Annotated in this window: 43 protein-coding genes and 1 pseudogene; 23 read left to right on the top strand and 21 right to left on the bottom strand. The window is 65.5% G+C overall.

What is annotated here, in order from left to right:
- A pseudogene (locus tag ACNSN7_RS13690) lies at window positions 1-97 on the top strand (IS5/IS1182 family transposase); the annotation flags it as partial.
- Between the two features lie 30 nt (window positions 98-127).
- Here ACNSN7_RS13690 and ACNSN7_RS13695 read toward each other — a convergent pair.
- The gene (locus tag ACNSN7_RS13695) at window positions 128-2,371 is read right to left on the bottom strand and encodes a PAS domain S-box protein (RefSeq protein ID WP_418282858.1); all 2,244 of its coding nucleotides are present in this window, start codon (window positions 2,369-2,371) and stop codon (window positions 128-130) included.
- Between the two features lie 587 nt (window positions 2,372-2,958).
- On the opposite strand from ACNSN7_RS13695, the gene ACNSN7_RS13700 reads away from it, so the two are divergent.
- The 3 genes from ACNSN7_RS13700 (at window position 2,959) to ACNSN7_RS13710 (ending at window position 5,749) form a co-directional block, all read left to right on the top strand.
- Window positions 2,959-3,972 (top strand): ABC transporter substrate-binding protein, encoded by a 1,014-nt coding sequence (locus ACNSN7_RS13700; protein WP_418282859.1) that lies wholly within the window; start codon window positions 2,959-2,961, stop codon window positions 3,970-3,972.
- Window positions 3,973-4,046: 74 nt separating this feature from the next.
- The gene (locus tag ACNSN7_RS13705; protein WP_418282860.1) at window positions 4,047-4,997 is read left to right on the top strand and encodes an ABC transporter ATP-binding protein; all 951 of its coding nucleotides are present in this window, start codon (window positions 4,047-4,049) and stop codon (window positions 4,995-4,997) included.
- Complete coding sequence (locus tag ACNSN7_RS13710; protein ID WP_418282861.1) at window positions 4,994-5,749, top strand: ABC transporter permease; 756 nt, start codon at window positions 4,994-4,996, stop codon at window positions 5,747-5,749. Before ACNSN7_RS13705 ends, ACNSN7_RS13710 begins: the two co-directional genes overlap by 4 nt.
- 15 nt (window positions 5,750-5,764) lie before the next feature.
- Here the strand turns inward: ACNSN7_RS13710 and ACNSN7_RS13715 are convergent, their stop codons facing one another.
- The 6 genes from ACNSN7_RS13715 to ACNSN7_RS13740 form a co-directional block, all read right to left on the bottom strand.
- Window positions 5,765-6,193 (bottom strand): RidA family protein, encoded by a 429-nt coding sequence (locus tag ACNSN7_RS13715; protein WP_418282862.1) that lies wholly within the window; start codon window positions 6,191-6,193, stop codon window positions 5,765-5,767.
- Window positions 6,190-7,710, bottom strand: a complete 1,521-nt coding sequence (locus ACNSN7_RS13720; RefSeq protein WP_418282863.1) for an amidase — start codon at window positions 7,708-7,710, stop codon at window positions 6,190-6,192. Before ACNSN7_RS13720 ends, ACNSN7_RS13715 begins: the two co-directional genes overlap by 4 nt.
- 169 nt (window positions 7,711-7,879) lie before the next feature.
- Complete coding sequence (locus ACNSN7_RS13725) at window positions 7,880-8,287, bottom strand: DUF5790 family protein (RefSeq protein WP_418282864.1); 408 nt, start codon at window positions 8,285-8,287, stop codon at window positions 7,880-7,882.
- Between the two features lie 213 nt (window positions 8,288-8,500).
- Window positions 8,501-8,857, bottom strand: a complete 357-nt coding sequence (locus tag ACNSN7_RS13730; RefSeq protein WP_418282865.1) for a dihydroneopterin aldolase family protein — start codon at window positions 8,855-8,857, stop codon at window positions 8,501-8,503.
- A gap of 60 nt (window positions 8,858-8,917) precedes the next feature.
- A complete protein-coding gene (locus ACNSN7_RS13735) occupies window positions 8,918-10,609 on the bottom strand; it encodes a hydantoinase B/oxoprolinase family protein (protein ID WP_418282866.1) in 1,692 nt (563 codons plus the stop codon).
- Window positions 10,606-12,771: a hydantoinase/oxoprolinase family protein gene (locus ACNSN7_RS13740; RefSeq protein WP_418282867.1), complete on the bottom strand. Its 2,166-nt coding sequence runs from the start codon at window positions 12,769-12,771 to the stop codon at window positions 10,606-10,608. The genes ACNSN7_RS13735 and ACNSN7_RS13740 overlap by 4 nt, the downstream gene beginning before the upstream one ends.
- A 126-nt stretch (window positions 12,772-12,897) precedes the next feature.
- On the opposite strand from ACNSN7_RS13740, the gene ACNSN7_RS13745 reads away from it, so the two are divergent.
- The 7 genes from ACNSN7_RS13745 to ACNSN7_RS13775 all read left to right on the top strand — a co-directional run bounded on the left by ACNSN7_RS13745 (window position 12,898) and on the right by ACNSN7_RS13775 (window position 19,893).
- Window positions 12,898-13,776, top strand: a complete 879-nt coding sequence (locus tag ACNSN7_RS13745; protein ID WP_418282868.1) for a pantoate kinase — start codon at window positions 12,898-12,900, stop codon at window positions 13,774-13,776.
- 269 nt (window positions 13,777-14,045) lie between these two features.
- Window positions 14,046-15,242 (top strand): Cdc6/Cdc18 family protein, encoded by a 1,197-nt coding sequence (locus ACNSN7_RS13750; protein WP_418282869.1) that lies wholly within the window; start codon window positions 14,046-14,048, stop codon window positions 15,240-15,242.
- Window positions 15,243-15,498: 256 nt separating this feature from the next.
- Window positions 15,499-16,893, top strand: a complete 1,395-nt coding sequence (locus ACNSN7_RS13755) for a signal recognition particle protein Srp54 (protein ID WP_418282870.1) — start codon at window positions 15,499-15,501, stop codon at window positions 16,891-16,893.
- Window positions 16,894-16,992: 99 nt separating this feature from the next.
- The gene (locus tag ACNSN7_RS13760) at window positions 16,993-18,237 is read left to right on the top strand and encodes an MFS transporter (RefSeq protein ID WP_418282871.1); all 1,245 of its coding nucleotides are present in this window, start codon (window positions 16,993-16,995) and stop codon (window positions 18,235-18,237) included.
- Between the two features lie 99 nt (window positions 18,238-18,336).
- Window positions 18,337-18,918 (top strand): 2Fe-2S iron-sulfur cluster-binding protein, encoded by a 582-nt coding sequence (locus ACNSN7_RS13765; protein WP_418282872.1) that lies wholly within the window; start codon window positions 18,337-18,339, stop codon window positions 18,916-18,918.
- A gap of 130 nt (window positions 18,919-19,048) precedes the next feature.
- A complete protein-coding gene (locus ACNSN7_RS13770; RefSeq protein WP_418282873.1) occupies window positions 19,049-19,453 on the top strand; it encodes a hypothetical protein in 405 nt (134 codons plus the stop codon).
- 113 nt (window positions 19,454-19,566) lie between these two features.
- Window positions 19,567-19,893, top strand: a complete 327-nt coding sequence (locus tag ACNSN7_RS13775; protein ID WP_418282874.1) for a NifU family protein — start codon at window positions 19,567-19,569, stop codon at window positions 19,891-19,893.
- A 22-nt stretch (window positions 19,894-19,915) separates the two neighbouring features.
- On the opposite strand, the gene ACNSN7_RS13780 is transcribed toward ACNSN7_RS13775, so the two are convergent.
- Window positions 19,916-21,373 (bottom strand): ribonuclease FAU-1 family protein, encoded by a 1,458-nt coding sequence (locus ACNSN7_RS13780; protein WP_418282875.1) that lies wholly within the window; start codon window positions 21,371-21,373, stop codon window positions 19,916-19,918.
- The gene (locus ACNSN7_RS13785) at window positions 21,370-21,762 is read right to left on the bottom strand and encodes a DUF7532 family protein (RefSeq protein WP_418282876.1); all 393 of its coding nucleotides are present in this window, start codon (window positions 21,760-21,762) and stop codon (window positions 21,370-21,372) included. Before ACNSN7_RS13785 ends, ACNSN7_RS13780 begins: the two co-directional genes overlap by 4 nt.
- Before the next feature lie 115 nt (window positions 21,763-21,877).
- Here ACNSN7_RS13785 and ACNSN7_RS13790 point away from each other — a divergent pair, with 115 nt between their 5' ends.
- Window positions 21,878-22,879, top strand: a complete 1,002-nt coding sequence (locus ACNSN7_RS13790; RefSeq protein ID WP_418282877.1) for a PrsW family intramembrane metalloprotease — start codon at window positions 21,878-21,880, stop codon at window positions 22,877-22,879.
- Between the two features lie 6 nt (window positions 22,880-22,885).
- Here ACNSN7_RS13790 and ACNSN7_RS13795 read toward each other — a convergent pair whose 3' ends face one another.
- Window positions 22,886-23,866, bottom strand: a complete 981-nt coding sequence (locus ACNSN7_RS13795) for an ROK family protein (protein ID WP_418282878.1) — start codon at window positions 23,864-23,866, stop codon at window positions 22,886-22,888.
- A 69-nt stretch (window positions 23,867-23,935) separates the two neighbouring features.
- The gene (locus ACNSN7_RS13800) at window positions 23,936-24,394 is read right to left on the bottom strand and encodes a universal stress protein (protein ID WP_418282879.1); all 459 of its coding nucleotides are present in this window, start codon (window positions 24,392-24,394) and stop codon (window positions 23,936-23,938) included.
- A gap of 123 nt (window positions 24,395-24,517) precedes the next feature.
- On the opposite strand from ACNSN7_RS13800, the gene ACNSN7_RS13805 reads away from it, so the two are divergent.
- On the top strand, window positions 24,518-25,795 hold the full coding sequence (locus tag ACNSN7_RS13805) for an AGE family epimerase/isomerase (RefSeq protein WP_418282880.1): 1,278 nt from the start codon (window positions 24,518-24,520) through the stop codon (window positions 25,793-25,795).
- Window positions 25,796-25,802: 7 nt separating this feature from the next.
- Complete coding sequence (locus ACNSN7_RS13810; RefSeq protein ID WP_418282881.1) at window positions 25,803-26,045, top strand: hypothetical protein; 243 nt, start codon at window positions 25,803-25,805, stop codon at window positions 26,043-26,045.
- 103 nt (window positions 26,046-26,148) lie between these two features.
- Here the strand turns inward: ACNSN7_RS13810 and ACNSN7_RS13815 are convergent, their stop codons facing one another.
- Complete coding sequence (locus ACNSN7_RS13815; protein WP_418282882.1) at window positions 26,149-26,844, bottom strand: hypothetical protein; 696 nt, start codon at window positions 26,842-26,844, stop codon at window positions 26,149-26,151.
- A gap of 183 nt (window positions 26,845-27,027) precedes the next feature.
- Here ACNSN7_RS13815 and ACNSN7_RS13820 point away from each other — a divergent pair, with 183 nt between their 5' ends.
- Entirely contained in the window at window positions 27,028-27,627 is a 600-nt protein-coding gene (locus ACNSN7_RS13820; protein WP_418282883.1) for a histidine phosphatase family protein, read from the top strand.
- Between the two features lie 23 nt (window positions 27,628-27,650).
- Here the strand turns inward: ACNSN7_RS13820 and uvrA are convergent, their stop codons facing one another.
- Window positions 27,651-30,605, bottom strand: coding sequence for an excinuclease ABC subunit UvrA (gene uvrA, locus ACNSN7_RS13825; RefSeq protein ID WP_418282884.1), 2,955 nt, complete (start codon window positions 30,603-30,605; stop codon window positions 27,651-27,653).
- A 317-nt stretch (window positions 30,606-30,922) separates the two neighbouring features.
- Between uvrA and ACNSN7_RS13830 the strand changes: the two genes are divergently transcribed.
- Entirely contained in the window at window positions 30,923-31,465 is a 543-nt protein-coding gene (locus tag ACNSN7_RS13830) for a KH domain-containing protein (RefSeq protein WP_418282885.1), read from the top strand.
- Window positions 31,466-31,477: 12 nt separating this feature from the next.
- On the opposite strand, the gene ACNSN7_RS13835 is transcribed toward ACNSN7_RS13830, so the two are convergent.
- The 4 genes from ACNSN7_RS13835 to ACNSN7_RS13850 form a co-directional block, all read right to left on the bottom strand.
- Complete coding sequence (locus tag ACNSN7_RS13835) at window positions 31,478-32,563, bottom strand: hypothetical protein (protein ID WP_418282886.1); 1,086 nt, start codon at window positions 32,561-32,563, stop codon at window positions 31,478-31,480.
- A gap of 72 nt (window positions 32,564-32,635) precedes the next feature.
- Entirely contained in the window at window positions 32,636-34,552 is a 1,917-nt protein-coding gene (locus tag ACNSN7_RS13840; protein WP_418282887.1) for an MSCRAMM family protein, read from the bottom strand.
- A 6-nt stretch (window positions 34,553-34,558) separates the two neighbouring features.
- Entirely contained in the window at window positions 34,559-36,001 is a 1,443-nt protein-coding gene (locus ACNSN7_RS13845) for a hypothetical protein (RefSeq protein WP_418282888.1), read from the bottom strand.
- Window positions 36,002-36,008: 7 nt separating this feature from the next.
- Window positions 36,009-39,170: a tubulin-like doman-containing protein gene (locus ACNSN7_RS13850; protein WP_418282889.1), complete on the bottom strand. Its 3,162-nt coding sequence runs from the start codon at window positions 39,168-39,170 to the stop codon at window positions 36,009-36,011.
- Window positions 39,171-39,445: 275 nt separating this feature from the next.
- Between ACNSN7_RS13850 and thsA the strand changes: the two genes are divergently transcribed.
- Entirely contained in the window at window positions 39,446-41,092 is a 1,647-nt protein-coding gene (gene thsA, locus ACNSN7_RS13855) for a thermosome subunit alpha (RefSeq protein ID WP_418282900.1), read from the top strand.
- Window positions 41,093-41,318: 226 nt separating this feature from the next.
- The gene (locus ACNSN7_RS13860; RefSeq protein ID WP_418282890.1) at window positions 41,319-41,969 is read left to right on the top strand and encodes a M48 family metalloprotease; all 651 of its coding nucleotides are present in this window, start codon (window positions 41,319-41,321) and stop codon (window positions 41,967-41,969) included.
- Between the two features lie 765 nt (window positions 41,970-42,734).
- Here the strand turns inward: ACNSN7_RS13860 and ACNSN7_RS13865 are convergent.
- The 3 genes from ACNSN7_RS13865 to ACNSN7_RS13875 all read right to left on the bottom strand — a co-directional run bounded on the left by ACNSN7_RS13865 (window position 42,735) and on the right by ACNSN7_RS13875 (window position 46,503).
- The gene (locus ACNSN7_RS13865) at window positions 42,735-43,499 is read right to left on the bottom strand and encodes an IclR family transcriptional regulator (RefSeq protein WP_418282891.1); all 765 of its coding nucleotides are present in this window, start codon (window positions 43,497-43,499) and stop codon (window positions 42,735-42,737) included.
- A gap of 147 nt (window positions 43,500-43,646) precedes the next feature.
- The gene (locus ACNSN7_RS13870; protein WP_418282892.1) at window positions 43,647-44,792 is read right to left on the bottom strand and encodes a 2-methylaconitate cis-trans isomerase PrpF family protein; all 1,146 of its coding nucleotides are present in this window, start codon (window positions 44,790-44,792) and stop codon (window positions 43,647-43,649) included.
- A 322-nt stretch (window positions 44,793-45,114) separates the two neighbouring features.
- The gene (locus ACNSN7_RS13875; RefSeq protein ID WP_418282893.1) at window positions 45,115-46,503 is read right to left on the bottom strand and encodes a CapA family protein; all 1,389 of its coding nucleotides are present in this window, start codon (window positions 46,501-46,503) and stop codon (window positions 45,115-45,117) included.
- Window positions 46,504-46,595: 92 nt separating this feature from the next.
- Between ACNSN7_RS13875 and ACNSN7_RS13880 the strand changes: the two genes are divergently transcribed.
- On the top strand, window positions 46,596-47,774 hold the full coding sequence (locus tag ACNSN7_RS13880; RefSeq protein WP_418282894.1) for a PrpF domain-containing protein: 1,179 nt from the start codon (window positions 46,596-46,598) through the stop codon (window positions 47,772-47,774).
- 79 nt (window positions 47,775-47,853) lie between these two features.
- Here the strand turns inward: ACNSN7_RS13880 and ACNSN7_RS13885 are convergent, their stop codons facing one another.
- Window positions 47,854-48,828, bottom strand: coding sequence for an aminopeptidase (locus tag ACNSN7_RS13885; protein ID WP_418282895.1), 975 nt, complete (start codon window positions 48,826-48,828; stop codon window positions 47,854-47,856).
- A gap of 286 nt (window positions 48,829-49,114) precedes the next feature.
- On the opposite strand from ACNSN7_RS13885, the gene ACNSN7_RS13890 reads away from it, so the two are divergent.
- From ACNSN7_RS13890 to ACNSN7_RS13905, 4 genes are all read left to right on the top strand, one after another.
- Window positions 49,115-50,092 carry an aminopeptidase gene (locus tag ACNSN7_RS13890; RefSeq protein WP_418282896.1) on the top strand — a complete coding sequence of 326 codons (978 nt, stop codon included), beginning with the start codon at window positions 49,115-49,117 and terminating at the stop codon, window positions 50,090-50,092.
- Window positions 50,093-50,262: 170 nt separating this feature from the next.
- The gene (locus ACNSN7_RS13895; protein ID WP_418282897.1) at window positions 50,263-51,294 is read left to right on the top strand and encodes a Bug family tripartite tricarboxylate transporter substrate binding protein; all 1,032 of its coding nucleotides are present in this window, start codon (window positions 50,263-50,265) and stop codon (window positions 51,292-51,294) included.
- 106 nt (window positions 51,295-51,400) lie between these two features.
- On the top strand, window positions 51,401-51,997 hold the full coding sequence (locus ACNSN7_RS13900) for a tripartite tricarboxylate transporter TctB family protein (protein WP_418282898.1): 597 nt from the start codon (window positions 51,401-51,403) through the stop codon (window positions 51,995-51,997).
- On the top strand, window positions 51,998-53,488 hold the full coding sequence (locus ACNSN7_RS13905) for a tripartite tricarboxylate transporter permease (RefSeq protein ID WP_418282899.1): 1,491 nt from the start codon (window positions 51,998-52,000) through the stop codon (window positions 53,486-53,488).
- Window positions 53,489-53,809 lie beyond the last annotated feature (321 nt).

Here is a 53,809-nt window from a genome sequence, read left to right on the forward strand (position 1 = left end):
GCTGTGGGCCAGAACGTGGTTCGGTCAATTCCGCGAACTTGTCATGAAATCAGCGGTGCGAAACATCGAACGCGCAATCGAGGTGGCAGATCGCTGAACGCTGGCGTCTAAACAAGGCCTAGAGGTTCTATTCAGCAGTGAATTCAACGTCAGTGATCTCGAACCGTGCGCCACCACTGGTACCTGCAGTGACATGAATTTCCCATCCATGAGCTTCGACAATCTCCTTTACAATCGCAAGACCGAATCCTGTTCCGCCTTCTAACGTGGTAAATCCTCCCTCGAACACCTGCTCTCGGTTATCCTTGGGAATCCCTGGCCCATCATCCGCAACGTAGAACCCATCGGCAAACGAACCAACGGTCACCGTCGTCTCGTCGGTTCCGTGGTCGAACGCATTCCGAATGAGGTTCTCAAAAAGCTGTTTGAGCCGACTTTTATCGGCTTCGATGACGGTCGCTGTATCGAGTTCAAGCTCAAGCCTCCCCGTCGCCACTTCGACCGTCTGCCAACACTCTTCTATCACCGAACCGATCGACACTGATTCTGTCTCATCAATGATCGCTCCGGCATGAGCCAACGATAATAAGTCATCGATGAGTGCGTCCATACGGTTAACCGCCTTGTAGCATCGCTGGAAATGCTCTCCCTCACCGGCCTCTTCTGCGAACTGAAGTGACCCCAGAAGGACATTCAATGGGTTTCGAAGATCATGTGCGACGAGCAATGCAAACTGGTCGAGTTTTTCATTCTGTTGTTGGAGACGCGTATTGGCTTGCTGACGCTGGAGTTCGTAGCCAACCCACCGACTCATGAGATCGACAAGTGTCACCTCCCACTCCGAGAACTGCCCCCCGCGTGACTCTGTATCATAAAAGCAAAACGTTCCGTACACCTCGTTGTCAACAAAGACGGGAGCACCAAGATAGCAAGAGATCCCCCACTCGGCGTACCCCGCTCGATGCGTTTCCTCAGGTGCGTCCCGTTCGATGTCTCCGAGAACAAGTGTTTGTTCCGTGTTCGCGGCAATCTCACAGTTCGTCGCAGTCACCGGCACAACATCTCCTGCTTGAATACTATCGTCGTCAGCCTCGACAATTTCGAACATGTAGTCCTCGCCCTGGATCTGAGAGAGTGTCCCGTAGGCAACATCGAGTTCCTGTCGTCCCAATTCGAGCATTGCTGCGACTTGTCCCTCGAACGACTGGTCCCGGGTCGAGATGATATTATACATCTCTCTGAGTACCCACTCCCGTTTGGCCTGATCTGTCACATCACGAAGAACCGAAAGATGTTCCCCCGAAACAATATTCGCTGTCGCCGCGTACTCGACAACTCGCTTTTCACCATCATCACAGACAATCTCAAACGTCCCCCTATCAGTGAAGTTCTCCTCTAACTGTCGCCAAACCGCCTCAAAATCATACCCCTCTGGCGTGAACTCTTCTATTGACCGACCCAGGAGTTCCTCTTTTTCCAGTCCGAATAGCTCACAGGCACTCTGATTTGCTTCAATATACCGACCCTCGTCGTCTGCAACGACCATCGCGTCGAATGCTTGCTGGAACGACGCTTCGTATCGTTCTTGTTTACGTATCTGCGCCTCTTTTAGCGAGAGGTCGCGGACGATTGCCACAACGCCCGGGTTACCGTCCCATACAATATGCCTGGCAGTGACTTCAACGGGGATCTCCTTACCCTCAAGTGTTAATAGCGTTCTTGGAATGTGGTCAGCAGGTTTTTCGCCAGTTTCGACCTGTCGTAATTGTTTGTCGACATCGTCGCGGTAATCTGGATGAATAAACTCACCGACCTGTCGACCAAGAAGCGCAGACTTCTCGGATACCTCATAGAGGTCACAGGCGGCATGATTGGTATAGACGAACTCACTCTCGACACTAACGAGGATGGCGTCGGGCGAGGCTTCGAGTATGGTCTCTGCTCTGGTTTCGGCTTCTCGCTTTTCACTGTGTGAGCGGTATCTGTTCACGACGTTCCGTATCCGCTGACCAAGCATGGCGTACTGCTCATTGCCGGATTCTTTCTGCATATAATCGCTAACACCCGCTGAAATCGCGTCACTGGCAATTTCTTCTGAGCCACGGCCAGTGAACAAAATAAAAGGAAGCTCGGGACTCGTTGCCCGGATAGCTTGAAGAAATGCAAGCCCATCCATCCCCGGCATATCGTAGTCACTTACAATGCAATCCACGGGATTTTCATCCAGATAGTTCAGCCCCTCTTGTGCGGTTTCGGCGGTACTCGTGTCGAACTGCTCGGCGAAGCGCTCCAGAAACGTGGCTGTCAGATCTGCGAGACCGGGTTCATCATCAACACATAACACAGAGATTGACTCATCACGATTCACCATAATAATCAAAACAAATATGCTCTGGATAAGCCTTGCTCTTTGGAAAGGAAGACAGTCTGTGCCAGTAACTTTTGTATTCCACACGCGAATCCTTACAAAAACTGAGGAGAATTCGATAGTCACAGTATTGTTTTCCGCTGTTTGTATCGGATCAGCCGATGTTTTCTGAGCCAATTCTGATGACTGTTGCGCGCCCTGTATTCAGCACGCAGTTCGTATCAGTTGTGAAGGATCTCAACAGAGCCAAAGCACTCTTCACCGACCGGCTTTTTCAGGCGAAACCGTGTCTACCGAATAGGATTTCAACGGATCCACTCCGTCAGCTCCGACCCTTCCTCTCGACGCATCCCACCGCTTGGTCCGGGTTCGGTCGTCCCCCGGTCCGACGGATCGTGCGTTATACGGACGAAAGCTGATCGAATACGAATATTAGGACGTACCCTCTTCCCCCAACCAAGTGTATACTTAATTGTTCTTTAACACTACAAAAACATTAAAACAAACTGCGACAGACAACGATTGTAATGCAGAAACCCGATATAAGTCGAAGATCGATGCTCAAAACGTCCGGGACTTCCGCACTCATGATGGCGGCGGGAGTCGCGGGGTGTCTCGGTGATGACGGCGATGCGGAGTCCGACATCGGAGATGGCGCTGACGCGGACGGTCCGATCGGATCCGTCGATCTGTTGACGCCGGAGGGGAACCTCAACATCATCCACTTCCTCTCGGGCACCGACGAGGGGCTCTGGAACGACGAGGGCGTCGATTTCAACCCGGAGGTCGCGGCGTACGGCCGGTTCGTCAACGCCCTTCCGACGGGTGCAAACGAGGTCGGACTGCTCGAGTACAACAACCTCTCACAGTACGTCTCGGCGGGTGAGGATCTCGTCCAGTTCGGCCCCTGTCTCACGCAGATCAACTCCATTTTCGTCCCGACTGACTCCGACATCGAGACCGTCGAGGACTTACAGGGCGTCAGGTTCGGGCATCCGGGCTGGGCGACGGGTACCGGCACGTACACGCAGGCGATCATCGCCGAGCAGTACGGGTTCGACATTCGCGAGGCGAACGAGGACGTCGACTCCGACCCAGCCACCCTGTGGGACCTGATGGTCGAACAGGACGAGGTCGACGCGATGCTACAGTTCACCGGGCAGACGGTTCGCGGCTTGGCGAACCCCGACGAGGTCCGTCCAGTGTTCAACGCGTGGGAAGCGTGGGAGGAACAGACCGGCTACCCGCCGCTCATCACCCCGTGGTGCGCCACTCGGAGCTGGCTCGAGAACAACTACGACGTCGCACTGGCGCTCGTCGAGGGCTGGGCCGCCGCACAGTCGCACGTCGAGTCGAACGCGGAGAGCGTCGTCGAGCAGTACGGGCAGCTCGCGGGCGTCGCCTTCGAGGACCGGGAGGCAGTCGTCGATCTCGCGGCATCGGGCGATCTACACCTCCCGGTCGACGAGTACGACGACGAACTCATCGACTCCCAGTGGCAGCTGATCGAGGCGATGGAGGAGCTGGGATCGGTCGAGGCCGTCCCGCCACGCGAGGACCACGTCATCTCGATCGACGCGCTCCGCGAGGAGGCGGAGTCGTGAATGTCGGTGCCACGCTCCGTGTCTGACACGATCGCGCGAGACCGACGGTCCGGTCGCTTGACGACTGGGGTCCGATGAGCTCCGACGACGCCTCCCGTCGCTCCCCGGCCGAGGGGTCAACGGCGGCGGAACGCTCGGAGTCGTCGGAGCCCGCCGGACGGTCGCCGCCGCCACAGCGTGCCGACGATGTCGCTGATGCCAGCGATGCCGACGGTGCCGTCGATGCCAGCGATGCCGCCGACGTCGACGCCGAGGGAACCATCCGGTTCTCGAACCTCCGGAAATCGTTCGCGGACGGCGACGGCACGTTCACGGTCTTCGAGGATCTCTCCTTCGAGCTCGCCGAGGGCGCGTTCACGTCGATCATGGGTCCGTCGGGCTGTGGCAAGTCGACGCTGCTCAACGTCATCTCCGGGCTGATCGTGCCCGACGAGGGGACGATCACCCGAAACGGCGAGGTGGTCGAGCCGGGCGAGTTCTTCTACAGCTACGTGTTCCAAGAGCCCCGGTTGCTCGACTGGATCACGATCGGCGAGAACGTTCGGTTCGCACTCCGGGCCCAGGGCGTCCCGCCGGAGGACCACGCCGGTCGGATCTACCGGTACCTCGAACTCGTCGGGCTCGAAACGGAGATCGACAGCTATCCCCAGCAGCTCTCCGGGGGGATGCGCCAGCGGGTCGGGATCGCTCGCGCACTGGCAGTCGACCCCGAGATCCTGCTCATGGACGAGCCGTTCAGCAGCCTCGACGAGTTCACGGCGAAAGAGCTCAGACAGGATCTCCTCGAGATCTGGAAGGAGACGGGTAAGACGATCGTCTTCGTGACGCACAACAGTAGTGAGGCGGTGTTCCTCTCCGACGAGATCCTGGTCCTCGACGGGGACGGTCGGCTCTTCGATCAGGTCAGCGTCGACGTGCCGCGCCCGAGAGCGATCGGCGACGAGGAACTGATCGAACACGAATCACGGATGATGGACCGGTTCTTCGTCCATCTGGAAGCCGACGCTGGTCCCGACGACGAATGAACCGAACGAGCCGGATCGCCGTCTCGATCGCGGGGGTACTCGTTGCATGGACGCTGCTGTCGCTGTACGACGCGCGCATGTTCCCGCCGCCGCTCACCGTCGCCGAGCTGATAGTCGAGTTCACGGTCGACGGGGACATCGACGGCAACTCCGCACTGTATCACCTGTGGGTGACGTTCGGCCGCGTCCTGTTGGCGACGGCGCTGGCGTTGACGCTCGCCGTCGCGATTGGGATCGCGATGAAGGCGAACGACCGGGTCGCTCGCGTCTTCGAGGCGTGGCTTCCCGTGTGGATGACCCCACCGGACGTGGTCGTCATCCTCATCGTGATGGTTATCGTCGGGTTCAACTCGCAGGCGGTCGTCCTCTCGGTCGCGTTCGTTTACACTCCGTTCGCACTCGTGACGATCTGGCAGGGCATCCAGGACCTCGATCCGAACCTCGTCGAGATGGGCCGAGCGTTCGAGGCCGACCGGTCGTTGATCTGGCGGTACGTGTATGTCCCACACCTGCTGTCGTACGTGTTCGCTTCGCTTCGATACCTCTTCGGGATGACCTGGAAGGTCGCGGTTATCGCGGAGGTGTTCGGGATAAGCAACGGCGTCGGCGCACGGGTCAGGTTCTGGTTCCTGCAGGGGAACATCGCGGAAGTGCTCGCGTACGCGGTGCTGTTCATCGGCGTCGTGTTGGTTATCGAGTACCTCGTGTTGAGCCCGATCCAGCAACGGGCGTTCTCCTGGCGGACGGCCTGACGCCGCCCCGCCGTTTCAGTCGGACGAGCCGTCGAGCGCCGACGGGGCTGATCCCGGCGACTCTCCAGCGGGTCGGACTGCGGTGGCTTGGATCTCGACCAGCGCGTCGACCACGAGGTCCTCGACGATCACCGTCGCGCGCGCCGGCCTCGGCTCAGGGAACGCCGCCGCGTACGTCGCGTTGAACCCGTCGACGTCGCCCCGATCGACGAGGTACGCCGTGACGGAGACGACGTCACGAAGCGTGGCGTCGGCGACCGCGAGCAGCGCCTCCACGTTCGCGACCGCCTGTCGCGTCTGGCTCTCGATGCCCGTCCCCACGATCCGTCCGTCCCGGTCGTCGGGCACCTGTCCGGCGAGACGGATCGTCCGCCCGGTCATTATTCCCTGCGAGTACGGTGCGGGATCGTCGTGGACGTCGTCCGTCGACAGCGGCTCGCTCACGGACGCTCCCCGTCGATCGTATCGGTCGCGTCGAGCACGGGCGGGACACGCGGCTCCGCGATCGACTCGTACGCCGCCGCAAGCGCGACGAGGCGACGATCGGACAGCGGCGCGCCGAGCAGTTCGATGCCGACGGGAAGCCCGTCGTCGGTGAACCCCGCTGGCATGGAGATCGCCGGACAGCCGGACTGGGAGGCGATGAACGTGTTCGTCGGGACGTCAGCCCGCGTCGTCTCGCCGGTGTGATACCCCTCGGCGATCGGCGGGACGACCTGCACGTCCGGAAAGGCGATCGCGTCCAGCTCCGTCGTCGCGAGTGTGTACTCGATCGCTCGACGGAACGCCGTCTGGCGTGCGAGCCGCCACCAGTACTCTCGATCGCCGGTCGGGTCCGTGGGACCGCCCGCGATCGTTTCGATCAGCTCCAGTCGATCGTGGTACGCGCCGGAGTCGTACAGTTCGTCGAGCGAGTCGACCGGGGAATCGGTGAGTTCGGCGAAGAACGCGTTCAGATTCCGCTTGGCGACGAGCTCGTACAGCGCCGTGTCGTCGACGAACGACGCCAGATCGGGGATCGATACGGGGTCGACGACCGTCGCGCCGGCCTCGGTCATCGTTTCGAGCGCCGCGTCGACCACCTCGGTGACGGGCATCGCACGCGAGTCGTCGCCGAACGCGTCACGGAGGACGCCGATCCGCGTCGACGCGAGCGTCGACCGATCGGCGGCGTCGGCCGCCGCACGGAACCCTCGAGCGCCGTCCCATGCCGCGTGGATCGCGGTCGCCTCGTCGTCGGGGTCGAACCCGACGATCGCATCGAGCGTCCGAGCGAGGTCCTCGACGGTGCGACACATCGGGCCGGCGGTGTCCTGTTCGGTGACCAACGGCGAGAGTCCCGCGCGACTTATCAGGCCGGTCGTGACGCGCAGGCCGAACAGGTTACAGAACGATGCGGGCACGCGGATCGATCCCCCGGTGTCCTCGCCGATCCCCACGAGTCCGAGATTCGCCGCGATCCCCGAGCCGGTGCCCGCGCTCGATCCGCCCGCATCTCGTTCGAGATCGTACGGGTTCCGGGTCTGTCCGCCCGCCGAGGAGTAGCCGACGAATCCGGCGGCGAAGTCCGGGAGGTTCGTCTTCGCGAGCACGACGGCTCCCGCGTCCTCGAGGCGGTCGACCACCGTCGCGTTCCGGTCCGGGACGTACTCCGCGAACGCCTCGGAACCGAACGTCGTCGTCACGCCCTCGGTCATCGCCTGGTCTTTTATCAGGACCGGCACGCCGTACAGCGACCCGCCGACCTCCACCGCTTCGAGTCGGTCGTCGAGCGCCCGTGCTCTGTCGAGCGCCTCGGGGTTGACCGTGAGTATCGCGTTGAGCTCCGGTCCGGACCGGTCGTACCGCTCGATCCGGTCGAGGTACTGTTCGACGACGGACTCGACGGTGAGCCGACCGTCTCGAAGGCGATCGTGATACGCTGCAACGGTGAGATCGGATAGTTCAGAATCGTCTACCATTATGCGGTCTTCCGGATCATCCATCCAGCTACTGTGTTATAAGGACTTCATATATATGATAATAGGGCATAATCCCAATCGCATCCCATCTGATGGGTTCAGTCAGCTCTTGGCCCGCGACCAGCGGGGCCGTCCAGAGCCGACCGTTGACCGCTCGATGCGCCCGCGGCTACTCGTCGTCCGCGTCGTCCGCGGCGTCCTGTAACGCGCCGCGGATGGCGGGGACCGTTCCGGTGAGCGAGGCGACTTCCTCGGCGGCCGCCTCGATGTCGGCGACGAGCGACTCCAGCTCCTCGACCTCCGCTTTCAGGTCGTCGGCGTCCTCGAACGCGTCGGCGCGCTCGCCGAGGACGTACGCCTTCTTCGCCGACCGGACGTGGTCGACGGCGTCGCCGACGTCGAGCGCGGATTTGAGCCCGTTGAGCGCGCCGAGCACGTTGTCCGCGTCGGTCAGCCACACGTCGTCGGGATCGGGGAGCTCCTCGCGGGCGGCCGCGAGGTGGTCCGCGACTTCGGCGCGGGTTTCCTCGGCGGCCTCGCCGAACAGGTCGTCGTCGTCGAACGTGGACTGGGGCATACTCCGGATGTCGGTCCCGTCCCTTTTAAAATCGCGCCCGAAAGCGGAAGTGGAACGCGGCTCGCCGCGGCGTCTCACGCCGATTCGGACCGCTATCGCCGTTCAGTTCCGCCTCGGCATCGTCGACCGCTCGGCGGATCCTTCGGTCACCCTCGCGACTCGCGCGCCGGCGTTGGACGAGTCGTCCGACGATCGATTCACGTGCCGTGTCGTTCACGCCGCATCCGTCGACTCCTCGACGTCGACGAGTTCCATCAGTGGATAGCCGTCCCGCATCGCCATTCTGGTCCGGATGCTGACGTCCTCGTAGTCGATCCGCATCTCGACGTCCATCAGCGACCCGGTCAGCTCCGTGTAGCCGTTCTCGTGGTCGATCGCCGCCGCGACGCGCTCGTCGTCGATGGAGACGGAGACGGACTCGCAGTACGGCTGGTTCCCGATCGCCTCCGCCATCGCGGTCTCCAGGCTCCGGGCGCTCCGCGGGCTCACGGGCGTCCCCGCGAACTGGTGATACAGCGATCCGAACTTGATCCCCGCCTCGAAACACGCCTGCTGGGCGTCGGTTGGCATACTCGATATGGACCGACGGGACGCAAGAAGCTTCGGAGCCGCCCGTTCGCGGCCGGCCGTTCACTCGTCGCCGGTCACCTTCCCGTCGGCGCGGTCGGCGTCGATGGCGTCCGGATCCCGTTCCCCGGGGTCGCCGTGGCCGCCGCCGCCGGGCGTTCGGACGGTCACCGTCGTGCCGGCGGGCACGTCGACCGTCGTCTTCGCGCCGACGGGCTCGCCGTCGATCAGGTTCTCGCCGAGCGCACCGGACTCGCCGCCGTCGACGCCCGCGGGGGGATGACGGCGGCGCTCGGTGAGCAGCGAGACGGTCGCGTCCGCCGCCAGCCGGACGGATCGCTCGATCCCGAGCCCGCCGCGATGCCGCCCGTCGCCCCCGCTGTCCGGGCGGAGCGCGTAGCGTTCGACGCGGAGCGGGTACTCGGTCTCCAGCGCCTCGACGGGGGTGTTGAGCGTGTTCGTCATGCCGACCTGCACGCCGTCCATCCCGTCCTTCTCCGAGCGTCCACCGAAGCCGCCGCCGATCGTCTCGTAGTAGGTGAACGTGCCGTCGGTCGGACTGTCACCCTCCCCGGACCGTCCTCGACCGCCGATCGTGAGGTTGTTCATCGTTCCCTGGCTTGCCGCGGGAACCCGGTCCGGCGCGGCGTTCGCGAAGGCGGCGAGGACGACGTCGGTGACGCGCTGGCTCGTCTCCACGTTGCCGCCGACGACCGCGGCCGGCGGTGCGGGGTTCAAAAGCGATCCCTCGGGCGCATCGATGCGGATCGGCTCGTAACAGCCGTGGTTCGGCGGGATCTCGGGGTCGGTTACGCAGCGTACGACGAAGTAGACGGCGCTTTTCGCCACCGCCAGCGGCGCGTTGAGGTTGCCCGCGACCTGGTCGGCGGTGCCCGCGAAATCGACGTCGATCGCCTCGCCGTCGACCGTCACCGCGACGCGGATCGGGACGTCCTCGTCGGTCACGCCGTCCCCCTCCAGCACGTCGGCCGCCTCGTAGGTCCCGTCCGGAAGCGCCCGGACCTCGTCGACGATCCGGTCGTACGAGTAACCGATCACGGCGTCGAACGCCGCCTCGATCCGCCCGCGGCCGTGGTCGGAGACGAGTTCGCGGAGCCGACTCTCGGCCCGCTCGTTCGCCGCGATCTGTGCCCTGAGGTCCGCGCGGCGCTCGTCCGGGCTCCGGACGTTCGCGAGCAGCAGTTCGAACAGCGCCTCGTCGCGATCGCCCGCCTTCACGAGCCGGATCGGCGGGAGCCTGAGCCCCTCCTGGTGAATCTCGCGGGCTCCCGCAGGCATGCTGCCGGGCGTCATCCCGCCGACGTCGGCGTGGTGTGCGCGGGAGACGGCGTAGCCGACGATCTCGCGGTCGTCGCTCGCGAGGCCGATCGTGCCGGACTCACTGTCCTCGTCTCCGCCGCTACCGTCGAGCGCGATCGGCGAGACGAGCGTGACGTCGGGCAGGTGCGTCCCGCCGGTGAACGGGTCGTTGAGCACGAACACGTCTCCCGGCACCGGGTCGCGCTCGCGGACGGCCGCCACGGCTTCCGGCATCGCGCCGAGGTGGACGGGGATGTGTTCCGCCTGCGCGACCATGCGTCCGTCGGCGTCGAACAGCGCGGTCGAGCAGTCCTGCCGCTCCTTGATGTTCGGCGAGTATGCGCCACGGATGAGTACTTGGCCCATCTCCTCCGCGACCCCCTCGAGCTGGTTCCGGAGCACTTCGAGGGTGACGGGATCGATCTCGTCGCTCATTGGTCACCTCCGGAGTCGGCTGCTTCCCTGTCGCCCTCGATCTTCCCTCCCGCTTCCACGACCCTATCCAGGACCAGCGTTCCGTTCTGTCGGATCTCTCCGGCCCAGCCGGGCGGGACGACGGTCGTGCTCTCGGCCTGTTCGAGCACAGCCGGCCCCCGCACGCGCTCGCCGACCGACAGAGCGCTCCGGTCGTACACGGTCGCATCGACGGGTCCCGTCTCCGGAAACGTCGCCGCCCGCGAGCCGATCTCGGCATCGCCCCCGCCCGCGTAACGTACGCCGGGTGGATCGGTGTCGACGGTCGCGGTGACCCGGAGGTTCACCGCCTCGACGGCCTCGTCAAGCCGGTACCCGTACGCGCGCTCGTGGGCGTCGTGGAACCGCTCTGCGACGACTGCGGGGTCGAACTCACCGGAACCGCTCTCGACCGGAACGGTCAGCTCGAAACTCTGCCCGACGTACCGACAGTCGGCCCCTCGTTCGATCCGTGCCGTGTCCGGGTCTGAGACGTCCGCGAGCACCCGATCTGTCACCGCGTCGTAGGTCGATTCGGCCTCTTCGACCGCGGACTCCGCGTGGTCGGTTCCGGTCGCATCGGTTCCGGTCGCATCCGCTCCGGTCGCGTCGGCTCCGAGCGCGTCCCCGCCCGACAGCGGGATCCGAACGGTTCGGACCGCGTCGTGGCTCTCGTCGGCCGCGAGCAGGCCGTACGCCGACAACACCCCGGCCGGTCCGGGAACGATCACGCGGGAGACGTCGAGTCCCTCGGCGAGCGCGGCGGCGTGCATCGGCCCCGCGCCGCCGAACGCGACGAGTCCGAACCGGCGCGGATCGTGGCCCCGTTCGACGGTCACCGACCGGATCGCGCGGGTCATCGTCGCGTTCGCGACGCGGTGGACCCCGAGGGCGGCCTCGGTCGCGTCCGCCAGCCCGGCCTCGTCGGCCAGCCGGTCGAGCGCGTCGTCGGCGGCGTCAACGTCGATCGAGAGCTCGCCGCCGAGCGCCGCGTCCGGGCCGATGTAGCCGAGAACGACGTTCGCGTCCGTCACCGTCGCCCGGGTTCCGCCCTTACCGTAGCAGGCCGGGCCCGGCTCCGCGCCGGCCGACTCGGGACCGACGCGTAACGCGCCGCCCGCGTCGGTCCACGCGATCGAGCCGCCGCCCGCCCCGACCGTCTCGACGTCGACCATCGGCGTCCGGATCGGGATGCCGTCGATCTCCGTGTCGGACGTGCGCTCGGCGCTCCCGTCGCGCACGAGGCTCACGTCGCTCGAGGTCCCGCCCATGTCGAAGGTGACGACGCCCTCGCGGTCTCGGTCACCCGTCGCCGCATCGCCCGCGTCCTCGCCGACCGCCGCCGCCGCGCCGACGACGCCCGCGGCCGGGCCGGACAGCACCGTCCGAATCGCGTTCGACCGGGCCGTCTCGACGTCGGCGACGCCGCCGTTCGAGCCCATGATCCGCGGGTCCGGGAGCCCTTCCTCGCGTGCGCCGTCGAGCAGTCGGCCCAGGTAGCCGTCGATCCCGGGGGTCACGTACGCCTCGGCGGCGGTCGTCGCCGTGCGCTCGAACTCGCGGAACTCCGGGAGCACCTCGTGGGAGGCGGACACCGGAACCGAGAGCTCCTCGCGCAGCAGCTCGGCGACCCGGCGCTCGTTGCTTGGCTGCGCGTACGCGTGGAGGAGACAGACGGCGGCGCTCTCGGCGTCCGACGCCCGGATCTCGTCGGCGATCGCCCGGACCGCCTCGGCGTCGACCGTCTCCTCGATCGCCTCCGGGATCGCTCGCTCGTCGACCTCGAAGCGTCGACGGCGCGGCACCAGCGGGTCCGGCTTCTCGGCGTCGAGATCGTACAGGTCGGGGCGCGTCTGGCGGCCGATCTCGAGGACGTCCCGGAACCCCTCGGTCGTGACGAGCGCCGTCCGCGCGCCGTCGCGTTCGAGCAGGGCGTTCACGGAGACGGTCATCGCGTGGGCGAACGCGTCGATCTCGGTCGGCTCGATCCCGGCCGTCTCGCAGGCCTTCCGGACCCCGTCGATGACGCCGACGCTCTGGTCGGTCGTGGTCGGTACCTTCGCGGTGGTGAGGTCGTCGTCGACGAGCAGCGTCACGTCCGTGAACGTGCCGCCGACGTCGACGCCGATCCGTGTGTCGGTCATGGAGCGGTCGTTGTCCGTCCCATGTGTCTACCCCGACTAAACGGTTCGTAGCTCCGATCGGTTACCGTCACTTCTCGTCACCGCCGGATGATAACCGTTAATCACCCGCTCCGTCTCGGACGGGATATGACCACGGAGCGGGCGACGGCGTTCGTCCCCGGCCACGTCACGGCCTTCTTCAGTGCACACCCGGCCGACGATCCGGCGGCTGCCGGTTCGCGCGGTGCCGGGATCACGCTGACCGACGGCGTGGAGACGACCGTTGCTCCGTCTCCGTCCGTCACGAGCGAGACGGTCGCGGCCGACACGGTGACGCTGGACGGCGATCCGGCGACGATCGGCGTCGTCGACGACGTGCTCGCGGCGCTCGGCGTCGCCGACGCGACGGCACGGGTCGCGATCGAGAGCGACCTCCCTGTCGGCGCGGGGTTCGGCGTCTCCGGCGCGGCAGCGCTCGGGACCGCGCTCGCCGCGAACGACGCGTTCGATCTGGGACGCTCCGAGAACGAACTCGTCCGGACCGCTCACGTCGCGGAGGTCGAGCGCGGAACCGGCCTCGGCGACGTCGTCGCGCAGGCGCGAGGCGGAGTCCCGATCCGCGTTCAGCCGGGTGCGCCCGGACACGGCGAGCTCGACGGGATCCCCGCGAGCGAGCGCGTCGAGTACGTGACGTTCGGCGAGCTCTCGACGGAGGCGGTGCTCGCGGGTGACACCTCCGGCCTCTCCGCCGCCGGCGAGCGTGCGCTGACCACGCTCCGCCGGGACCCCCGGCTGTCGACGCTCATGACCGCCTCTCGGGAGTTCGCGGCGGGGGCCGATCTGCTCGTTCCGGCGGTCGCCGAGGCGCTCGACGCGGTCGAGGCGGCCGGCGGGTCGGCGTCGATGGCGATGCTCGGGCGGACGGCGTTCGCGCTCGGCACCGGCCTCTCCGACGCCGGCTACGACCCGGCGGTCTGTCACACGCACGCGGCCGGCGCGCGGCTCGTCGAGCGAGATGATGCGTGAGTCGTCGAGCGAGCAGTCGGTGATGTCGCTCCGTGGGATCCGTCGGGGTGGATAGACACACCTCGCACCGAGTGTAGTTTTGGAACGCTTGGAGGCGGTGGATCGTTACCCTACTCAGTAACTCACTCGTCATGGAGTGTGTACTTTGGTCTGATATACTATTTAATATTCTAATGTACTGTCCGCTCAATGGGTATGTCGGATTATTATATAATCTCACTCGGTTCGAGGTCGGTGCATTTTTGTGATAAGAACGCGGGTTCGTTGGTATGGCGAATCGTGGTGACATCTTCGAGACGGGCGAGATCTTCAGAGATCGGCAACTCGTTCGTGTCGGCCACGTCCCGGACCTTGACCGGGTCGTCGGTCGCGACGACGAGATCGACGCTATCGGTAGTGCCCTTGCTCCTGCTGTCCGGGGTGGTCCACCGGAAACGACTATTATCTACGGAAAAACGGGAACCGGAAAGTCACTCGTTGCGAGGTGTGTCACTCGAGAGGCAAAGCATCGTTCCGCGGAGAACGGACATATCTTCGCGTACGCGTACGTCGACTGTTCCGACTACGGAACGGAGACGCAAGCGAGCAGACAGATGGCTCGAGAGCTTCAGACCGGTCTCGATGGCACGGTTGAGGAGCGATCGATCCCGAGAAAAGGGATCAGTGCTGCGGACTACCGCGATATAACGTGGGAGCTGCTTGCCGAAGGTGACGTCCAGTCGTTCGTCGTTGTTCTCGACGAGGTTGATAAGCTCGATGGAGACGACCTGCTACGGAGTTTGTCCCGTGCCCGAGAGAGCGGAAAAGTAGAGGCACTCATCGGTGCGATCTGTATCAGTAATAAGATCGAGTACAGAGATCGACTTAGTGAGCGGGTCGACTCGTCCTTGCAGGACAACGAACTCGTGTTTGATCCGTACGACGCGACACAGTTGGAGGCGATCCTGTCACGACGTCGGGACGCGTTCGTAGACGATGTGCTCGATGACGGTGTCATCCCGAAGACTGCGGCGCTTGCTGCACGTGAGCACGGTGATGCACGCAAAGCCATCGATATGCTGTACGAAGCGGGCCGATTAGCCGAAAAAGAGCGTGCGAATCGGGTCACCGAAACGCACGTGGATGCGGCGGTAGAACGAGCCGAGATCAACCGGTTCCAGAAGCTGATCAGTGGACAGACCCCTCACGTCAAACACATCCTCCGTGCTCTCGCACTACTCACGGAACAGACGGATCGACGGAATTTTCGGACCGCAGAAGTGTACGACGCCTATCAGCGAATTGCCGATCAGGTCGACGCGAATCCCTTGAGCTACGACCGCGTCCAGCGTCTACTTAGGGAGCAGGCGTTTCTCGGTGTTACGGAGAGTGAACACACGGGTGGCGGACACGGGGAGGGGAGCTATCGCGTTCATCGGTTGCTTCGCTCGCCCGAGGTCGTCACCAAAGGGCTTGACGACCATTGATTGGCCGATATCACTCGGTGCGAGGTGTATCTCTCCGATACAACGTCCTCGACACGATTCACTCGGTACGTGGTGTGCCTCCGACTCGGTTTTGTCCGCGCTCTTGAACTCACACTTCCGACTCATTCGGTACGTGGTGTGTCTCCGTCCACTGCGGACCCGACTGGACTCCCATCGACGATTCACTCGGTGCGAGGTGTGTCGGTCCGCTCGACGAAGGAAGCCTTTACCGCGTGGGCCGTCTACGGACCCGCAAATGGTACTCGACGACCTCGGTACGTCCCTGCGGGGCACGCTCGACACGCTCCAGGGGAAGGCCCGGCTCGACGAGGACGACGTCGAGGAGATCGTCAAGGAGATCCAGCGGTCGCTGCTCTCCGCCGACGTCGACGTCTCGCTCGTCATGGAGCTGTCGGACTCGATAGAGACCCGCGCGCTGGAGGAGGAGCCGCCCGGCGGCACCACGGCCCGCGACCACGTCCTCAAGATCGTGTACGAGGAGATGGTCGCGCTGGTGGGCGACTCCACGGAGCTTCCCCTGGAGGACCAGACGATCCTGCTGGCCGGCCTCCAGGGCTCGGGGAAGACGACCTCCGCGGCGAAGATGGCGTGGTGGTTCTCGAAGAAGGGACTCCGCCCCGCGGTGATCCAGACGGACACGTTCCGGCCCGGCGCGTACGACCAGGCGAAACAGATGTGCGAGCGCGCGGAGGTCGAGTTCTACGGCGACCCCGACGGCGACGACCCCGTCGAGATCGCCCGCGAGGGGATGGCGGCGACCGCCGACGCCGACGTCCACATCGTCGACACGGCGGGTCGACACGCGCTGGAGGACGACCTCATCGCGGAGATCGAGGAGATCGAGCGCGCGGTCGACCCCGACCGCTCGCTGCTCGTGCTCGACGCCGCGATCGGACAGGGAGCGAAGGAGCAGGCCCAGCAGTTCGAGGAGTCGATCGGCATCGAGGGCGTCGTCATCACGAAACTCGACGGGACGGCGAAGGGTGGCGGTGCCCTCACCGCGGTCAACGAGACGAGCTCCTCGATCGCCTTCCTGGGGACCGGCGAGACGGTCCAGGACATCGAGCGCTTCGAGCCCTCCGGATTCATCTCCCGGCTGCTCGGGATGGGCGACCTCAAGCAGCTCTCCGAGCGCGTCGAGCGCGCGATGGCGGAGGCACAGGAGGACGACGAGGACTGGGACCCCGAACAGCTTCTGGAGGGGAACTTCACCCTGAAGGACATGCAAAAGCAGATGGACGCGATGAACCGCATGGGCCCGCTCGATCAGGTGATGGACATGATCCCGGGGATGGGCGGCGGCATGATGGACCAGCTTCCGGACGACGCGATGGACGTCACCCAGGACCGGATGCGAAAGTTCGACCGGATCATGGATTCGATGACCGAGGAGGAACTCGAGAACCCCCGCGTCGTCGGTCAGTCGCGTACCGAGCGGATCGCCCGCGGCTCCGGCACCGACGAGGAGACGGTCCGTCAGCTGCTCGAACAGCACAGCATGATGGATCAAACCATCAGCCAGTTCCAGGGGATGGGCGAAGGAGACATGCAGCGGATGATGAAGAAGATGGGCGGCGGAGGCGGCGGTCTCGGCGACATGATGGGCGGCGGTAAGGGACCGTTCGGATAGTCCGTCCTCGCTCGTGACTGCGACGCCATCGCGTCCGCCTTCGGCTCGGCTTCTGCCGACTTCCGCCCTTTTAAGCATACGACCGGACAACGACCGTCGATGAAGCTCCGTCGGCTCGCCGACTACGACGTGCTGATCCTGGTTTCTCTCATCTGGTTTCTCGGGAAGTTCGTCCGGTACGCGTTCCCGCCGTTGTTCGAGCTGCTCCAGGCGACGTACGGCGTCAGTAACACGGTCATCGGGGGTGCGCTCTCCGGTCTCATGGTCGTGTACGCGCTGATGCAGTTCCCCAGCGGGGTGGTGGCGGACCGGATCGGTGCGGTGCGGGTCGTCGTCGCGGGCGCGACGGTCTCCGGGCTGGGCGCGCTCGCGCTCGTCGTCGACTCGCCGTTTCCGGTCCTCGTGGCGGCCATGCTGGTCATCGGTGCTGGAACGGGCGTTCACAAGACCGTGGCCGTTCGGCTGATCGCGCGCGTGTATCCGACCCGGACGGGACGCGCGCTCGGCGCACACGACACGCTCGGTGCGTTCGGCGGAGTCGCCGCCCCGACGGCGGTCGTGGTTTTCCTGTCCGCACCGCCCGCGCTCGCGTGGTTGCTCGACCGGCTGCCGGGTGCGGACTGGCGCGGCGTGTTCCTTCTGACCGGCGTCGCCGCGCTCGTGCTCGCGGCCGCGTTCGGGCTCCGTCTTCGCGGCCGTCTTCCCGGCGAGAGCGACGGAGACCGTGCGCGTGAGGGCGACGACGAGGCGGCTCGTCGGGAACCGGGCGTACGGGACTACGTCGCACTGTTTCGCGACGGACGGTTCACCGCCTTCGTCCTCGTTACCGTCGGCATGTCGTTCGCCCACAACGGACTGGTCGCGTTTCTCCCCCTGTACCTCTCACGGGTGTCCGGACTGGCGACGGCGACCGCGAGCCTGCTGTACTCGCTTTTCTTCTGGGTCACGTTCGTCCAGCTCGTCACGGGCGACCTCTCCGATCGGGTCGGTCGGTTCCCGGTGATGGTCGCGACCGGTGGACTGGCGGCGGCCGCCCTGTGGGGGATCGTGCTCACGCCGTCGGCCGGCCCGATCGTGCTCGGTGCGCTGATCGCCGCCATCGGGGTCGGTTCACACGGGTTTCAGCCGGTCCGCGGCGCATACTTGATGGAGATCCTGCCGGACTGGCTCGCGGGCGGTGGGCTCGGTGTCGTCAGAACGGTGCTCATGATCGCGGGCGCGTTCGCTCCCGGGATCGTCGGGATCATCGCCGACGTCTTCAGCTTCCGGGTCGCGTTCGGGTTGCTCGCCGGCGCGCTCGCACTCGCGGCCGTCGGGGCTGCGGCGCTGTGGGTGACGGAGTGAGTCGGCTACCGCGGAGCGGGGCCACTTCTTCGCGTCTCGGCCGAATCGGCTGACGGTTCGATCAAAACCGCCTTATGCAACCTCTCCGTAGGCGCTCGTATGTACGACCCACTGGCGATCGCGCTCGCGGCGATCGCGACGCTGACCGTCGTCCTCGTCAGCTCCCTGAAGGGGACGGGGTGGGAGCCCACGGCGGACGTCTCGGACGGGATTCTGGAGAAGCGTGCGGCCGCAGTGCCCGAAACCGACTTTCCCGAGCCCGGCAACCGCGCCATCGGCGGTGGCGGTGGCGGCGGCGGTGCCATTCCGGCCGGCGGCGAGGGGGGCGAGGGTGAACTCGAGGAGGGCGACGGCGCGTCCGCCGGCCCCGGCGACATCCCGGAGGACGAGATCGAGTACTACGACGTCGAGTTCGCCAAACAGGGCGAGACGATCGAACTCGCCAACAACGAGACGATCCTCGATCAGGGCGAGGACCAGGGCTGGGACCTTCCGTACGCCTGCCGCCAAGGCCAGTGCGTCTCCTGTGCCGGCCACATCACGGACGGGCCCTCGGAGGACTACGTCGAACACGACAACCAGCAGATGCTCGAGGAGGCCGAACTGGACGACGGCTACACCCTGACCTGCGTGGCGTACCCGCGCGACTCCTTTACCATCGAGACGGGCGAAGCGCCCTGACCTCGGACCGTCGCTCCCTCGCACGAACGCCGTCGCTCCCTCGCACGAACGCCGTCGCTCCGCACCGCCTCGCTCCGAGACTCCTCGCTCGTCGCGACACCCTTTTTCGCGACTCGGTCCAACTCGCCGTATGTCGCTCCTCACTGCGCTCGCCGGCGGCGTCGCCATCGCGGTCGCCGCCGTGCTCGTGTACCGTGACGCCGGCCGGGTCGGCGTCGACGCCGGGACGCCGGCGCTGTGGGCCGCGTTCGTTGCGCTCACCGCCGGTGCCGGGCTCGCGACGACGCTTCTCGTCCCCGACGCTCCGTTGCCCGGCGTTCTCGTGTTGGCCGCGCTCGGCCCCCTGCTGTACGCGCTCGAACGGGACGATTCGATGCACGGCGACGATCCCGCGGATCCGACTCGGCTGCCGACGGCGGATCGGACGAACGACACGGATCGCACGGGCGACGCGGATCGGACGAACGACATGGACGGGGCTGACGCCGCCGATGACGCCGTCGATGACGCCGCCGATCACGCCGATGAGGAGTGACCGAGGGGTCGGACGGCCACGAATGCGTGTTAAACCGTGACGTAGTTGCTTTCGCCTCGTCGTCGGGGTGGCAAACCGCAAGCTACCAAAGGCTCGGGGACGAACGGACGGTAATGAGCGACGAGAGCCTCGCGGACCGGATCGAGCGGTGGATGGTCGGCCAGATGCCGATCATCCAGATGCACGGCGGGACCAGCGTCGTGCGCGAGGTCGACGAGGAGACGGGCGTGGTCGTCGTCGAACTCGGCGGCACCTGCTCCGGGTGCGGCATCTCGAACGTCACCGCGGACAACATCCGTCGGGACCTCATCATGGAGTTCGACGAGGTCTCCGAGGTCCACGTGAAGGTCCCGTCGACGGGCGATCAGGGAGCCTCGACGGTCGAGGGGGGACGCGGCGGCGAGCTCCAACACGAGACGGAGTCCGCGGGTCACTTTTAAGCGTATCGCGGCGGGACTCGGTTTATAACGCGTTCTCGAGCGCCGACGCCACGCTCCGCGCCTTCTCGGCGAGCGGTTCGGGGGTGTCGCCGTCGGCGACCGACTCGTCGAGGACGTCGTCGTCGACTCGCTCGACCGTTCCGTCGGCGTGTTTCACCACGTCGACGTGGAGGTCGACGTAGCTGGCGGCGTCCGGGAACACCTCGACGGGCGTACAGACGTTGACGTACGTTCCCTTCACCGCGCCGTCGCTCGTGCGATACGTCGTCGGATACCACCATCGTCCCTCCTTCAGCTTGGTGACCGCGACGTCGCCCGACTCGCGGGGAATATCGAGCGCGTCGTAGCTGCCGCCCGCGGTCATCGACCGCCGGACGGTGACGCTGCCCTCGTCGTCGACGGCGGTCACCTCGCCCTCGCCGAGCGTGATCAGCCGCCCGTCGGGCTTGCCGTGTTCGATCCGGAGCGAGTCGCCCTCGGCGGGTCCGAACACCGCTCGGACGGTCTCGAAGGGGAACGCGGCGTCCGGGTCGGGCTCACAGAGCGCCTCCGCGAGGTCGACTCCGGCGGACGCGTCCGCGGACCCGGCTTTCACGCGATGGTGTCCGGGCATCGTCGCCGTCACCGCACGCCTGTGGTCATCGAGCGCGAATCGACACTCGCGACCGAACCGGATCCACGCGCCGGCGGTCGGCTCCGCGACCGGCGAGTCGCTCGCGTCGGCGGCGTCGATGACGCCCGTCTCGCCGACGGCCTCGGCGAGCCGCTCCGCGGAATCGACCGCCCGCTCCAGTCCCGCCTCGAGCGCCTCCATGTCGGCGTCGACCGCGGACGCCCTCCAGACGGTCCGCCAGCCGTTCGGGGCTTCCAGTCCGAGCAGGTCGGTCATTCCCGCCAACTCGCGAGCGGCCTCGTCGTCGCGTGTGTCGACGCGGATGCCCGAGCCGGGTTCGAGCGTCACGATCCCACCCCCCGCACGAAGCGTCGCGTCGAGCTCCGGTCGGTGGCTCTCCCACGTCGCGACGGTCTCGCGCACCTGCACGCGGACGTGGTCGCCCTCCTCGATCCGGGCGTCGACGTCCCCGTACGGGAGGTACCCCTCGACGCGCTCGCCGGGCGGGGCCCCGTTTTCATCCCCTCCCGCCGCGAGCGACACCACCGCGCCGCCGCCGAGCGTGTCGGTAACCTCGCCGTCGAGGACGGTTCCGGGCGGGGTCGGGTCCGTCCACTGGACCGCGTCGATGCCGACGCCGGCGAGCAGGTCGCGAACCGTCGCTACCGCGTCCGGATCGCCGGAGACGCCCACGCCCAACCGGTCCTCGGTCGTCGCGACCGTGGCGTCGGGCGGGGTCGACGGGAACGACTCGTCGAACCGGCGGCGGATCGGCGGCGACGCGTCGACGACCGTGTGTCCCGCATCGAGCAGCAGTCGCGTGAGCGCCGTCGCGTATATCCCGCGAACCCTGACCCGCGCGTTCATACCTGCTCCCGGTCGCGAGCGAACCGCACCCGGTCGTGGATCGTCTCCCCGAGCGTGAGCTCCACGACGGTCGGGTCGCCGTCCTCGTCGGTCGTCAGTATCCGGCCGTCCTCGACGGGGACGCCCCAGCCGTCCAGCGAGAGGTAGCCGCGGAGGTCGCTTCCGTGGGTGAACAGGTCGACGTCGGCGACCGGGTGCTCCTGTACGTCGGCGGTCCCGTGGGCCAGCTCCATGTCCGAGTACGTGGTGTCGCTGCCGCTGAAGAAGTCGGTGAGTCGGTCGGCGTCCGCCGCGACGAGTTCGGCGACGCGGTCGGAGACGACCGCGATCTCGTCGGTGTCCATGCCGGCCTCGTGGAGCGCTCGTTGGGTCCGTCCGTCGAAGTGCATACCGTCCGTTGGTGCCCCGCGGTTTCAATCCTGTCGCTCGCCGCGGTGCCCGCGACCGCGAGAACGCCGCCGGACGGCGGCAAGGTCTTAACCGGTTCCGCACGAACGAACCCGTATGTCATCACGGTCGGACCCGGTAGAGGCCGCCGCCGACGAGGACCGGGACCTCTACGACGTCGCCACGTGGGAGGAGCGGACCTCGCTCGACGGGCTCTCAGTCGCGGTGTACTGGCTCGTCACGCGGATGACGAAGTTCCTCGTGTTGTTCACCGCGTTCCTGATCCTCGTGACGATCGTCGCGTCGTTCGGTATCGGGCTCGTCTTGGATCCGGTCGTCGCCGGGCTCGTCGCGATGTCGGCGATCCCCGCGCTCGGGCTCGCCGCGTACGTGTACGTCTCCGACGTGACCACCGCGGAGCCGCTCTCCGTCCTCGTGGCGACGTTCCTGCTGTCGGTGCTCACCGCGACGTTCGCGGCCGTGCTCAACGGGTTCACCCAGCCGTTCTTCGCGCCGCTGGGATATCTCGGACTCGTGCTCTTTTTCTTCCTGATCGTCGGCCCCGTCGAGGAGTCGGTGAAGCTCCTCGCGGTTCGGCTGTACGCGTACACGGACGACCGCTTCGACGCCGTCATCGACGGTGCGGTGTACGGCGCGATCGCGGGGCTCGGCTTCGTCGTCATCGAGAACTTCGTGTACATCGCCGGCAACGTCGACATCGACGAGCTCCAGCTCGGGCTCTCCGTGCTCGGCGCGGGCGACGGGATCGCCACGATCCGCGCGCTCGCGGGACCGGGACACGTCATCTACTCCGCGTTTGCCGGCTACTATCTCGGGTTGGCGAAGTTCAACCCCGATAACCGGGGTCCGATCGTCGTGAAGGGGCTCCTCATCGCGGCGACGATCCACGCGCTGTACAACAGCCTCGTCGGCCCCGTGACGACCGGAATATCCGGGCTGACGGGGATCCCGCAGGTCCCGTCGCTGTTCCTGTTCGTCATCGCGTTCCAGGGCTTCTTCGGCTACCTCCTCCTCCGGAAGATCTGGCGGTATCGCGACGCGTACCTCGATTCGTACGACAGTCCCCCGCCCGACTCCGAGCTGACCGAGTTCGAGTGAGGCTCCTCACTCGGCGACGGCGTCGACGCGCGAGCGGTCCCCGGTACCGCCGGTGAGCGCGCTCGCGAGCGCGCCCTTGACGACGACGTCGTCGCCGAGTTCTGTCAGCCGGATCTCGGGGACGTTGATGAACACCATTTCGGCGAGCTTCTCCCGGATGGGATCGAGGATCCGCTCGGGGTTGTTCAACGCGACCGCGCCACCGACGCTGACGACGAGCGGAGCGTACGCGTGGATGACGTTCGCGATCCCCATCGCGTTCCAGTGTGACACCTGGTCGATCACGTGGTCCGCGAACCTGTCGTCGTCCGCCGCAGCGAACACGTCGACGGCGGTGAACTCGGGGTCGTCGATCGGGAGGTCGGTGTCGACGGGGTCCTCCGCGTGGAGTTCGCGGGCGTATGACGGGATGTTGTTGCCCGAGCAGTACGCCTCCCAGTGGCCGTCGTGACCGCAGCCACAGGTCATGAACCCGTGTGGATCGATCGTCATGTGACCGACCTCCCCGGCGTTGCCGTCCCATCCGGCGAGGACGTTCCCGTCGACGGCGACGCCGGCACCGACCCCCGAGGATATCGTGAGGTACACCATGTCGTCGGGATTGCGCTCGGAGTGGAACCGCTCGCCGATCACGCCGGCGTTGGTGTCGTTGTGGAGGTACACCTCGTCGGTGTCCAGGAGCTGGGAGAGCGGTCCGGTGAGCGGGATCCGCTCGATCACGTCCGGGAGGTTCGCCGGGCCCTGCACGATCCCGGTGGCCAGATCGAGGGGACCGATCGAGCCGATGCCGGCGGCGACGACGTCGGCGGGGTCGACGTCCGCCTCGGTGCAGGCGTTCCGCACGACGCTTAACACGGCTTCCGTGACGGCGATGCCGTTCGGGCCGCGTGGCGTCCCGCGTTCGTCAGCTCCGAGCACGGTCGCGGTCTCGTCGCCAACGACCGCGCGGACGTTCGTCGCGCCGAGATCGACGCCCACGTAGTACATCGGGTGTACAGCCGCCCCCGTCTCACTTAAGCGGGACGCTTCGACCGGATCCGACGGCCCCATCGCCGGCTATTTCGACCCGTTCCGGACGAACGTCACCGGGCACGGTGCCGTGAGTATCACCTCCTGTGCGACGCTCCCGAAGACGGCCTTGCCGGTCGGTGAGCGGTTTCGACCGCCGACGATCACGCGATCGGCGTCGACGTCCGCCGCGATCGCGACGATCTCGTCGGCGTGATCGCCGACCGCACCGCGTATCGTGTGGTCGACGTCGGCCGCCGACAGCGCCTTCGAGATGGTCCGGGTCGTCGTGTGTCGCTTCGCGACGGCGTCGGGGGTTGCCTCCTCGCTTCTCGGGTCGACGTCCAACTTCTCGCGGACGTCGTCGAACTCGGCGTCCGTGAACACGTGTACCAACACGACCGCCGCACCGGTCGGTCCGGCGACGTCGATCGTCTCCTCGGCCAGTCGCTCCGCGCGCGCCTCGTCTTCGGTATCAAGCGCGAGTAGTATCGTTTCGATGCTCATACCTCTCGTTCGTCCCCGTCCCGGATAACGCTGCGGGTTCTTTACTCAAACACGAATAAATTTTCATATCGTTCTCGAGGAGCGATAACAACGATTTACCTCCGGTAGTTGTACATTGGCACTATGGCACTGGACGACACGGTGGTACATCGCGGGCGACTGCTCGCAACGCTTCGACTCCAGCACCCCGACGGGCTCGCCGACCGGGGGTTTCGGCTGTTGCATCCGGAGACTGGCGAACCGTACACCGGTGACCGGCGACACCTCGTTGCCACCTGCCGATCCGTCGCGAACTTCTCCGCGGGAGCGCTGGCGGACGGTCCGAGTTGGTGTGTCGACGCCGCGGAGCACGGACTCGCGTTCCTCCGTGAGGCGCACCGCAGCGAGGACGGCGGGTATCACCTCGTCGTCGACGGGGACGGGGAGCCGGTCGACCGGACCCGGTCAGCGTACGGCCACGCGTTCGTCCTGCTGGCGTACGCCCGCGCGGCGGCCGCCGGCCTCGACGGTGCCGAGACGGATCTGGCGGCGACACACCGCCTGATCGACGAGCGGTTCCGCGACGACGCCGGGATGCTCCGCAGCGACTGCGACCCGGACTGGATCGAACGGGAGCCGTACCGCGGCCAGAACGCGAACATGCACGCCTGTGAGGCGTATCTCGCAGCCTACGAGGCGACCGACGACGGGATGTATCTCGACCGCGCGCGACACCTCGCGCGGGCCATCACCGTCGACCTCGCGAGCGAAACCGACGGGCTGTTGTGGGAACACTACACCGCCGACTGGGACCACGACTTCGAGTACAACGCCGACGAGCCGCGCCACCAGTTCCGGCCGCCGGGCTACCAGCCGGGCCACCACGTCGAGTGGGCGAAGTTCCTCGCGCTGCTCGATCGATACGACGACGCGACCGTCGGCGTCGACGCTCCGGGAGACGAGCACGGATCGGCGACTGCTGACGAGGACGCCCCGGAGGGCGGCTGGTACGCGCGCGCGACGGAACTGTTCGACGCCGCGATCGAACACGGATGGACCGAGAACGGCTTCGTGTACACCCACGACGAGACCGGCGTGCCGATCGTCGCCGATCAGTACGGCTGGGCGCTCGCCGAGGCGCTGGGGGCGTCCGCCGCGCTCGCGGAGCGGGCCGCCGCCCGCGACGACGCCGACGAGGCCGGTCGGCTTCGCGAGTGGAACCGCCGACTTACGGTCTGTACCGATCTGTTCCGCGGTCCGGCCGGCTTCTGGTACGAGAAGCGGTTCGCGGCCGCGGACGGCGGCGACCTCGTCGCCCCGGGTCCGCCGGGCGTCGAACCCGACTACCACCCGGCAAGCGCGTACTTCGAGTGCTGGCGGTCCGCGTCGACGGCACCCACCGCCGACGCCGATGGGGCGTGAGGTCTCGATGACGGACACGGCCGGCGTCGACGACACGGCCGGCATCGACGATACGACCGACGTCGCTGACACGGCCGACGTCGCCGACACGGCCGGCGTCGACGATACGACCGACGTCGCTGACACGGCCGGCGTCGACGATACGACCGACGTCGCTGACACGGCCGACGTCGCCGACACGGCCGGCGTCGACGATACGACCGACGTCGCTGACACGGCCGACGTCGCCGACACGACCGACCTCGACTGACGGTCGAGGCGGGGCCGACGAACGGACTCGATCCGGACGAATCCGGTGTCCCCGGTCCGCGCGACGGCGTTCGTACACAGCGCTCCGACCCTCGCGAACGTGTTCACTCCGTCTCCGGCGGCTCGACGAACAGCGACTCGCCGGCCGGCCGGCCGTAATCGATGATCCAGTAGCGACCGTCGTACGCGCCGACGTTCTCCGGTTTGAGCTCGTCGAGGTGGAACCGGTCGAGGTGGTGTGTGAGTGCCGCTCGAACCTGATCGAGCGCGTCGTCGATCGAGACATCGGTCCCGTTGGCGGTCGCGGTGGACGTCTCGCTGTCGTCGGCCACGACGTCCACCTCGGGCATGACGAGCCAGTTCCCCGCCTCGTCGCCGTCGCGGACGGGAAGGAACGGATGCTCACCGATCGCATCCCACACGCGTCGCTCCCGGCGGTTCTGCGGTTTTCCGGCACCCATCTCCGCCGACGGGCCGTACCGAGCGAGCTTCGCGACCAGCGGCTCGTCGCCGATCTCGTCGGGAAGCGCGACGGCGACTCGACCGGTGCCGACGCCGAGCACCTCGATCCCGTGGTCGTCGGCCGCGCGGTCCAGGACGGCCCGCTCGTCCGGTGCGAGCGCTCGGAAGTGGGTCATCGCCTCGCCGGCGGGCCACGACCACGTGCGACCGGCGTACTCCCACTTCCGTTCGCTCTCGGGGACGGCCGCCTCGGCGAGCGCGTCGCGGCGTGCGGCCCGAAGTCGGGTGGCGACAGCCGACAGCGCGTTCCGCGTCCTCGCCCCGACCGCTTCGTCCATGGCGACCGATACCTCGCCGACGGATAAGGGCCTGTCGCCGACGGATAAGGGCCTGTCGCCGACGGATAGGGTTTATCGTCGACGGATACGGGCCCGTCGCCGACGGATAGGGTTCATCGTCGACGGATAGGGTTCATCGTCGACGGAGGAAACCGGTATCACGCTTCGGCCCGAACCGCCGCCGTGACCGAGACGCTGTTCGTCCGACACGGGGAGACGGCGTGGAACGCCGAGGGACGGATCCAGGGGTGGGCTCCGGTGCCGCTCTCCGATCGGGGCCGTACGGAGGCCGCAGAGGTCGGTGCGTCGCTCGCTGCTCGGCACGACGTCGATGCGGTCGTCAGCTCCGATCTGGTTCGCGCGCTCGAGACGGCCGAGGCGATCGCCGACGCCGCCGACGTCGACGTCGAAACCGACCGCCGGCTCCGTGAGCGCGATTTCGGGAGCTACCAGGGGCTCCGATCGACCGGCTTCTTCGAGCGTTTCCCCGAGATGGACCTGCTGGAGAACGGCGCGGACGCCGCGGCGTACACGCCCGAGAGCGCCGAGAGCTGGCTCGACGTCCGCGAACGCGTGCTGGCCGCGGCGGACGACCTCCTCGATCGGGAGGGAACCGTCGTCGCCGTCACGCACGTCAACCCGATCCGCCTCGTCGTCGGCGAGGCGCGCGGGTTCGACGTCGTCCGCGCGCTCACGGACCTCTCGTTCGACAACTGCTCCGTCACGGCGGTCGATGTCGCCGACGGCGTCGTCCGCGAGAACGGGACGGATCACCGCTCGTGAGCGCCCGTCGCGGCCGCCCCGACTCAGTCGTCGCTCGCGGCCTTGGCGGGCTTCCGGCGATCGCTCCGTGGCCCCTCGACGTCGACGTCCGGAAGCAGGTCCCGCAGATAGCGACCCGTGTGCGAGTCATCGTCGCGGGCGACCGCCTCCGGGGTTCCGCTCGCGACGAGTTCGCCGCCGCCCTCGCCGCCCTCGGGACCGAGGTCGATCACGCGGTCGGCGTTCTTCACGAGGTCGAGTTCGTGCTCGATGACGGCGACCGTGTTGCCGCCGTCGACGAGTCGGTGGAGCACGTCGATCAGCTTGCGCTCGTCCGCCTTGTGAAGCCCCGTCGTCGGCTCGTCGAGCAGGTAGAGCGTGTCGCCGGTCGCCTTCTTACCGAGCTCCTCGGCGAGTTTCACGCGCTGGGCCTCCCCGCCCGACAGCGTCGTCGACGGCTGGCCCAGTTCCATGTAGCCGAGTCCGACGTCTTTTAAGAGCTTGAGACGGCGCTGGAGCCCCTGATGGCTCTCGAAGAAGTCGTACGCCTCCTCGACGCTCATGTCGAGGACGTCCGCGATGGTCGCGCCCTTATACGTCACGTCGAGCGTCTCGTCGTTGTACCGCGCCCCGCCGCACTGCTCGCAGGGGACGTACACGTCCGACAGGAAGTTCATCTCGATCTTCACGGTGCCCTGGCCGCCGCACTCCTCACAGCGCCCGCCCTTCACGTTGAAGGAGAACCGGCCCTTCTCGTAGCCGCGGCGCTTGGAGAGCTTCGTCTCGGCGAACAGCTCGCGGACGTAGTCGAACACGTCCGTGTACGTCGCCGGGTTCGACCGCGGCGTTCGACCGATCGGCGACTGGTCGATGAGCCGCACCGTCTCGATCGACTCGATCCCCTCGATCGCGTCGTGGTCACCGGGGTCGACGCTCGTGTTGTCGTTCATCTCCCGCACGAGCCCTTTATAAAGAACGTCGTGTATCAGCGTCGACTTCCCGGAGCCGGAGACGCCCGTGATCGCCGTGAGCGTCCCGATCGGGATCGGGACGTCGAGCGCTTTCAAGTTGTGCTGGCGGGCACCCCGCACGACGAGTTCGCCGTCGGGCTCGCGGCGCTCCTCGGGCACCGGGATATCCTCGCGCCCGGCGAGATAGTCGCCCGTGATCGACCCGTCGGTGTCGACGATCTCGTCGAAGTCGCCCTGTGCGACCACTTCGCCGCCACGCTTGCCGGGGCCGGGGCCCATGTCGATGATGCCGTCCGCCCGACGCATCGTCTCCTCGTCGTGTTCGACGACGATGAGGGTGTTTCCGAGGTCGCGAAGCCCTTCGAGCGTGTCCAACAGCCTGTCGTTGTCGCGCTGGTGGAGCCCGATGGAGGGCTCGTCGAGGACGTAGAGGACGCCGACGAGCCCCGACCCGACCTGCGTGGCGAGTCGGATGCGCTGGCTCTCGCCGCCGGAGAGCGTCGACGCCTCCCGATCGAGCGTGAGGTACTCCAGCCCGACCTCCTCCATGAAGCCGAGCCGGGCGCGGATCTCTTTTACGATCTCCGTTGCGATCGTCGTCTCGCGCTCGGTCAGCTCCGCTTCCAGTCCCTCGAAGTGACGGCGGGCGTCGCCGATCGACATCCGGTTCACCTCGTCGATCGACGTGCCGGCGACGAGCACGTGGCGCGACTGCGTTTTCAACCGGCTCCCCTCGCAGGCCGGGCACGTCGTCACGGCCATGTACTCCTCGATGTGCTCGCGGGTCGACTGCGACTCCGTCTCAACGTGGCGTCGCTCCAGGTTGGGGATCACGCCCTCGAACCGCTTTTCCTTGCGGCGGGTTCCGTTCTTCGTCTGCCGCTCAAATACGACCTGCTCGTCCGTCCCGTAGAGGAACTGGCGTTTGACGTCGTCGTCGGTCTCGGCCCACGGCGTCTCGACGGAGACGCCGAAGTGGGCCGCCACGGAGTCGATCCGGGTGCGGTAGTACGAGCGGGAGTACGACCACGCCTCGAACACGTCCTTGAGCGGTTTCTCGGGGTCGACGACGACGAGGTCCTCGTCGACCTCCTTCGTCGAGCCGATCCCCTCACACTCAGGGCAGGCCCCGTACGGGCTGTTAAACGAGAACGAGCGGGTCTCGATCTCGGAGAACTGGAACTCGGAGTTGGGGTTGCCCAGCTCCTCGGAGAACTCGACGACCAGTCGGTCGTCGCCCTCGGCGTCGGCCGCGAGCGACCCGGTCGACCGCGTGTTCGACGCGAACGGCACGTCCGCCGGCGGCTCCGGGACGATCAGTTTGAGCGCGCCGTCGGCCTCGGTTAACGCGGTCTCGACGGAGTCCGTGAGTCGCGAGCGAGCCCCGGGGGCAATTTTCACGCGGTCGACGATCACGTCGATCGTGTGGTCGTAGTTCTGGTCGAGGTCGGGGTCGTCGAGGGTCAGATCGACGGGCTCGCCGTCCACTTCGACGCGGCTGTAGCCGTCGGAGACCAGCTCCGCGAAGAGGTCCTCGAACGCGCCCTTCTGGTCGCGAACGACCGGTGCGGCGATCTTCGCGCGGGTCCCCTCGGGGAGTTCGAGGATCTGTGCCACCATGTCCTGTGCGGACTGCTCGCCGACCTCCTCGCCGGTGATCGGGTCGTACTGGGTACCGATCCGGGCGTACAGGAGGCGAAGGTAGTCGTGCAGTTCGGTGACGGTGCCGACCGTCGATCGGGGGTTGTTGGCGGCGTTCTTCTGGTCGATGGAGATGGCCGGTGACAGCCCCTCGACCGCCTCCACCTTCGGTTTGTCCATCTGTCCAAGGAAGTTCCGGGCGTACGCCGACAGCGACTCGATGTACCGGCGCTGTCCCTCGGCGTACACGGTGTCGAACGCGAGCGACGACTTCCCCGACCCCGAGAGACCGGTGACGACGGTGAACTCCTCGCGCGGGATCCGGACGTCGAGGTCCTTGAGGTTGTGCTCCTCGGCTCCGCGGACCTCGATGTAGTCCTTGCTCATCAGTTATCGCCCGGCGATCCACCGGTGATTCGCGTGGTTGGTAAACGAGCCATTAGTTATTGGATGGGTGGGGCTGAGGACACTTATCCTACCGGTTGTCGGGTGTGAGCGATACGCCGATGCACTCGGTCTCCGCCGTGTCGAACTGCAGCGTCTTTCGGCGTTCAAGGGGAGCCGTCCCGGTGGCCGTCGTGTGCCGGCGTCTCCGTTACGGTCGCCCCGTGATACCGCGGTAGCGGCCCTCATACGTCCCCGCGTCGGGGTCACCGTGTCCCTCGCGGAACACGTTTAAAAGGCTCGGACGGATACCGATGTGTATGCAACACGTGACGGTTCCGCAGGACCGCATCGGCGTCGTGATCGGTGCCGGAGGCGAGACCTTACGCGAGATCGAAGAGCAGGCGAACGTGCGGCTCGACGTCGATTCGGAGACCGGCAGCGTCGCGGTCGAGGAGTCGGGCGATCCGGTCACGGCGATGGTCGCGCCGGACGTGATCAAGGCGATCGGTCGAGGGTTCAAACCCGAAACGGCGCTGTCGATCCTCGATCACGACCTCCGAACGCTCGAACTGATCGACCTGACCGAACACACCCGTAACGACAACGACCTCCAGCGCAAGAAGGGTCGGATCATCGGCGAGAGCGGCCGAACTCGGGAGCTGATCGAAGAGCTCACCGGTGCGAACGTCGTGATCTACGGGACCACCGTCGGTGCCATCGGCGGCCCCGAGGAACTGCAGGTGGTCCGCCGGGCGGTGGGGATGCTCCTCGACGGCGCACCCCACGGCGCGGTGTACTCGTACCTCGAACGCAAATCGAACGAACTCAACGACGACGTGAGCTTCGACGTGCCGCAGTGACGTCGAGAGCGCTCACTGACAGCTAGCGAACCCCACGGCGGCCAGCCGCTCCCGGTACTCGATCGCCGATCGATCCTCGAACCGTCGCGTTCCCTCGCCGTTCCACACCGCGAGCAGGAGCAACAGTCCACCGAGACCACCGCGGAGCGACGCGTCGCGATGGAGTCGAGCGAGGTCGCCCGTGGAGCCGTCCCGCAGTGCTGCCATATCGTCGCCCACGACGTCGCTGACGGAAGCCGTCACGGTCGCGTCTCCCGGCGGTCGGAGCTCGGACAGTCGCTCCGGCGGCGGATCGCCGTCGAACGTCACGGTCACCTCGAGCCCGCCGACCAGCGCGTCCACGGGCGCGTCGTCCACCGTCGCCGCCGCGGCGGCGTATCCATCTCGCGCCTGTCGGTATCGGATCCGGGCGAGGGTCCGTTTCCCGTTCGCGTGTGCGGCGACCGCCGTGTGAAACGCTCGTTCCACCTCGGCGAGATCCGCTCGAAGCTCGGCTCTGACCGCCTCGAGCCGTCGGAGCGACTCGACGCGCTCGCCGACCAGTTCGATCGCGTCGGCGACGTCGTCCCCGTCCGCCCGCTTGTATCGGTCGATTGCCGTCTCTAACTCGGCGATCGCCGTCTCGACATTCCCGTCTTCGCGTGCGTCGTCGGCCGCCGCGACCGCTCGCTCGGCCCGCTCTCGGGGGTCGGTTCGTCGCTCGGAGCGGTGCTCCGGGAGGTCGACCCGTACCGGTACGCCGCCGAACAGCTCTGCGAGTCGGTCGGCGAACCGGTCGGGAAACTCGCGGATCGTGAACTCGATCGCGGTCGATTCGAGAACGATCTCAAATCGAACGAGCGCGTCGTCCGTCTGCTCGAACCGGAACGCCTCCACGTCCTCCGGCGAAACGACCCGTCCACGGGTGTCGACGAGACCGCTCCGGACGATTAGGATCCGATCCGAGGTGACCGCGATCGCCGGCCCCGACCGGAACAGCCCGCCCTCGGTGACGACCCCACAGCGGAACTCCTCGCTGTTGCCGATCGCGTCGGACAGATACACCCGAACCGCATCGGGAAACTCCTCCGGCGTCGAAACGTGCGTCTCTTGTGTCATGACGTGATCATTGGTGACCGCTACGAAGCGGTCGTGGTAGCTTGGATATCGAAGTCAAGACGCCAAACGACGTTACTCCGACTCCAGTCTGATATCCGCTTCGCGTGTCTCGCCGGGCTCGAACTCCCGCGTCAACGTTTCGTTCTCCCAGCTGTTCACCTCTACCTCGACGGTGTGTGCAACCGGATCGAGTCCTTCAAACTCGAAGCTGGCCGAGGCGATGTCGGACTTTTCGTCGACTTTCTCATCATCAACGAACAGTTCGACTGATGCACCGGTGATCTCGGAATCGTCGTCCGCGTCCCGAACGACCCCGCTCCACGACGCCTGCGCGTCGAGTTCGAAGTCCTGCGTCACGGCGTCTCCGTCGAGCGTCACCGACTCGCTCTGCTCGGCGAACCCGCCGGCGTCGGCTGTCACCTCGTACTCGCCACGAGCCAGTTCGAGCTCGTAGCGTCCGTCGTCGTTCGTCTCGACCGTTTCGGTCTCACCGGCGTCGTTCTCGGCGGTGACGGTCGCTCCCTCGACCGTCTCACCGTCGCTGCCGTTTCGGACCTCACCGGAGAGAACGGTGTGGCCCTCCGCGAGTTCGATCGTCATCGGCTCCTCGACGGTAGCCTCGACGGTGCCCTCCTCGTAGCCGTCCGCGCTCGCCCGCACTGTGTACGTGGCGTCGGGATCGTCGACCTCGAACGTGAACTCGCCGCCGGTGGCGCTATCGATCTCGGCGTCGTCATCATCGTACAGCGTCACGCTCGCGTCTTCGACGGGCTCTCGCGTCTCCGCGTCGACGACCTCGCCGGACACGGCGTCGTCCGACGATACCGGCGTGAACTCGACTGGCTCCCCGCCGGGCGAGACGTCGTCCATCTGTTCGTACTCGTGTTCGCTCGTCTCGACGCGCAGCGTGTAGTTGCCGTCATCGAGGTCGTTGAACGTGAAGTTCCCGCCCTCGTCGGTCGTCTCCTCGTCGACCGACCCCCTCTCATCCAGCAGTTCGACCGTCGCGTTCGCCACTCCTCCGGCGTCGTCGCCGTCGACGTCACCGTCGTACACGGTCCCCTGTATCGTGTCGCCGCCGGCGGCGAACGGACCGAAGCCGAGCATTCCAGCACCGAAGACGCCGCCGATGAGTACGAGCAGCGCCACCGCGGCGATGGCAACGTACTTTCCGACCTCCGCGGAGAGGAGCTTCTGCTTCCGACTCGTGGGACCGGACACGCTTCCGATCGAGGACGATCCGCCGCTCGACCCTTTGAGCGCCGGAACCCGACGAGTGACTCGATTCCGTATCTCCGAACTCGACAGACCGTGGTCCCGCGAGAGCGCCTGCACCGCGTCCTCGATCCGACCGATCTCCTCGTCGATGAACTGCGTTCGGAGCGACTGCTCCGTCCGCTCCCAGCGACTCTCAGTCCCCCCGAGCGGTTCGATTCCGGCGTGACCGCCGGTGACGATGGCCAGATCGAACTCCGACAGGGAGTCGGTGTTCGCCGAGTCGGTGATCGCGACACGAGAACACGCGTCCGCCATCTCCCGTATCAGGCCGACGGCGGTGCTGGCGTCCCTGACTCCGACGTTCGCAAGCGACCCGGACCCGACCATCTCGCGGAGAACGCGCCTGTCCTGATCGCTTCCGGGTACGGTCGCGTCGTTCCGTGTCACCGCACGGAACACGCTCATCTCCTCGGAGGTGTCGTCTATCGTGTATCCCCACTCGGACTCGACGCGCCGTCTGAGCGCGTCGTCGAACTCGTCGATGGGATTCGACGTTCCGTGGACGGTGTACTCCGCGTAGAACTGCTCGCTTCGGGCGTCACGAGTCTCTCGAGCACGGAAGAAGGCGGTGATGCGCGTCTCGCCGACCGACTCGACCGCGAAGCGGACGCCCGCGTAGAACTGCTCTTTTATCCGCTCGTTCGTTCGTCCCGTCCCGCCGCTCGGGGAGTACTCGTTCCCTTTCGTGTCGTATATTCGTAGTGATGGCATGCGTTGTCACCCCATTTTCTCGAGGAGTTCGTCGAACCCCACGGTCTGTACGTTCCCGTTCCGGTCACGCATCGGGACCCGCTCGCCGTTCTCGTTCGTCGTGGTCTGGTAGTACACCGGGTGGATCTTCGAGCCCGACGTGTCCTGAACGAGCGTCCGAACGGCCTGGTTGTTCTCGATCAGCGTCTCGTTGACGAACTCCTGGAACTCGTCGAAGTACTGGTGTGCCTCCAGCGCCTGCGTGTTGCGGAACTCCTCGGCGAGGATGTCACATTTGGTCGCGACGAGGATGACGTCCTTGTTCGAGGCCGCGTTCAGGATATCGAAGTACGGCTCGATCTCCAGCGGCTCGTTGTTGTGGTACCGCTCGACGTCGATGATCAACACCAACGTGTTGGCGCTGCGGACCCGCTGTGCGAGCAGTCGCACGGTCGAGTTGTCGATCTCGTCGTCCGCGCTCATCAACGCGTTCGGGAGCTCCTCGAGGTACTCACCCGCGTAGTCGAGACTCGACAGCTCGATGTTCTTCGGGAACACCCGCCCGTCGATGAAGCGGAACTGGAGGTCCTCGACGTCGGTCGCCCCCGTCGAGTCGAGCTTCCATCCGGTGTCCTTCGAGGCGGCGTCGAGTGCCCCCACGAGCTCCATGAGGTCGCTGCTCGGGTTCAACGGGGTGTCAGCCTCGCGGCCGACCGCGTCGTCGAGCGCCGCGAGGTACTTCCCGACGAGGAATAGCGACTTCCCCGATCCCGGCGGCCCGAGAATGAAGAAGCTCTCGGAGGCGTCGTACGTCACGAACTGGCGAAGCGTCACGACGAACACGCCGGCCATCACCGTGTTTCGCCCGATGCTGTCCCAGTCGATCTCGACGCCGGGGTTCGCGGCCTGAACTTGGACCTGATCGCCGGCGATCTGGACGATCTGCGGGAGGTTCACGTGGTACTCGATCAGTCCGACGACGACGATGGCGCTCACGAGGTAGAACAAAAGCGCCGCGGAGCGACGGAACTCCAGTGCAGTCGCCGTCCGCACCTCAAGCAGCTGTCTGCCGCCGCCGCCGACCGCTCCGACGACGAACCCGGAGAGGATCCACAAGACGTTGTCGGTGAAGTCGATGTTCGGGATGAACAGCCCGATCGAGAGGAGTCCGATCAGCGCCGAGAGGGTTCCAAGCCAGAGTAGCAACCCCTGCACGCGCTTTTTCGGATCGAGCGTCAACAGCACCAACAGCCCGAGATATCCGCCGAACATCACCGACGAGAACTGCTCGAGATCGACGGATATCAACGGGTTGAGCGACCTGACTAGCGGCTGAACGATATCCGACGTCTGCCACGCTTCGCCGAGCACTAAAAACAGCGGTCCGGCGACGATGACCATCACTACGAAGTAGACGACGAGAAGCACCTTCTCGCCGTTGTCTTCAAGAAACTCTCCGATCGAACTCATCTACCGATCACTCCCCCCCCTCGGCGGGGATGTCGGCCTCGGCGTCGTCCGCGGTGAACTCGACGACCTCGCTGTACTCCTCGAGCAGGTCGTTTCTGATCTCGGACTCATCGCGCAGGAAGAACTCGACGTCGTTCGGGTTCTCGAGGTTCAACACCTCATTTCTGCGGACGTAGTACCCGTCCTCGAGACCGAGCGTGTGGTGGACGAGAATGTCGGTGTCGTCCGACTGTTCGCGTGAGCGGTACCCCGTGTGGTACCCGTCGGCCTCCACCTCCGCCCGGAGGTTGTCGAGGAAGATCCCGTCGATGAAGATGCCGAGCCCGACGTCCCAGCTGTTTCCGGCCTCGACGGGGAACGACGCGAAGTTCTCGCTTCCCGCACCGAGATTGAACGCGCCCTGGAACACGGGTTTCAGATCCGCGACATCACCGATCTGATTGATCGCCTGGCTCATCACTCCCACGACGATGTTCATTTCGTTGTACCGGGCGCGGTCGCTACTGATCCGTCGTTTCCGGATCCCGGTGTACTTCGGATTGTGCGCGTTCTTCGCGAGCTCCTCGAGCGAGCCCCGGAGGCGCTGTCGTTCCGTATCGTCATCGAACAGCTTGCTCTCCGCGATGTCGGCGTCGTCACGGAGCTGGAGGATGTCGTGTGGTTTGATGGTTTTCACGTAGCTGTACTCCTCCGTCTCCGTCGACACGGACGTCTCTCGGCTCTCGTTGTAGTTCTCCCTGAGCCGTCGGTACTTCTCCTGTGCGGACAAGAACAGATCTCGCGGGCCGTTGAGCTCCTCGAACAGGTTGACGGTCGTCTCGTAGAGATCCGCCTTCCGTTCGGCTGCCGCCAGTTCGGTCTCCAACTCGTCGCGGCGTTTTTCGACGTCGTCGGTCTCGACCGCCTCCTCGGTGACCAGTTCCTCGAACGTGTGCATCAGTTCGGGGAAGTTCGTCCCGGCCTCCAGGTCGCGCTCGATGTCGCTCATCGCGACCGAGTGGTCCTCCTCCAGTTCGGCACGACTCTCGTTGAGTATCTTGCGCCGACGCTCGACCGCTTCGTCCTCGACCAGCCGTTCGAGGCGGCTCGCGGAGAACTCGGGTTCGACGGACAACGAGCTTCCGGCTCGCGACATCGCGAACACCTCGTTGTCGTCGAGCTGGTTCCGCTTCATTCGGTAGTTCTTCTGTGCCTGCTTGCGCTCCTCCTCGCTGGAGGTGTCCCACGGGAGGATCGACTCCAGCGTCCCCTCATCCTCGTTCATCCGCAGGAACGACCGCTTCGCGTCCGTGAGGTCCGCGAGCGACGCGTTGATCCGACGTTCCACGTCGGTGATGTCCATCCCGACCGACTCGAACTCCTCGGACAGCGTACTCAACGCGTCCCGCACCTGTCCGTCGTTGATGGCTTCTATCTGGTCGTCGGTCTCCGCGTTCTCCACCTCTCGGGCAAACGTCTCGAGCGCCATCTCGAGATCGTTCGTGACGCTCTCGATCGGGATCGACCGGCATTCGTTGTACTCCTCGTACAGCGGCCGGACCGTCCGCTCCCACTTTTGTACCCGCCGGTCGACCTCGTCCTGCTGTTCGCGTTGTCTCCGCTCGAGCTCCTCGACGGCGTCGTCGCGGTCCGATTGGAGCCGATCGCGCCGATCGGCGGCCTCCTCGAGTTTCGCCTCCAGCTGATTGAGCCGCACTCCCGCGTTGATACCCTCGTCCTCCAGCGCGAGGAGGTAGCTGATCGTGCTCTCGACTCTGTTGTCGTCGATCGCCCGCAGCCGGACGAGCAGGTCCTTTCGGTGGGCGATCCGGCTGAGCTCCTCACTGATCACGTCGCCAAGCTGTTTGTCGATGCTGTCGACGAACTGTTCACCGTCGGTGCTGACCTCGGCGGTTCCCGCGCGGATCGATCCGCCGATGACTTCGATCTGCTCGATGATGTCGTCGCTTTCAGCCTCCGCTTCCGAGATGATCTCCCGGTAGATCGAGACGGACTCGTAATCGAGCTCGGTGAACAGGTCGAGCTCGATCAGCGACTTGACGTTTCCGAGCCGCGTCTCCAGGTCGGTACGGTCGGAGTCGTGAAGCTCGCCGTTCATCGCGTCGGGACTCCACTCCCGCGAGAGGAACCGGTCGATACCGGCGTAGATGTCCTCTTCGGCCTCGAGTGCGTCCTGTTTCGCGTTCAGGATCTCCTTCGTCACCGACTTGGCATCCTGTATCGCGTCGACGTTGTATCGGAGCACCTGCGGGATCCCGATGATGAACGGCGCGTACGAGGGCGTGTCCGCGAACGGGTCCTCCATGTCCATCATGTTGTAGTACGTCGCGATCAGATAGATCGCGGCACGGTCGAACTCGACGAGTGCGTCCGAGCTCTGGAGGATGTTTGCCTTCTTCCCGCCGAAGCCGGTCGGATCGATCGGGATCAGGATCCGATCTTTGAACAGATCCTCGTTCTGCAGGCTGAGGTGTTCGAGCTCGGAGAGGGCGGCGTGGGCGTTCGCGTTCTCGGCGTCGCCCTCGTCGTCGTTCGGGAGCACGCCGAACAGCGTTATCTCGGCGGTCCGCTGGGTCCGCTTCAGGTGCTCGACGAGGTCGATGAAGATCCCGGAGCCGGAGCCGCCACCGAGTCCAGCGATCACCGCTACCTTGCCGCGGTCGGGAAGGTCGATCGCCGTACGAACGTCGTCGTCCTCGGCGTACGCCTTGTAGTAGAGCCCCTTACCGAGCCCGCGCTTCCGGACGACACCGGTTGCGAAATCGAGGTTCTCGTTGATGAACTCCGGTTGAAGCCACCAGTTCTCCTCGTTCATCCCGACGCCGGACGCGATCCGTGGCACGACGGACTCGCCGATGAGGTCGTTCTGATCGTGTAGCTGAACGTTCCGGGTGAGCGGCAGGTACTCGATGGTGATCTCGCCCGGTCGTCCGGAGCGGTCCTGTCGGAGGCGGTCCTTCGTCTCTTGGATCTCCGCTTCGATCTCTCGAATGCGCTCCAGATCGCGATTCTCCTCCTCTTCTGCGGTATCGATGATCGTCACCGTCAACGACTCGGGGTTCGGTCGGGGTCGAAGCACGGCCTCCTGTACCCAGTCGGCACGGAGGAGTTCGTACGTTATCGCCTTTCCAGCCCCCCCGACTGCAAAAATCCTACTTGGGAGATTCATACTGACAACAGACTCATTATAACAGTTGTCAATAAATTATTCGATAATTGGATCTTACTTTGATATATTGAGGCCGAAACACGGGCCGTTCCGCCGCTATCGTCCGCTCCTTCAACCGTGTCGATCCGTATTTAAATACCATGCGGGTATGACACACACTACCGTGTATTCTCCCCGTGCTGCGGTTCCGTACGACGTGTTCAAAAGGTTTATATAGAATCACAAACAATCAATGAGTGATTATGTCTCAGCGACAGCGGATGGGCAACCAGCCAATGATCGTACTCTCCGAGGAATCGCAGCGCACCTCCGGGAAGGACGCTCAGAACATGAACATCACGGCCGGCAAGGCTGTCGCGGAGTCCGTCCGCACCACGCTCGGCCCGAAAGGTATGGACAAGATGCTCGTCGACTCGGGCGGCTCGGTCGTCGTCACGAACGACGGTGTCACCATCCTCAAGGAGATGGACATCGACCACCCGGCGGCGAACATGATCGTCGAGGTCGCCGAGACGCAGGAGGACGAGGTCGGCGACGGCACGACGTCCGCCGTCGTCGTCGCCGGCGAGCTCCTCGATCAGGCCGAGGAGCTCCTCGATCAGGACATCCACGCGACCACGCTCGCGCAGGGGTACCGTCAGGCCGCCGAGAAGGCCAAGGAGATCCTCGACGAGGAGGCGATCGACGTCTCCACCGATGACCGTGACACGCTCGTCGAGATCGCCGCCACGGCGATGACGGGCAAGGGCGCGGAGAACGCCAAGGACCTGCTGGCGGAGCTCGTCGTCGACGCCGTGCTCGCGGTCGCCGACGAAGACGATATCGACACCGAGAACGTCTCCGTGGAGAAGGTCGTCGGCGGCTCCATCGACGAGTCCGAGCTCGTCGAGGGCGTCATCGTCGACAAGGAACGCGTCGACGAGAACATGCCCTACGCGGTCGAGGACGCGAACGTCGCGCTGTTCGACGGGGCGATCGAGGTCAAGGAGACCGAGATCGACGCCGAGGTCAACGTCACCGACCCCGACCAGCTCCAGCAGTTCCTCGACCAGGAGGAAAAACAGCTCCGCGAGCTGGTCGACCAGCTCGTCGACGTCGGCGCTGACGTCGTGTTCGTCGGTGACGGCATCGACGACATGGCCCAGCACTACCTCGCACAGGAGGGCATTCTCGCCGTCCGCCGTGCGAAATCCGACGACCTCAACCGACTCGCCCGCGCGACCGGCGGCCGCGTCGTCTCCAACCTCGACGACATCGAGGCGGACGACCTCGGCTTCGCCGGCTCCGTCGCCCAGAAGGACATCGGCGGCGACGAGCGCATCTTCGTCGAGGACGTCGAGGAGGCCAAGTCCGTCACGCTGATCCTCCGCGGCGGCACGGAACACGTCGTCGACGAGGTCGAGCGCGCCATCGACGACTCGCTCGGCGTCGTCCGCACGACGCTGCTCGACGGGCAGGTGCTGCCCGGCGGCGGTGCTCCCGAGGCGGAGCTCGCCTTACAGCTCCGCGACTTCGCCGACTCCGTCGGCGGCCGCGAGCAGCTCGCGGTCGAGGCGTTCGCCGATGCGCTGGAGGTCATCCCGCGCACGCTCGCCGAGAACGCCGGTCTCGACCCCATCGACTCGCTCGTCGACCTCCGCTCCCGCCACGACGGCGGCGAGTTCGGAGCCGGTCTCGACGCGTACACGGGCGACGTGATCGACATGGAGGCCGAGGGCGTCGTCGAGCCCCTCCGCGTGAAGACGCAGGCCATCGAATCCGCCACCGAGGCGGCCGTCATGATCCTCCGCATCGACGACGTCATCGCGGCCGGCGACCTCAAGGGCGGCGGCTCCGACGACGGCGGCGACGAGGAGATGCCGCCGGGCGGTGGCGGCATGGGCGGCATGGGCGGCATGGGCGGTATGGGCGGTGCGATGTAAGCGCTCGGTAGGACACGCTTACACACCCCCGAACTTCCCGTCGTATCGCCGTTCGATCAACTCCGGATCGCAGCCGATCTATCGCGGATCGCAGTCGACCCCGAACTGACGTTTTCGTTCTCGGCTCACATCGATCGGTCGTTCCCGCTCACGTCGACCGGAGACGTCGCCATGCGCCGAGAGCGATCGCGCCCTTTTAACCGTCCGCGACCCGCGTTCTCGAACGATGCTTCCGGTTGTCTTCCTCGTCGTCGTCGCGGTCGTCGCGTTCCTCGCGGTCGAGGTCGGGCCGTTGTACGTCAACGACCGCTTCCGCGACCTTCGAGACCCGACGGACCCCGAGCGAGCGTATCTCGACCGGCTCCGCGGCGAGGCCGGACTCGACGTCGAGCGCGTCGCCGTCGTGGAGACCGAAGGGGTCGAATCCGTCGACGTCGCGGTCCGTGGCCCGCCTCGTCGGCAAGTGCTGTTCATCACTGATTACGTGCTCGACGGGATGCCAGAGGACGTTGCGCTCGGACTGATCGCCGCGGAGGCCGGTCGCGTGCGAACGTACTACGGCGAGTTTCGGGCGGTCGCCGTCGCAGCGGTCGTGGGCCTCCTGGCGGCGATCGTCACGACTATCGTCCCGTTCGACTCCGGGTTCCTCTCCGTGATCCTCGTCGGCGTCGCCGCGTTCTGGGTCGGGCGACGGGTGCAGTACGTCGCCGACGACCGCGCGGCCGACGCCGTGGGTGCGGACCTGGTCGCGAACGCCTTCGAGCACGTCGCCGACCTTCGAGGCGTCGAGCCGGAGACCGGCGACTGGTCGACGTGGTTCGAGGTCCAGCCCCCGCTCGGCGACCGGATCGCGCGACTTCGTGAGCGGGGGGAATAACGACGCGACGCCGTGATCGGACCCGGATCGTGGTCGGGATCGATCGGAGTCGGACCGCGATCGCGATCGTTGGTGAGCGGTTCACTCCCTCGCCGCATTGCGACGATCCGGTCGTTCTCGGTCTCCGATCAGTCCCGTGACCGACGGCGGTGTACGTGCACACCCCTCGGTTCGCATTTCCCTACCTCTCTGTATATATAATATACTGTATAATACTGGGATACTACTATACTATGATATGATCCTCGATATTTGATTGGCTACTATATAGTATATGTTCGAGCGGTTTTTATCTTCTAACTACCAACTCTAAACTAATATCATATCATATATCACTGGAATTCACAAATTCGAACCGTTTATTCTTCCTTGATTCCGATTCTTATCGGATATAATTATATTCTTGTTTTATTATGTGTACTGCATGCACTGACCGTAGCTGGATCGTCTCCGATCGATCGAAGCTCCGTTGAACCGCTTCCCATTACAAATCTATTGGTGTCGCTTTCCCCGCACGTTGGTACTGAATGTCCGTTTCTTTATCCCGTATTACGGGACACATTATCGATCGATCCTTTCGATTATCGTGATGGTACGCGGAGATCGCGCCGTTGTTCGGTGCTCTCGTCGTTCATCCGAACAATCCTTCCCGTGATGCGGGATGGCCGATCACGGCGTCTTCGTGAGCGGTGGCCATCCACCACGGCGTCTTCGTGAGCGGTGGCATCCGCGAGGGCGGCGATTCCCGGGACACTGAGCCGAGGGTTACAGGTACTCGATGTTCAACTCTATCTCGTTGACGGTTCCCAACAGGAGTTCCGGGATCTCTTGGCGGAAGTACTTGCCCGTCAGGCGGTTCGCCGGCCCCGACACGCTGATCGCTCCCAGTACCGTTCCGTTCGTGTACCGAACGGGAACACCGACGGCTCGGAGTCCGGACGTCGACTCCTCGTCGTTAAACGCGTATCCCTGCTCACGAACCACCCGTAGCTCCTCGTCGAGTGCCTCCCGCTCCGGCGTCCCGATCTCCGTTTCGGGGTCGTCCGCCGCATCGAGGATCCGTTCGGAGCGCTCGGACGGGAGGTTCGCCAGTATCGCCTTCCCGGCCGCACTCACGTAGAGCGGGCCGCGCTTTCCGATCGTCGCGTCGGTTTTGACGGCGTCTGGCCCCGCGTGCGTGTACATGTACACGCGATCTCCGTGCTCCTCCGTGATGAACTGGGCGCGCTCGGCCGTCTCCTCGCTCAGCTGTCGAACCTTCCTGTTTATCAGTTCGTTTGCGGGAAGGTCCTCCCGCCGTCGGCCGCCGTGGGTGAGAAATTGGAGACTTAGTTCGTACTCGTTCCCGTCGACGACGACGTATCCTCGTTGGTGTAGGGTAGTGAGATGTCGATGCGCCGTACTCGTTCCGATCCCGATGGCGCTCGCGACGTCGTCGATGCTCGCCGATTTGACTCGGTGGAGGTATTGTACGACGTCGAGCGTCGTATCGACCGATTTGACCCGTGATCGCTCCGGCGCGTCAGTCATATCGCCACGGACGGGCTCATGTGTTATAATTGTCCCGCATCGCGGGAAATTCTGCTTAGTCGTCGAGGACGCCCCGCTGGTGTGCCGTTCGCGTTCCGATCGTCGTGTTCGCGGATGGAACGCCGGGTCGGCTCCTCCGTTTCTCGACTATTCCGGCCGATAGTAGCCGTTTCCGTCCATCAGGCGACGCTGCGTGCGGTACACGGTCACCGACTCGACTTCGGGAACGTCCCGGTCGACCGCCGCGGTCGCCGCCATCGTCCCCTTCGGGTGCCCAAGCGTCACCGTCGATCCGGGATCCGATGCGACCTCGTTCGGGATCGTGCCGGGGATCTGCGCCGCCGCGGACGTACACGAGACGCCGGTAACGGCGTACACCGGGTGCAGCTTCCCCATGCTCATGTATCTCGCCGTCAGATCGATCTCGTCGGCCGCGACGTCGCCGCCCTCGGGTGTCGTGTAGTCGGTCGGCGGTGCCACGAACACGAGTTTCGGATATCCGGGCGTCTCGATCGACGCGTCGTCCGGGTCGTCGACGAATCCGAGCTCCACGGCGACCGTTCCTCTGATCCGTTCGAGTCGTTCGAGCAGCTCCTCGTCGCCGTCGATCTCCGCGCGCCCCTCCGTCGCCGTAAGCCCCAGATCCGCCGCGCGAACGAACGCGATCGGCGTCGTCACGTCGAGGACGGTCGCCTCGAGGGTCTCGCCGTCGACGTCGAGATCGATCGTCGGGCCGCCGAGCGGGAACAGCCCGTCGGTCATCGCGCCGGCCGGATCATGGAACGTCGTGTCGATCCGTGCGCCAGTTCCCGGAACGCCGTGGATCTTGAAATCGCCGACGCTTCCCGCGCGTCCGTCGACCAGCGGGACCGTCTGTGTGATCTCCGCGTCCGTGTTCGTGTTGTACAGTTCGATGGTGGTTTCCTCGGCGGCGGCATCGACGGGAACCATTCCCTCGTCGACGGCGAACGACCCGATCGCACAGGTGAGGTTTCCGCAGTTACCGCCGTAGTCGACGACCGCCTCGTCGACGGCTACCTGTCCGAACGTGTAGTCGACGTCGATCCCCTCCCGGTCGCTCGGGGAGACGATCATCAGCTTCGACGTCGTCGACGTCGCTCCGCCGAGCCCGTCGATCTGCCTGTCGTCCGGGCTGCCGAACAGCGAGAGAATAACCTCGTCCTGATTCTCCTCCGGCAGGTTCGATCGGGGAATGAACACGCCCTTGCTCGTTCCGCCACGGACCAGCGAACACTCGATCGCCTGCTGGTCACCGACGGGCTCGGGCGTCATTCGTCCACCTCCGCGTGTTCGGGCTCCATCGCCTCCGCGCGTCTCGACGGCTCTTCCACATCGATTCCACGGCCGGCGACGGCTCGATCGGTCACGGTAGTCATCCTTACCGAACTCTCCCACGGCACCGACATAGACGTTTCGTCCGCGGACGACTCCGAGGGAGACGTTTCGTTCGCGGAGGACTCCAAGGGAGACGTTTCGTTCGCAGACGACACGCTCGATCGAGACCGTCCGTGAGGCGACCCGCGGGCTGGGAGCCGACGTGGCGTTCGAGGCGGTTGGCGGCGATCAGTCACACGCGACGTCCGGCGACGACCGCCTACAGCTCGATGACGCCGACCCCGTCGTCGACGCCGATTTCGGTCTCGAACGGCTCCGAGAGGGCCGCCAATCGGGCGAGGATCGCTTCCGCGTGGTCGCCCGTCGCGAGCGCCGGCGTTCCCCGCCTCGGCAACGCCCGATCCTGTCCGAGCGAACACGGGTACAGTCGCACCGACGCGAGGTCGTCGCCCTCGAACGCACAGACCGGGACGACCGTCTCCCAGTACTCGTCCCGGTCGAGGCTCCCCGCCGGCTCACCGTCCTCGTCGCGGTAGCGCGAACGGAACAGCGCCGCCGGATCGGTCGCGTCGTCGACGCCGTAGTAGTCGTAGCTCTCCGCCGGCAGCCGCTCGATCGTCTCGGTCTGGTACGCGAGATTTCCGAGCGAGTAGAAGATCGGCCGCCCGCGATAGATCTCCATCCCGCGAAGGACGTGCGGTCCCGTCCCGACGAACAGGTCCGCCCCGGCGTCGATGCAGTCGCGCGCGAACGACCGGAGGAACGCAGGGGTTTCCGCGGTGTTCCGGACTCCGCCGGGCGCTTGGTGGCTGTGGAGGCTCGCGATCGCGTGGTCGGACTTCGCCGCCGCCGCGGCGACCGAATCGAGGTACGCCCGACGGTCGGCCGTGAGCGGCTCGAACCGTACCGTCGGTCCGTCCGTTCCGCCGTCGTCGACCGCCTCGAAGAACGCGTGCATGAACGGCTCGTACGGCCGGTCCTCCCAGTCGGGGTCCTCGCGAACCAGCCACGTCTCGTGCAACTCGTCGAGGCCGAGATCCGCACGCAGCTCCCGGAGCCGGTGGAGCTGTTCGGCGGTCGCGCCGTGTATCCACCGGAGATGGAGCGGGTTGATCCCCGTTCGTCCCGGATGGGCGGGCGAGGCGGGCCCCGCCTCGCTTCCCGGCGCGATGCTCGTGTTCGCGGCGACCAGCCCGATCCGACCGCCGGGGGTGTCGACGTACCCCGGTCGTCGCGCGTCCGCGAGGGTTTCGCCCATCCCCGCGAACGGGAGGTCGCGCTCGCGGAGGGCGTTCATCGTCGAACGCATCCCCTCCCGCCCGTAGTCGAACGAGTGGTTCGATCCCGTCGCGAACAGATCGAATCCGAACTCGGCGAGCTCGTCGAGCACGAACGGCTCGGCCCGCATCAAGATCCCCGCGAGCGGGCTGAGGTACTGGTACTGCGACGGAACCGGCGGCAGGGGCGTCGCGGACGCGTCCCGCTCGGGAAACACGACCTCGAGGTTCGCCACCGCCGCGTCGGTGGCGTCGATCACGGTTCGTAGTTCGTCGATCCGCCCGTTCGACTCGGCGTACGGCATGAGGCGACGGGTGACGATCGCGTCGCCCGCCGCGGCGATCGTACACGTCGATCCGGTAGTATCCATACCGACCGCTCGATGCGACGCGCTAAGACGTTTTCGCGGTCGTCCCCGGGTGGATCGGGTGGGCTTATACCTGACGCGAGCCATCGGCACGCATGGTTCAACACGACTCGCGGCACCAACGCGGGGTCGACGGGCACCTGATCCGCGGCGGGACGAGCAAGGGGTTCTTCGCGTCGAGCGCGATCCTCCCGACGGACCCGACGGCGCGAGACGAGTTCGTCCTCGAACTGTTCGGCTCGCCGGACCCGCTACAGGTCGACGGACTCGGCGGGTCACACACCCACACGAGCAAGCTCATGCTCGTCGACGCCGCCGACCGTGACGACGCCGATCTGGCGTACCGGTACGCGCAGGTCGGGATCGAGAACCCGACCGTCGACTGGGACGGCAACTGCGGGAACCTCGCGAGCGCTGTCGGCGTCTACGGGATCCTCGAGGGACTCGTCGATGCGACCGAACCGACGACGACGGTACGAATCTACAGCGAGAACACCGAGTCGATCCTCGAGCAGGACGTCCCCGTCGTCGACGGTGAGCCGACCCCGTACGGCTCCTGTCGGATCGACGGGGTTCCCGGGTCGGGCGCGCGGATCCCGACGCGGTACCTCGATCCCGGTGGCGGCATGCTCGGATCGACGCTCCCCACCGGGAACGCGACCGACGAGCTCTCCGTCGACGGCGAGACGTACACGGTCTCCGTCGTCGACGCGACGAACGTGACGGTGTTTCTCCGCGCGGCCGACCTCGGACTCGACGGGACGGAATCCCCGACGGAGCTCGCGGAGCATGAGGGGCTCCTCGAACGCCTCGAACGGATCCGCGGCGCGGCCTGCGTCGAACTCGGCCTCGTCGACGACCCCACAGACGCGGCCGACGAGCGACCGACGATGCCGTTCATCGCCGTCGTCGCCCCGCCGCGCGGGTACACGACGACGGTCGGGTCGACGGTCGATGCCGGCGACGTCGACGTGGTCGCGCGGATGGTGTCGACGGGGCATCCACATCACGCCTACGCCACCACGGGTGCGATGTGTCTGGCGGCCGCGACGCGGGTGCCGGGAACGATCACCGAGTCGGTCGCCCGCGGCTCGGGTGATGCGGTCCGCATCGGCCATCCGAAGGGGACGATCCGGATCGGGGTCGAGGCGAGAGGCGACGAGGAGTTGACGGGAGACGACAAACCGACCGTCATCGACGCCGTCTCCATCGACCGGACGGCGCGGCTTCTGATGAGCGGGACGGCGTTCGCTCGGGATCCCGATCGAGTGTAGGTTCCGATCGAGTGTAGGGGTCTCGGGTCCCTCCTCGGTCGTCGCGTGGATCGTCGAAAAAAGCGGACCGATCGGTGGCTTACTCGAAGATCGACTCGACGAGTTCGCCGTCGTCGACGACGACCTCGCCGTCGAGTCGGACGGTCGGCGTCCGGACGACGCCGTCGAGGTGGATGTCGCTTTTGAGGGTGCCGCCGAGCGACTCGTTGTCGCCGACCGCGAAGTGGACCGTTCCCGCCCGCTTTTTGTCCTCGGCGAGGTTGCCGATGAGCTTTGCCTCCGGGTTGGTTCCGATCGCGAACTCGGCGATGTTGCCCGCGTTCTCGTCGTTCTCGTCGATGATCCGGCGGAGCTCGTCGGCGTCGTCGCCGCCGCGGACGTCGCTGACGAAGCCGTCCTCGACCACCAGGGTGATCGGCTCGTCGACCTGTCCGAGGTTGTCCATCGAGACGTCGATGACGATCTCGCCGTTCGCCGTTCCCTCGGCCGGGTGGGTCGGGGCCTCTCCCGGCGGGAGCGTCGCGAACCCGTAGTTCTCGTGGTAGTAGCCGTCGAGCGAGAACGCCGAGCAGCCCTCCAGGCTGAACGTGATGTCGGTGCCCTTGTCGCTCGTGACGTGTGCCTCGGTGGCGGCGTCGAGGACGTCCCGGACCGCCTCCGTCCGGCGACGGAGCTCCTCGAAGTCGACGCTCATCGCGCCCTCGACCATCATGTCCTCGGTGACGCTGCGGAGGATTCCGAAGCGGGTACCGGCCTCGGCGGCCTCGAGCCGGGATCGAGTGTGCGTGATCGCGTGGCTCGTGCAGGTGAACGCGACGTCCGCGGCCGCCATCGCCTCCGCGACCGTCTTCGGCGGCTCGTTCCCGTGGCTGTCGAGAAGCGGCATCGTCGTCGTGATCGCCTCCGCACCCGCGCCCGCGGCGGCCCGCGCGATGCTCCGTGCGACCCGTTCCTTTCTCGCGTCCGCGATGACGAGGACTTCCTCGCCGGGCTGGACGTCGAGACAGTCCTCGACGATACCACGTGCTGCTGCCGCCATTTCGACGTCTAACATTTCGGATCGATCGACCATTGGGAACCACATAAAAACATCGGTGGGAGCCGCTCACACGGTAGATCGTTCATTCCGGCCAGCCGTGTCGGCCATTACCGACCATCCGTGTCAGCCAGCCGTGTCGACCATCCGTGACGCTCATCCGTGTGGACCGATCGCACGGACCAGTACTCGATGGGAACTGCGTTCGCGAACGGGTCACAACCGCTCTCGTCGTCCGGCGCGATTTCCATCACGGTCGACCGTTTCAGGAACGTATTTGTATCCGCCTGTGTGATATCTATGCATGGATTCCGTCCAAGAGATGAAGGGAGCGAGTATCGTCGTCGACACCTGTGCCGCGATCGAACCCGACGAGGACGTCCTCGTCGTGACCGACTGGCAGGTCTCGGACGTCGCCGAGCGCGTCGCCGCCGCGGCCAACGAGCGCGACGCCAACGTGACGATGGCGATGATGGAGCCTCGCGAGTACGACGGCAACGAGCCCGAGGACACGGTCGCCGCCGCGATGATGGAGGCCGACGTGATCATCACGCCGGTTCACCGATCGATCACCCATTCGAGCGCCACGGCGGAGGCGAAAGAGAACGGCGCACGCGTCATCAGCATGGTGAAGTTCACCGACGAACAGCTCGTCCGTGGCGGGCTGTACGCCGATTACGAGGGAATGCGCCCCCACTGCGAGGAGATGGCCCGCAAGTTCACCGAGGCGAGCGAGGCTCGCGTCACCTCACCGCAGGGAACCGACGTCACCGTCGACCTGGAAGGCCGTGACGGTAACGCCCATCCGGGGATCGCGGACGAACCCGGCGAGTTCACCGCGCTCGTTCACATCGAGTCGAACATCGCACCGGTCGAGGGCGGTACCGATGGGACCGTCGTCTTCGACGGCGCGATCCCGAACCTCGACATCGGCGTGCTCGAGGAGCCGGTCAGAATGGAGATCGAGGACGGTGCGGTCATCTCCGTCGAGGGCGGGAAGGAGGCGAAGACGATCGAGCGCGTCTGGGCGGAACACGACGATCCGGCCGTCTACAACATCGCTCAGCTCGCCGTCGGTATGAACCCCGAGTGTCCCGAGTTCAACGGCTGGTTCTCGAACGATCACGGCCGCTACGGCAACGTCCACTTCGGGATCGGAACCAGCAGCAACCTCGGCGGGACGACCCGTGCACCCGTCCACTTCGACGCGATGATGGCCGAACCGACGCTCGAACTCGACGGCGAAGTCGTCGTCGAGGACGGCGACTTCACGTTCTTCTGAACGTCGACTCGGAAATTTAAAACCCTTACTTTTCGGCCCGTATTCGGCCGTGGATTCATCACTCGTTTCGTCCAGTACCTCATCGTTTCGTTTGTTACCAAAACGCTGTCACCACCGCGGAATGCGTACCAACAGATTCAAATATGTCTATGTCTACTATCAGTTGTACAATGGTAGACAATAACGATCGATCGTCCGCCACTCGCCGCGATTACATCAAATACACCGGTGCTGCCTCCGCAGCAGCGTTTACCGGTCTCGCTGGATGTCTCGGCGACGACGACGGGGAATACCCGAACGACGACATCACGTACATCATCCCGTTCTCCGAGGGCGGGGGTACCGACACGTATGCGCGACAGTTCGTCTCCCACTGGGCGGACGCGCTCGACACCAACATCGCCATCGAGAACGTCCCGGGGGCCGCCTCGCTCCGCGGAACCGGACAGCTGTACAACTCCGATAACGACGGCTACACGATCGGCGGGTTCAACCCACCGTCGACGCCCGTCTCCGCGATGGTCAACCCGCCGGACTACGACATGACCGAGCTCGAGGGCGTCGCGACGTACGCTCGGACGCCGTTCGTCGTCGTCAGCAACCCCGACTACGAGATCGAGGACTTCTCGGACATGCTCGACCGCTACGCTGACGACGAGCTGGAGATCTTCTCCGGCAAGGAGCGCGGTGGCGTCGACCACGTGCTGGCGCTGCTGATGCAGGGCAATGACAGCTACGACCACCAGTGGGACCGGTACGTCGGCTACGACGGCTCCGGCCCCGCGGTGCAGGCGGTCATCTCCGACGAGGTCCCCTGTGCCATCAGTACCGACACCGCCGCCGCCGGTGCGGCGGAGGACGGACGCGTCGACGTCCTCGGCTGTCTCTCCAGTCAGGGATCCGAAGTGTTCCCGGACGCCCCGACCGTGACCGACCTCGGCTACGACAACATCGACTTCCTCGGACAGCTGGTCCGCGGGGTCTTCGCGCCGAACGGGACGGACCAGGAACAGATCGACATCCTCTCCGAGGGGCTCGAGACCGCGCTGCAGTCCGACGAGGTCCAGCAGTGGTCCGAGGACACGGGGAACGTCGTCGAATACGGTGGCCCGGAGAGCGCGGGCAACGCGGTCGCCGACGCGTTCGAGCAGATCCCCGAGAACGTCGACCTCGAGGAAGTCCGCGAAGCCGCCGACGAGTAGTCGACGCACCGCGCGTCGCCGTCGGAGCATCGCTCGTTTTATAAACTGACCCGCGGCCGAGAGACCATGTGTATTAATAACGATCACGATCCAGTACCAGCCATAGATGTCGTTTGAAACACTGTACCGTCGGGCGTACGAACGGTTCGACCAGGAGACGTTTCTCCTCGTCGTCTTCGCGTTCGCGTCGGGCTTCGCACTCATTGAAACGTTCCGGTTCGGTATCAGCGGAGCCGCGCGGTTCCCGAGGCTCACGGCGTCCGTCGTGTTCATCGGCGCGTTGCTCCTGTTGTTCTCGTCGTACCTGCCGGAGTCGCTCCGTACGGCCATCGAGGAGTCGCCGGAGGTGTTCCAGGCGGATGAGGAGTTCGAAGAACGGCAAAGCGAGGCCGAGAAGCGGCACGCTGAGACGATCGACGAGGAGGAACGGGAGGCGACTGATATCTCCACGGTCGGTCGACCGATACACGACTCGGTGTTCGGTGCCATCATCGTGACCCTGTACGGCCTCGTCGGGTTCACGGTCGGTATCCTCTGGGCAACGCCGCTTTTCGTCGTCGCGTACGGCTACTGGTTCAAGCTCCCACGATACATCACGGCGATCCTCACCGTCGCCGGCTTCGCCATCGCCTACGGGTTCATGACGGTGCTCGGCGTCCCGCTTGACCGCGGCGAGATACTGCTCACGGACGGGGTGTTCTGAATGAGTGCACTTGCCGCACTGTTCGAGGCCGGGGAGATCCTCTTCACCTGGCCGACGCCCATCTGGGTGATCATCGGGCTGACGCTCGGTATCATCGCCGGCGCGCTCCCCGGGATCGGCTCCGCGCTGGGGATGGCGATCATGCTTCCGCTGACGCTCCCGCTCGGGCCGATCAACGCTATCATCCTGCTCGTCAGTATGTACAGCGGTGCGATGTACGGCGGGAGTATCGCCGCGATCCTGGTGAACGTTCCGGGGACCGGTGGCGCAGCGGCGACGACGTTCGACGGGTATCCGATGTCGAAACAGGGGCGGGCCGTCGACGCGCTCTCAATGTCCGCGACCGCCTCCGCGACCGCCGGGTTCCTCTCCGTGCTCACGCTGCTTCTCATCTCGCCGATCCTCATCGAGGTCGTGTTACTGTTCGGCTCGCCGGAGTACTTCCTGATGGCCATTCTCGGCCTGTCGATGATCACCGTCGTCGCGGAGGGGTCGATGATCAAGGGGCTCGTCGCCGGTGCGGCCGGCCTGCTCATCACGACGATCGGGATCGCACCCAACTCGCCGGAGCTTCGGTACACGTTCGGCAGTCTCGGACTGTACGACGGGATCGACTTCATCGCCGCGCTGATCGGCATGTTCGCGGTCGCCGAGATGCTGAAACTCGCCGGGCAGGAGGGCGGGATCGCCGACCAGGAGATCGACCTGTCCGGGAGCGTCTTCTCGGGGGTTAAAGAGACGTTCACGCACCCGGTGACGCTCGTCAAATCCGGCTACATCGGAATGCTCATCGGCGCGGTTCCCGGTGCCGGTGCAACCGTCTCGAACTTCCTCGCGTACGGGGAGGCGATGCGGAGCTCGAAGGACCCGGACGCGTTCGGGCACGGCGAACCGCTCGGCGTCATCTCCAGTGAGGCGTCGAACAACGGGACGATCGGCGGGTCGCTCATCCCGACGATCTCGTTCGGGATCCCCGGAAGCGGATCCACTGCGGTGCTGCTCGGTGGCCTGTTGATGCACGGGCTGCGACCCGGTCCGCAGCTGTTCGAGGCCGACCTCCACATCACGTACGCGTTCCTGCTCGCGCTGCTGATCGGGAACGTGTTCATCATCCTCGTCGGCGTGTTCGTCGTCACGCGGCTCGCCAAACTCACCCAGGTCGACACGCATATCATCATCCCGATGATCTTCGTGTTGTCGATGGTCGGTGGCTACACGCTTCGGTCCAACTGGGTCGACGTGATCACGGTGCTCGGGTTGGGATTCCTCGGATACATCATGGTGAAGGAGAACTACTCCATCATCGCGTTCGTGCTCGGCGTCGTGTTGGGGCCGATCGCCGAGGAGAACCTGATCCGATCGTTGCAGATCTCCGACGGATCGTACCTGATCTTCGTGACGAAGCCACTGTCGCTCATTATCACGGCGCTCATCTTCGTGATCCTGCTCGGGCCGTACGTTAAGCCGGCACTCGAAGAACGGTTCGCGTAGCCGACTGCGCGCGCTCCGTTTCGTTCTCTTATCGGTTCGCTCCGTGAAGTGGCGTCCGCGACGGGATTCGACGTCGAGGCTCTCGTGCTCCCGTTCGCTTCGCTCTCGGAATCGCGATCCCTTTTAAATGGCTCTGCTGGAATCCTTCCTATCAGACATATCGTTCCGATCGCGATCAGTACGGACACTGCGGCGATCGATAACGGGAGTGAGTATTGCAGTTCGTCGGTCGCGACATAGTATTTAAATGGCCGTGAGTAGCGGCGACGGACGCTTATAAACGAACGACGCGGTGGCGCGTGCCTCCGAGCGCCCACCAGG

Source organism: Halorubrum rarum (assembly GCF_048380895.1).
Lineage (GTDB): Archaea > Halobacteriota > Halobacteria > Halobacteriales > Haloferacaceae > Halorubrum.

Excerpts from the sequence above, each read along its gene's own strand:
- ACNSN7_RS13840 (WP_418282887.1), bottom strand. The coding sequence starts at position 34,552 with ATGCCATCACTACGAATATACGACACGAAAGGGAACGAGTACTCCCCG.
- ACNSN7_RS13895 (WP_418282897.1), top strand. The coding sequence starts at position 50,263 with ATGGTAGACAATAACGATCGATCGTCCGCCACTCGCCGCGATTACATC.
- ACNSN7_RS13750 (WP_418282869.1), top strand. The coding sequence starts at position 14,046 with ATGGCGAATCGTGGTGACATCTTCGAGACGGGCGAGATCTTCAGAGAT.
- ACNSN7_RS13720 (WP_418282863.1), bottom strand. The coding sequence starts at position 7,710 with ATGGTAGACGATTCTGAACTATCCGATCTCACCGTTGCAGCGTATCAC.
- ACNSN7_RS13735 (WP_418282866.1), bottom strand. The coding sequence starts at position 10,609 with ATGAGCGACGAGATCGATCCCGTCACCCTCGAAGTGCTCCGGAACCAG.
- ACNSN7_RS13880 (WP_418282894.1), top strand. The coding sequence starts at position 46,596 with ATGGTTCAACACGACTCGCGGCACCAACGCGGGGTCGACGGGCACCTG.
- ACNSN7_RS13800 (WP_418282879.1), bottom strand. The coding sequence starts at position 24,394 with ATGAGCATCGAAACGATACTACTCGCGCTTGATACCGAAGACGAGGCG.
- ACNSN7_RS13725 (WP_418282864.1), bottom strand. The coding sequence starts at position 8,287 with ATGCCCCAGTCCACGTTCGACGACGACGACCTGTTCGGCGAGGCCGCC.
- ACNSN7_RS13850 (WP_418282889.1), bottom strand. The coding sequence starts at position 39,170 with ATGAATCTCCCAAGTAGGATTTTTGCAGTCGGGGGGGCTGGAAAGGCG.
- ACNSN7_RS13860 (WP_418282890.1), top strand. The coding sequence starts at position 41,319 with ATGCTTCCGGTTGTCTTCCTCGTCGTCGTCGCGGTCGTCGCGTTCCTC.
- ACNSN7_RS13795 (WP_418282878.1), bottom strand. The coding sequence starts at position 23,866 with ATGTACTACGTGGGCGTCGATCTCGGCGCGACGAACGTCCGCGCGGTC.
- ACNSN7_RS13700 (WP_418282859.1), top strand. The coding sequence starts at position 2,959 with ATGGCGGCGGGAGTCGCGGGGTGTCTCGGTGATGACGGCGATGCGGAG.
- ACNSN7_RS13845 (WP_418282888.1), bottom strand. The coding sequence starts at position 36,001 with ATGAGTTCGATCGGAGAGTTTCTTGAAGACAACGGCGAGAAGGTGCTT.
- ACNSN7_RS13900 (WP_418282898.1), top strand. The coding sequence starts at position 51,401 with ATGTCGTTTGAAACACTGTACCGTCGGGCGTACGAACGGTTCGACCAG.
- ACNSN7_RS13745 (WP_418282868.1), top strand. The coding sequence starts at position 12,898 with ATGACCACGGAGCGGGCGACGGCGTTCGTCCCCGGCCACGTCACGGCC.
- ACNSN7_RS13790 (WP_418282877.1), top strand. The coding sequence starts at position 21,878 with ATGTCATCACGGTCGGACCCGGTAGAGGCCGCCGCCGACGAGGACCGG.
- ACNSN7_RS13835 (WP_418282886.1), bottom strand. The coding sequence starts at position 32,563 with ATGACACAAGAGACGCACGTTTCGACGCCGGAGGAGTTTCCCGATGCG.
- ACNSN7_RS13865 (WP_418282891.1), bottom strand. The coding sequence starts at position 43,499 with ATGACTGACGCGCCGGAGCGATCACGGGTCAAATCGGTCGATACGACG.
- ACNSN7_RS13740 (WP_418282867.1), bottom strand. The coding sequence starts at position 12,771 with ATGACCGACACACGGATCGGCGTCGACGTCGGCGGCACGTTCACGGAC.
- thsA (WP_418282900.1), top strand. The coding sequence starts at position 39,446 with ATGATCGTACTCTCCGAGGAATCGCAGCGCACCTCCGGGAAGGACGCT.
- ACNSN7_RS13830 (WP_418282885.1), top strand. The coding sequence starts at position 30,923 with ATGCAACACGTGACGGTTCCGCAGGACCGCATCGGCGTCGTGATCGGT.
- ACNSN7_RS13760 (WP_418282871.1), top strand. The coding sequence starts at position 16,993 with ATGAAGCTCCGTCGGCTCGCCGACTACGACGTGCTGATCCTGGTTTCT.
- uvrA (WP_418282884.1), bottom strand. The coding sequence starts at position 30,605 with ATGAGCAAGGACTACATCGAGGTCCGCGGAGCCGAGGAGCACAACCTC.
- ACNSN7_RS13870 (WP_418282892.1), bottom strand. The coding sequence starts at position 44,792 with ATGACGCCCGAGCCCGTCGGTGACCAGCAGGCGATCGAGTGTTCGCTG.
- ACNSN7_RS13755 (WP_418282870.1), top strand. The coding sequence starts at position 15,499 with ATGGTACTCGACGACCTCGGTACGTCCCTGCGGGGCACGCTCGACACG.
- ACNSN7_RS13780 (WP_418282875.1), bottom strand. The coding sequence starts at position 21,373 with ATGAACGCGCGGGTCAGGGTTCGCGGGATATACGCGACGGCGCTCACG.
- ACNSN7_RS13705 (WP_418282860.1), top strand. The coding sequence starts at position 4,047 with ATGAGCTCCGACGACGCCTCCCGTCGCTCCCCGGCCGAGGGGTCAACG.
- ACNSN7_RS13785 (WP_418282876.1), bottom strand. The coding sequence starts at position 21,762 with ATGCACTTCGACGGACGGACCCAACGAGCGCTCCACGAGGCCGGCATG.
- ACNSN7_RS13875 (WP_418282893.1), bottom strand. The coding sequence starts at position 46,503 with ATGGATACTACCGGATCGACGTGTACGATCGCCGCGGCGGGCGACGCG.
- ACNSN7_RS13885 (WP_418282895.1), bottom strand. The coding sequence starts at position 48,828 with ATGTTAGACGTCGAAATGGCGGCAGCAGCACGTGGTATCGTCGAGGAC.
- ACNSN7_RS13695 (WP_418282858.1), bottom strand. The coding sequence starts at position 2,371 with ATGGTGAATCGTGATGAGTCAATCTCTGTGTTATGTGTTGATGATGAA.
- ACNSN7_RS13890 (WP_418282896.1), top strand. The coding sequence starts at position 49,115 with ATGGATTCCGTCCAAGAGATGAAGGGAGCGAGTATCGTCGTCGACACC.
- ACNSN7_RS13810 (WP_418282881.1), top strand. The coding sequence starts at position 25,803 with ATGACGGACACGGCCGGCGTCGACGACACGGCCGGCATCGACGATACG.
- ACNSN7_RS13765 (WP_418282872.1), top strand. The coding sequence starts at position 18,337 with ATGTACGACCCACTGGCGATCGCGCTCGCGGCGATCGCGACGCTGACC.
- ACNSN7_RS13770 (WP_418282873.1), top strand. The coding sequence starts at position 19,049 with ATGTCGCTCCTCACTGCGCTCGCCGGCGGCGTCGCCATCGCGGTCGCC.
- ACNSN7_RS13815 (WP_418282882.1), bottom strand. The coding sequence starts at position 26,844 with ATGGACGAAGCGGTCGGGGCGAGGACGCGGAACGCGCTGTCGGCTGTC.
- ACNSN7_RS13775 (WP_418282874.1), top strand. The coding sequence starts at position 19,567 with ATGAGCGACGAGAGCCTCGCGGACCGGATCGAGCGGTGGATGGTCGGC.
- ACNSN7_RS13805 (WP_418282880.1), top strand. The coding sequence starts at position 24,518 with ATGGCACTGGACGACACGGTGGTACATCGCGGGCGACTGCTCGCAACG.
- ACNSN7_RS13710 (WP_418282861.1), top strand. The coding sequence starts at position 4,994 with ATGAACCGAACGAGCCGGATCGCCGTCTCGATCGCGGGGGTACTCGTT.
- ACNSN7_RS13905 (WP_418282899.1), top strand. The coding sequence starts at position 51,998 with ATGAGTGCACTTGCCGCACTGTTCGAGGCCGGGGAGATCCTCTTCACC.
- ACNSN7_RS13730 (WP_418282865.1), bottom strand. The coding sequence starts at position 8,857 with ATGCCAACCGACGCCCAGCAGGCGTGTTTCGAGGCGGGGATCAAGTTC.